The sequence below is a fragment of the Curtobacterium sp. NPDC098951 genome, from assembly GCF_044759965.1.
In the GTDB taxonomy this organism is placed as follows: Bacteria; Actinomycetota; Actinomycetes; order Actinomycetales; family Microbacteriaceae; genus Curtobacterium.
Genome location: NZ_JBIWAG010000006.1, coordinates 1 through 54,370 on the forward strand (window position 1 = coordinate 1; position 54,370 = coordinate 54,370).

A 54,370-nucleotide genomic window follows, 5' to 3' on the forward strand; every position below is an offset into this window, starting at 1 on the left:
GAAGCTGCTCAACAGCACCTTCAAGACCGACGCCGTGAAGTCCGGCCTCCTCGTCGGCGTCGCGACCATCACCGCACAGATCAAGTAACACCCCCACGCAACGTCACACCCCCGCCCCGGCCGTCCCGGGACGGGGGTGTCGTCGTCTCAGGGCGCGGTGTCCGGCTCCGTCTCGACGGGGCCGATCGCGTCGTCGACGCGGGCACTGACGGACCGCAGCGTGTGGGCGTCGGTCCCCACGGGCCTCCAGAACAGCTCCTCGAGCGCTCCCGTGTGCGCACGGATCCCGGCGAGCACCGCCCGGCGGCCGACCGGGGTCATCTCCACCCAGCTGCCCCGTCCGTCGGTGGGACAGTCCGCACGCTCGACCAGCCCGCGCGCGACCATGCGCGTGACCTGGTGGCTGACGCGCGACTTCTCCCAGCCGATGCCGGCCGCGATGTCCCGGACGCGGAGCCGGTGGTCCGGCTCGCGCTGCAGCCCGATGAGGATCTCGAACTCGGGGATCGAGATCCCGGCACCGTGCTGCACGGCCTGGTCGAGTGCCCGGTCGAGTCGCCGCCAGACGTCGTGGTAGGCGTCCCACGTGGCCCAGTCGTGGCCTTCGGCGCCCTCGATCGACATGGCGCCAGCGTATCGACCTCGACACGGTTCGACGGCATGATCATCCGCTCGGATGACTCGCCGCCGGCACACGGCTCGCTCCGAGGTGGGGTCGGTGGCGCAGCATACGATCGGAGCATGCCGAGCGCCCGACTGCAGGACTGCACCGACGACGCCGTCGCCCTCGTGCGCCGCTGGCTCGCGGCGTCGGCGGGGACGAAGCCCGACGCCGGTGCCGTGCGCCTGTCCGAGGCCCTGCGGGACGGACAGGGGCTCGACTTCACCCGCGGTCTGGTCGACAAGGTCGTCCGTCCCGAGGACCCCCGCGTGGTGGCGCGCAACCTCGAGAAGGTCAGCCAGGACGTCCCCGACTTCCTCTCCTGGTCCCTGCGCGGCGCGGTGACCTTCGGTGGCGGGTTCGCCACGATGGCGCCCTGGGCGGTTGCCCCGACCGCGCGCCGGATCCTGCGGCGGATGGCCGGGCACCTCGTGGTCGACGCGCCCGACGCGAAGCTCGGCGCGGCGCTCGCGAAGGTCGGCGGCCCCGGTGTGCGCCTCGACGTGCGCCTGCTCGGCGACGCGGTCCTCGGCACCGCGGAGAGCGACCGACGGCTGCAGGGGACGATGGACCTGCTGGCCCGTGACGAGGTCGACCAGGTGTCGATCGGCGTGCGTTCGGTCGTGCCGCAGCTGTCCCCGTGGGCCTTCGACCAGACCGTCGAACGGGTGGTGGACCGCCTGGTGCCGCTGTACCGCCTCGCCGCGGGGTCGCCGGTGGCGAAGTCCGTGACGCTCGACGCCGAGGACCACCGCGACCTCGACGTCACCCTCGCCGCCTTCCGCACCCTGCTCGACCGCGACGAGTTCCTCGGGCTCGAAGCCGGGATCGTGCTGCAGGCGTACCTGCCCGACACCGCTGGCGCCCTCGAGTCCCTGACCGCCTGGGCCCAGCAGCGACGTGCCCGCGGCGGCGCACCGATCACGGTCCGGCTCGTCAAGGGGGCGTCCCTCGCCACGGAGCGGGTCGACGCGGTCCTGCACGGGTGGCCCCTCGCCACGTGGGGCTCGAAGGTCGAGACCGACACCGCGTACCTCCGGCTGCTCGATGCCGCGCTCACGCCGGAGCGTATCGACGCGGTCCGGATCGGCGTCGCGAGCCACAACCTCTTCACGCTCGCGACGGCGTGGACCCTCGCCGGTCGCCGCGGGGTCACCGACGGCGTGCACGTCGCGGTGCTGCTCGGGATGGCCTCAGGCCACCTCGACGCCGTCCGCGCCGACGTCGGTCCGGTGCTGCTCGCCGCGCCGGTCGTGCACCCCGACCACTTCGACTCGGCGATCCCGTACCTCGCCCGGCGGCTGCAGGAGAGCGCCAGCGGTGACGGCTTCGTCGCCGGCGCCGCCGACATCGGCCACGACGAGCGCGTCTTCGAGCGCGAACGCGGCCGGTGGCTCGCGGCGGTCACGGCCCTCGACGCAACGGATCCGGTGCCGGCCACCCACCGGACGCAGGACCGCCGCGCCCCGATCGGCGAACCCGTGCACCGGGACGCCTTCGCGAACGCGCCGGACACCGATCCGTCGACCGCGGCCAACCGTGCGTGGGCGACGGACGTGCTCCGCCGCGTACCGCGGTCGAAGCTCGGCGCCCAGACCATCCGCGGTGCGAGGGTCGCCGACCGCTCGAAGCTCGAGCGCATCGTCGCCCGGACCGCGCAGGCCGGCGTGAACTGGGGACGACAGGACCCGTCCGACCGCGCCGAGCTCCTCGACCTCATCGCGCACGAGCTCGAGACGCGGCGTGCGGACCTCGTCGAGGTGGCAGCGGCGGAGACGGGCACGACCCTCGCCGAGGCCGACTCCGACGTGAGCGCCGCGATCGACTCCGCCCACCACGCCGCCGACAGCGCCCGGCGGCTGGCCGTGCTCGACGGCGACGGCGCCCGGTACGTGCCGCCCCGGCTCACCGTGGTGGTGTCGTCGTGGAGCGCCCCGGTCGCGAACCCGGCCGCGGGCGTGGTCGCCGCCCTCGCCGCCGGCAGCGGGGTCGTCCTGCAGCCCGCGCCCGAGGCCGAGCGGTCCGGCGCGGTGCTCGCCGACGTCCTCTGGGACGCCGGGGTGCCGCACTCCCTGCTCCAGCTCGTCGACCTCGACGACGACCAGCTCCGCCGTGACCTCATCGCGCACCCGACGGTCGACCGGATCGTCCTGACCGGGTCGGCGGAGACCGCTCGATCGTTCCGCTGGTGGCGGGCCGGGCTGCCGCTCACCGCCGAGACGAGCGGGCGGAACGCGATCGTCGTCACGCCGAGCGCCGACCTCGACCTCGCCGTGCAGGACGTCGTCCGGTCGGCCTTCGGACGCGCCGGACAGCAGCGCTCGGCGTGCTCGCTCGTGGTCCTCGTCGGGTCCGTCGGCGACAGCGAACGGTTCCGTCGGCAGCTCGTCGACGCAACCCGCACCCTGCGCGTCGCCTGGCCGGACGACCCGTCCGCGCAGATGGGGCCGCTCATCGCCGAACCCGAGGGCACGGTGCGCGCCGGGTTGACCGAGCTCGCGCCGGGGGAGTCCTGGCTCGTGCAGCCCGTCCCGCTCGACGACTCCGGACGACTGTGGTCGCCGGGCATCCGCGACGGCGTGCGCCCGGGCAGCGACTTCCACCGGACCGAACACCTCGGGCCGGTGCTCGGCGTCATGCGCGCCGAGACCCTCGACCAGGCCGTCGCGATCCAGAACGACACGGACCACGGTCTCGCCGCCGGCATCCACTCCCTCGACCCCGACGAGGTCGCGGACTGGATCGCCGGGGTCCGCGCCGGCAACCTGTTCGTCAACCGCGGCACCACCGGTGCGGTCGTCGGCCGGCAGCCGTTCGGCGGGTGGAAGCGCTCGTCCGTCGGCACCGGCACGAAGCCGGGCGGACCGATGGACGTCGCGACGCTCGGACGGTGGGAACCCACGCCCCGCACCGTCCACAAGAGCATCCAGCTGCACGGCCTGCCGCCGCGGGTCACGGCCGTCATCGAGGCCGCCCGCAGCGGGCTGTCCTTCGAGGAGTTCGACCAGGTCCGCGCGGGTGCGCTCAGCGACGTCCGTGCCCGCGAGTCCGAGTTCGGCGTGACGCACGACCCGGCGGGGCTCGTCGTCGAGCGGAACGTGCTCCGCTGGCGCCCGCAGTCCGTCATCGTCCGGCACGCAGAGGGCGCTCCCGCTGGCGACCTCGTCCGGGTGCTGGTCGCCGCGACCGCGGCCCGTGCCGACCTCCTCGTGAGCACGGCCCGGCCGCTCCCCGGACCGCTCACGCAGCTCCTCGCCTCGAGCCGTTCGCCGCTCCGCGTCGTCGACCACCTCGTCGAGTCGGACGACGAGTTCCTCCGCCGCGCGACCACGGGCGACCTGTTCCGGCCGGACTGGTCCTCGGGCGACGACGCCCCGCAGGACGCGCTCGAGGCGGTGCTCGCTCAGGGGCAGGACCGTCCGACGCACACCGCCTTCGGCGGCCCCGGTGCGCGGATCCGGCTGATCGGCGGCGACCCGCTCGCGCTCGAGGAAGCCCTCGGCGCCGGTGTCGACGTGGCGATCCACGACGCCCCCGTGGTCGAGGCCGGCATGATCGAGATGCTGCCGTTCCTCCGCGAACAGACGGTGTCGATCACCGCGCACCGTTTCGGCGACCTCGATCCCGACTTCGCGGAGCTGCATGTCTGACGTCGACCGCACCCTGCACGCCGACGGGTTGCACAACGCCCGTGACCTCGGCGGGCTCCCCCAGGTGGACGGCGGCACGACCCCGTCCGGGCGCGTCTTCCGGTCCGAGAGCGTCGACCGACTGACCTCCGACGGTTGGCGGTCGCTGCACGACGCCGGGGTCCGCACGGTGGTGGACCTGCGCGCACCGTGGGAGACCGAGAAGGACACCGGCGCCCGGCCGGACTGGCTCACCACCGTGGTCATCGACCACGACGGGCTCGATGCTGCGCCGGTCTTCTGGCAGGCGTACTGGGAGACCGGGCTCGTCGGTACACCGCTGTACTACGGCCCGCACCTCGCCGAGCTGCCCGAACGCACCGGCTGGGCGCTGCGTGCGATCGCGCGCGCCGAACCCGGCGGCGTCCTGTTCCACTGCGCGGGCGGACGCGACCGCACCGGGATCGTCGCGCTCGCCCTGCTGACGATCGCGGGGGTCGAACCCGAGGCCATCGTCGCCGACCACCTCGTCACCGTCGACAACGCCCCGGCCCTGCTCGCCTCCATCGGCGTCCCGTCGACCGAGGGGAGGATCGAGGCGCTCTGCGCAGAGCACGGCACCACGGTCGAGGGTGCCTTCCGCGCGGCGCTCGACGGGTTCGACGTCGAGCGGTTCGTCGAGCGCTCGGGACTCGACACCGCCGACCTGGAGGCACTGCGCACCTTCCGCGCGCACCTCGCCTGAGCCGACGGTACGGTCCGACGGCTCCGCCGGGCGAGCGCGACACTGCGCGATCGCCCGGCGTGCACGCGTCAGTCCTCGGTGTCGCCGGCTTCCTCGTCCACGACGCCCGTCTCGTCCATCCGGTCGCGGAGGTGGTCGGCCATCGCGCCGGCACCCTCGCCCGCGTGGTCGTGGTCGACCTGCTCGATGAGGCCGCGCAGCTTCTCGTGGTTCGTGGCCTCGGTGGCGCCGTCCATGACGGGCTCGGTCTGTTCCTTGTCGCTCATGTCCCGGACGCTACGCCGCGCTCCGTGGGCGACCAGCGACAGCCCGCGCATCCCGGCCGACCCGGTGCGCTACCGACCGCCGCGGTCCGTCCGGCGCCCGGTGCCCACGGCGGCGCACTCGGCGACGACCAGGACCAGCGCGATCCCGAGCTGGCCGAGCGCGAACCGTCGCTTGTGCCCGACGACGGCCAGCGGCACCATCGTCAGACCGTGCACCGTGCACCGTGTCCACGACCGCGCTGACCGTGTGCGCGTCGGAGGTCCCGGCGCGCGCGACGAGTGCCGCCTGGACGACCTGCCGCACGGCGAGCACGGCGTCGAGCACGGGCTGCCCGCCGCCCCGGCCCGCCCGGACGGCGTGCCCGACGCCCACGGCGGCGCGGAACGCCTCGACACCGGTACCGCGACGACGGCCGCGCGCCGACGCCCGCGCCGTCATCGTCGTCGTCCCGCTGCCAGGGCGACCGCACCGGCTGCCCCCGCCAGCACCGCACCGACGATCCCGTTCCCGAGACGTCGGTGCTCCACCCACCAGGTCTGCGGCGACCAGGCGTGCGCGGTGTCGTCGAACACCCCGTGCGCCCCGTGGTCACCCGGCACCGGCTCGTACAGGTTCACGCCGATCGCCGCGCCGTCCTTCGCCGGGGCCTGCTGCCCGGAGACCAGGGTCTTCGCGGCGTACCAGTCGGCGAACCGGCCGCTGATCCGGTTGCCGAGGATCGTGTAGACGGTCGACTCCCCGACCCACGTGCGTCGACGGGGCCGCTCGGCGACGGTGGCGATCGCCCGTGCGCCGACCTCCGGTTGGTAGATCGGCGCGACCGGCTGCGGCTGGTGCAGCAGCTTCGATTTCACCCACTGGAACTGGATGGTGTTGAGCGCCGGCATGTCGACGCGGGAGACCTGCACCCTGCTGCCCTGCTCGAGGAGCTCGGAGACGACCGACTCGGTGAACCCGACGATCGCGTGCTTCGCGCCGCAGTACGCGGCCTGCAGCGGGATGCCGCGGAACCCCAGCGCCGAACCGACCTGGACGACCTGACCGCGGTCGCGCGGCACCATCCGGGACAGTGCGGCCCGGGTGCCGTTCACGAAGCCGAGGTAGGTGACGTGCAGTGCCCGCTCGAAGTCCTCTGGGGCGGTGTCCAGGAACCGACCGAACACGCCGACCATGACGCCGTTCACCCAGAGGTCGATCGGGCCCAGCTCCTGTTCGACCCGGTCCGCCGCTGCCTCGACGGCCTCGCGGTCGGCCACGTCCGCCACGAGCGCGAGCCCGCGTCGGCCGGCTGCCTCGACCTCGGCGACCGCGGCGTCGACCCCGTCCCGCCCCCGCGCGAGCACGGCCACGTCCCACCCCCGCGCGGCGAGCTCCCGCACCGTCGCCCGTCCGAGTCCAGCCGAACCACCGGTCACCACTGCCACACGTGTCATGACTCCCGTTCTACCGACGGTGACCACCGACCCCACCCAGCCGACGTCCCCCGGACGGATGCGGGTGGCGTCGGCCACGAGCATGATGGGCTCGTGCAGACCCGTGACGAGGACACCGCCGAGGAGACGCCGCCACCCGGCTGGGTCCTCAGCACCCCGACACGACGTCACGAGGTCTGGACGCTCCCGGTCCTGCTGCTGCTCCTGGCGGCGCTGTTCGTCCTCGCCGCCGCCCGCTTCGGGGAGCCACTCGGCGCGGTCGCCGCGGTGGCGAGCGCGGCCGTCGTCACCGCGGGGGCGATCGCCCTGGCCGCCGCCGGGTGGTCGGCCCACGACGAGCAGACCACGACGGCGTCCTGGCGGTTGCACGTCGTCCGGATGACGGTCGGGGTGACGACGGCAGCGATCGTCGCGACCGGCAGCCTCGTCGTCGGTCTCCCGTTCGGCGTGCTCTTCGGGGCGGTGGGCTGGATCCCGATGACGTTCCGCTCGGCCCGGTCGGTGCCCCGTGTCGACCGACTGCTCGTGGCGTGGGCGTCGGTGGTCGTCGCCGTGGTGTGCACGGGCCTGTCCGTCGCGGGGTTCACGGTCCCCGCCGTACCGGATCGTCTCGCGGCGGTCTGGATCGGCCCGGGATCGCTCTTCGCGGCCCTCGCCGTGGTGATGGCCGTCGTGCAGTTCGCCGTCGCCGAGCGGGCAGCGGTGGCGCCGCCGCTCAGCGCCCCCGACCGAAGCGCGTCGTGACCCCCGGCGAGTAGAGCACCGAGTCCGGTTCGAGCGAGGCCAGCCCGAACGGGAGCCCGGCCGCCCCGATCAGGTCGTCCCGCAGCGACACGACCGAGGCTCGGTGGAGCGGCCACGGCTCGTGCTCGTTCGGCCAGAACCGGGTCCGGCCGGCTCGGTGCACGTGCATGCCCCACCGTGCGGTCAGGAAGGTCTCGAGGGCCGTCGGCTCCGTCACCGCTGCTCCGATCCGCACGTCGACGAGCGACCGCAGGTGCGTCCCGTGTCGCCGCATCGCGTACCCGACGCGGCCGTCGCCGCTCCGCGTCTCGGCATCGGCCCACCAGTACGGCAGACCGGTCGCGACGCGCGCGCCGATCGTCGGCAGGAGCTTGCCGGCGTCGAGCGACAGGAAGACCACGCCGTGTCGTCCCTGGTCGTCGATCGTGTAGACGCGGACGTTCACCTCGACGAAGTCCCCGATCCTCCCCGTCGGGATCGGCGGGAACCGGGTGTCCTCGAACCGGAACCCGATGAGGCCGACCCACGTGGTCGCCCCGTCGTCGGTGCCGTCCGCCGTGAGGGTGTCCGGCCGGGTCCCGGCGGGCAGCAGCTGCGCCACCGCCGACACGTCGACGCGCCAGTGCACGAAGACGACGTCGAGCCAGTCCTGCGAGATCCAGGGGCGGCCCGTCAGTCCCGGGGCGTGGTCCGGGAGGCGCGGCGCGGCCTGCGTGGGTCGGCTGTCGGTCACGAGGGGGTCGCCTCCGGTTCGATGTGCGGGGCGACGGGCGCGTCGTCCCATCCCTGCTGCGGGGTGTCGCAGGTCCCGCGGAACACGTACTGCGACGGGCGCTTCCGCTCGCTCGACGTCCAGTCGATCGCGGGACGCCGGCGCTCGGGCGGCAGGTACCCGATCCGGTAGACGGCCATCAGCTCGAGGGAGTCCGGCACGTGCAGCAGGCCCTCGATCTCCTCCCAGGCGCCCGGGGTCTCCATCGGGAACGACACGAACTGGATCCCGAGGCCGAGCTCGGTGGTGGCGAGCCAGATGTTCTCCATCGCCGCGCCCATGCTGAACACCGAGTAGAAGCCCGAGAGCTCCTCCTTCCGGTACTCGTGCCGGTCGAGCAGCACCCCGAGCAGCAGCGGCGACCCGGCGACGAGCTTCCGGTTCTCCTCACCGAGGGTGTGCGGCACCCGCAGGGTGTTCATGAGCAGCTGGCCGCGCTTCGTGAACACCTGCTTCGTGAAGGGCTTGAGCGGACCGGGGAGCTTGTCGAACAGCATGCCGTCGCGCCGGGCGTCCATCTCGGCCTGCGAGAACCGGAAGTACGGCTTGTACCGCTCGAAGAAGGTGCCCTCGGCCATGGTGCGGGTCATCGACGAGCCGCTGATCTCGGCGACGCGGTCGATCGTGTCGCGCTCCTCGACGAGGACGAACCGCCACGGCTGGCTGTTGAGCTGCGACGGGGCCCGGCCGGCGAGCTCCATCAGCAGCCGCTGGTGCTCGGGGGACACGGGGTCGGGCAGGAACGGGCCGTTGGTCGTCCGCCGCCGTCTGATCGCCTCGAAGAGCTCCACGGCTCACCTTCCTGCTCGGCGGCCGGCGAGCAACGCCCCCAGGTAGGACGGTGCCGCGGCGACCGCGACTTGCCAGTGTGCTCCGGAGCGCGGGTCCGTGCGTGGCGCGACCGCGAGCGGGACGAGCGCGGGGAGGAGGAACAGCGCCGATCGTCCGCTGGTCCACACCGGGGTGGTCGCGGCGACGCCGGTCAGCGCGGCGGTGACGACGAACAGGCCGTGGTGGACGACCCGCAGCTTCCTCGTCCGGACGAGCCGCACGGCGACGGCCGTTCCCCACGCGCAGTTCGCGACGTACGCGACGCTCGCGGCGGCGACCAGACGGCGGGCCGTGCGCGAACCCGTGGGGGCCGAGCCGCGCCTCCAGGCCTGCACTGTCCGTCGCACGGGCGCGACGTTACGCGCTCTCCCGGCTGACCAGCTTGGAGAGCACGATGGCGGACCGCGTGTGGTCCACCTGGGGTGCGAGGCGGACCTTGTCGAGGGCTTCCTCGAGCGCGGAGAGGTCCTTCGACCGCATGTGCACGACGGCGTCGGCGCTGCCGGTGACCGTGCCGGCGTCGATGACCTCCGGAACGCTGTCGAGCAGGGTCCGGAGTTCGTCCGGCGACACCGTCCCGCGGCAGTAGAGCTCGACCCAGGCCTCGGTGCCACGGTCCTCGACCGCGGGGTCGACCTTGATCGTGAAGCCCTGGATCACCCCGTCGCCCACCAGCCGGTCGACGCGACGCTTGACGGCGGAGGCCGAGAGCCCGACCACCGACCCGATGTCGCCGTAGCCGGCGCGGGCGTTGTCCCGGAGTTGATCCAGGATGCGGTGGTCGAGCGAATCCATTGGACCCATGGTACGCGGACTTCTTGCACGTCAGGTGGGTTCCGCGCACGAAACGTGCGTCACCCGAACGGGTGCCACCGACCCGCACAGTGGGGGACTGCACTCCCCGGACGGTGTGTGCGAGGATCGACGCGGCGTCGACCTGGTCCGCTGCGGTGAGTGAGCCTGCATCTCACCGGAGCTCTTCTTCAGTGGTGGTTCCTGGCAGGCTCGGGCCCCGGTCCCTCCAGGAGGACTGATGTCGAACACCGCACCCGCCCCCGAGTCCGTCGCCACCCCGGCCCGTGTCGCCACGAAGCGCACGATCCTCATGTGCAAGCCGACGCACTACACGGTCAGCTACCGGATCAACCCGTGGATGCACCCCGAGGACCCGACCGACACGTCGAAGGCCGTCGAGCAGTGGCAGTCCCTCGTGGCCGTCTACGAGCAGCTCGGCTTCGACATCTCGTACATCGAGCCGATCGAGGGCCTGCCGGACATGGTCTACGCGGCCAACGGCGGCTTCGTGCTCGACGGCGTCGCGTACGGCGCGAAGTTCCAGTACCCCGAGCGCCAGCCCGAGGGCCCGGCCTACATGGACTGGTTCCGCAGCGCCGGCCTGACCGTCGCCGAGCCCGAAGAGACGAACGAGGGCGAGGGTGACTTCCTCCTCATCGGGAACACCATCTTCGCCGGCACCGGCTTCCGCTCGGACAGCACCTCGCACGAGGAGCTCGCGCGCATCTACGGCCGCGAGGTCGTCACCCTCAAGCTGATCAACCCGAACTTCTACCACCTCGACACCGCCATCGCCGTGCTCGACCCGGAGCCCGCCGCCGACGGCACGTCGAACATCGCCTACCTCGAGAGCGCGTTCGACGAGCCCTCCCTGGCGATCCTGCGCGAGCGCTTCCCGGACGCGATCATCGCGACCGAGGAGGACGCGGCGATCCTCGGCCTGAACTCCTACTCCGACGGGTTCAACGTCGTGATCGCCTCGCGCGCCACGACCTTCGCGGAGCAGCTCCGGGAGAAGGGCTACAACCCGATCGGCGTCGACCTGTCCGAGCTCCTGCTCGGCGGCGGTGGCGTGAAGTGCTGCACGCTCGACCTGCACCCGGTCGGCACCGGGACCTCGGTGGCACGCTGATGTCCACCTCCCTCGGGTCCCGCACCGCCGCGGCGCTCGCCGTCGAGGACCGTTCGCTCGCCCACAACTACAGCCCGCTGCCGGTCGTCATCGCATCGGGAGACGGCGCGTGGGTGACGGACGTCGACGGCAAGCGTTACCTCGACGGCCTCGCCGCGTACTCCGCAGTGAACTTCGGGCACGGCAACGCGCGGCTCCTCGACGCCGCCCGAGCGCAGCTCGACCGCGTCACCCTGACGTCGCGGGCGTTCGTGAACGACCGCCTCGGACCGTTCGCGTCGGCGCTCGCCGCGCTCACGGACACCGACATGGTCCTGCCGATGAACACCGGTGCCGAGGCGGTGGAGTCCGCGATCAAGGTCTCCCGTGCCTGGGGCTACCGCGTCAAGGGCGTCCCCGCCGAGCGCGCCACGATCATCGTCGCCTCGGGGAACTTCCACGGCCGCACCACGACGATCATCTCCTTCTCGGACGACCCGTCGGCGCACGACGACTTCGGGCCGTTCACGCCCGGGTTCCGCACCGTGCCGTACGGCGACGCGGCCGCCCTCCGCGAGGCGATGGACGAGACCGTCGTCGCCGTGCTGCTCGAGCCGATCCAGGGCGAGGGCGGGGTCGTCATCCCGCCGGAGTCCTACCTGCCCGACGTCCGCACGATCTGCGACGAGTTCGGCGCGCTGTTCGTCGCCGACGAGATCCAGTCCGGGCTCGGACGCACCGGCCACACCCTCGCCGTGCAGCGCGTCGGGGTCACGCCGGACCTCATCACGCTCGGCAAGGCGCTCGGCGGCGGCATCGTCCCCGTGTCCGCCGTGGTCGGTCGGCGCGACGTGCTGGGTGTGCTGCGCCCGGGCGAGCACGGCTCCACCTTCGGCGGGAACCCGCTCGCGGCGGCCGTCGGGTCCGAGGTCGTGGCGATGCTCGACGAGGGCACGTTCCAGCAGCGGGCGCTCGACGGCGAACCGCTGCTGCGCGGGCTCCTCGACGACCTCGTCGGGAACGGCGTCGTGTCGCACCGGGTCGCCGGACTCTGGGCCGGGATCGACATCGACCCCGCGCTCGGCACCGGCAAGGAGATCGCGCACGACATGGCCGACCGGGGCGTCCTCGTGAAGGACACGCACGGGTCGACGATCCGCTTCGCGCCGCCGCTCGTCGTGACCGACGACGAGGTGCGCCTCGCGATCGGCGCCCTCGCCGAGGTGCTGGCCGCGCGCGCCTGACGCGCGCGCTTCGTGAGCAGAAATGGTCGGGTCGCCCCAGGGCACCCGACCATTTCTGCTCACCAAGCACGGCGGCGCCGCAGCGCCCCGCGACTCACACCGCCCAGCGCGCCGCCAGCTCGTCCATCAGCCCGTCGAGCCGCTCGTCGACCACCTGCTCCTCCGGGTGCGCCTCGTACCAGGCGATGACCTCGCGGACACCCTGCCGGTACGGGGTCCGCGGCCGGTACCAGGGCACGAGCGACCGGACCTTGCTGTTGTCGAAGACCGACGAGTTCGCCTTGTCGCCGAGGAGCGCCGCACCCCACTCCGGGTCCACGGCGTTGATGGCATCAGCCGGCACGTGCACGATCCGCAGGTCGTCCACCCCCGCGGCGGCCGCGATCTCGTGCGCGATGGCGTTCCAGGTCGGCGCCTCGTCGCTCGTGATGGTGAACGGCTCCCCGATCGCCGACGCGTTGTCGAGCAGCCCCGTGAACCCGACCGCGAAGTCCCGGCTGTGCGTGAGGGTCCACAGCGACGAGCCGTCACCGGTGATGATGATCGGCTTGCCGGCACGCATCCGCGCGACGGCGGTCCACCCGCCCGTGAGCGGCAGCTTGGTCTCGTCGTAGGTGTGCGACGGTCGGATGATCGTGACCGGGAAGTCCTGCTCGCGGTAGGCGGCCATCAGCAGCTCCTCGCACGCGATCTTGTCCCGCGAGTACTGCCAGTACGGGTTCTTCAGCGGCGTCGACTCGGTGATCGGCAGGTGCGTCGCCGGGGTCTGGTACGCCGAGGCCGACGAGATGAACACGTACTGCCTCGTCCGCCCGGCGAAGAACTCGACGTCGGCCTGCACCTGGTCGGGCGTGAAGGCGATCCAGTTCACGACGACGTCCCAGTGGCGGTCACCGATCGCGTCCGCCAGGGCGCTCCGGTCCGAGACGTCGGCCTGGAGGCGCGTCACACCCTCCGGGATCGGCCTGCCCCCGGTGGTCCCCCGGTTGAGCACGGTGACGTCGAACCCCTGCTCGGCGGCTTCGCGGACACAGGAGGCACTGATCACCCCGCTGCCGCCGATGAACAGCACGCTCGCTCCCGACATGGACGCTCCTTCGCTCCCGGCGGCACCGCTGCGTGCCGCACTCCCTCGATCCTGCACCTACCCGTCAGGGCGGGCGCGGAGCACGGCTCGGAGCGAGGTGGTGTCCCGTGCCCAGGATTCCGCGTGCGGACTGATCCAGCCGAGCAGTTCGAGCGCGTAGTCGTGGTCCCGCTGCAGGTCACGCGCGTGGATCGGTTCGTGGTGCGCAGCGCGGTTCCGCACGAAGTGCAGTTGCTGCAGTCGCCGCGTCACTTCGCTTCGCCGCACGCGGAGGTTGTTCGGGCCGTACGGGAAGGACCGGTGCAGATCCGGCACCCAGAGCGACGTGTGGTACCGCGACTCGACGAGGTACCGCCAGAACCCGAAGGTGAGCTCGGCGATCACCCGGCCGTGGACTTCGACGAGACGTCCGTTGCGACTCGCTCGTGCCCGCGCCTTGTCCAGGTCAGCACTTCCGCGGGCATCGAGCGGTACGACGTCGAACCACGGCGCTCGGGTGCGGCCCGCCGCCCAGACGCGGAGTTCTCGGTCGAGTGCGTTGCGAGCGACCACCTCGACGATGCCGGTGAGCTCCATGACCGATGCCGCGGCTCGCATGTTCCACTCGTAGAGGCGCAACGCACCGGTCGTGGTCCTCATCCGCTCCGCGTACGATCCGAGCCGGTCGGCCGTGATCAAGCGCGCGAGTTCGTCTTCCTGCATCACTGACCCATCTGCTACCGTTGACGACGAAGACCCCGGAACGATCCCTGGCCCAGGCCACATCGCCGGGGTTTCGTCGTTCCCCGTCACTCCTGAAACATCAGCGTACAGTCACCGGTCCGCACGGAGGTCACGAGGACTACCGTCACGGTTCGGGCCGCACCGACGCGTCCCACGACAGGAGTGACACGCACATGGAGTACCGCTACCTCGGCAACTCGGGCCTCAAGGTCTCCGAGATCACCTACGGCAACTGGCTCACCCACGCCTCCCAGGTCGAGAACGACGCCGCGATCGCCTGCGTCCGGGCAGCGCTCGACGTCGGCATCTCGACGTTCGACACCGCCGACGTCTACGCCAACACCGGCGCCGAGACCGTCCTCGGCGAGGCGCTGAAGGGGGAGCGGCGCCAGTCCCTCGAGATCGCCACGAAGGTGTTCGGGCCGACCGGACCCAAGGGGCACAACGACACCGGTCTCAGCCGCAAGCACATCCTCGAGTCGATCAACGGTTCGCTCGAGCGGCTGCAGACCGACTACGTCGACCTCTACCAGGCGCACCGCTTCGACTACGAGACGCCGCTCGAGGAGACGATGATGGCGTTCGCGGACGTCGTCCGCCAGGGCAAGGCGCTCTACATCGGCGTGAGCGAGTGGACCGCCGAGCAGCTCCGCGCGGGACACGAGCTCGCCGACGACCTCGGCGTCCAGCTCATCTCGAACCAGCCGCAGTACTCGGCACTCTGGCGCGTCATCGAGGGCGAGGTCGTCCCGACGTCCGAGGAGCTCGGGATCTCGCAGATCGTCTGGTCGCCGATCGCGCAGGGTGTCCTGACCGGCAAGTACCAGCCCGGCCAGCCGCTGCCGGAGGGGTCACGCGCCACCGACGACAAGGGCGGCGCGAAGATGATCGAGCGGTTCATGCGCGACGAGGTGCTCTCGGCCGTCCAGCAGCTCGGGCCGATCGCCGACGAGCTCGACCTGTCGATGGCCCAGCTCGCCGTGGCCTGGGTGCTGCAGAACGAGAACGTGGCGTCCGCGATCATCGGCGCCTCGCGTCCGGAGCAGGTGCACGACAACGCCGGCGCGGCCGGGGTGACGATCCCCGAGGAACTGCTGTCGCGCATCGACGACGCCCTCGGTTCGGTCATCGAGCGTGACCCGGCGAAGACCGAGGACAGCAGCCCGAAGACCCGCGAGGCCTAGCCGTCCGTCCCAGGAGGCGCGGTGCGGGTCCGACCCGCACCGCGCCTCCTGGACACGGTCGCGGTGACCGGCGTCACACCGTTCCGACAACGGAAAAGGCCCCCTGCCGAAGCAGGGGGCCTTCACCGGTGGCTGGACACGGCATCGATCCGTGGACCTTTCGATTTTCAGTCGAACGCTCTACCAACTGAGCTATCCAGCCGTGGCGACCCTGACGGGACTTGAACCCGCGACCTCCGCCGTGACAGGGCGGCACGCTAACCAACTGCGCTACAGGGCCATGTTGAATTACTGTCTTGCCGGTCTCGCTCTGCTTGCTTGCTCACTCTGCGAAGAGTGACCCCAACGGGATTCGAACCCGTGCTGCCGCCGTGAAAGGGCGGTGTCCTAGGCCACTAAACGATAGGGCCGCAAGCGGTGCTTCGCGCTACCGATGGACAAGCATACGGATGCCCCGCAGGTTTCACAAATCGAGGCGCTCCGCCGCGGAATCCCCGGCGTGTCGTGGGGGCGGGCCCGGTCCGCAGGGCTTCACTCACCGTGGGGCAGCAGGCCCCGATTCGTGCTGTCGATCCTCCGGTGGGAGCATCGTCGTCGGTCCCGTACCCCTCGTGCGAGGGGGTGTGCGGGTGCGACACCTGTTGTTACTGTTGCGCTTGTTAACAGTGTTACGTGCGTGAGCCTTGCCGCGCTGTTACGAAATCGAGATGTATGTCGACCTCACACTCGCTGTCACCCCGTCCCCGTCCCCGCCGCCGCGTCATCGCCGCCGCGGTTGCCGTCGCGCTCACCGCCGGCACCCTGGCGGCCCTCGCGCCGGTGTCCTCGGCCAGCGCGGCGTCGTACCCGAGCTGGTCGGACGTCGAGAAGGCCAAGGCGTCGAAGTCGGCCCAGCAGGCGAAGGTGACCCAGATCAAGGGGCTCATCGCGGACCTCACGGCGAAGGCCTCCGCGGCACAGAAGTCGGCCGAGGCCGCGGGCACCGCCTACCAGACCGCGCAGACGAAGTACGACGACGCGACCCTGACCCAGAAGAAGCTGCAGTCCCAGGCGGACGACGCCGAGCAGACCGCGACGGCGTCCGAGGCGCAGGCCGGTCAGCTCGCGGCGCAGCTCGGGCGGGCGAGCGCGAACGACGTCACGACCGACATCCTCACGCACCCCACCAAGTCGGGTGACCTGCTCTACGAGCTCGGCGCGATGTCGAAGCTCAGCGAGCAGGCCGACGGCATCTACGCGCAGGCGTCGCAGGACCGCGGTGTGGCGCAGGGGCTCGCCGACAAGGCGGACCGCGCCAAGGAGGCCCTGGGGGACCTGGCCGACCAGGCGCAGGAGAAGATGCGGGCGGCCCAGACCGCCGCCGACCAGGCGCAGGCCTCGGTGGACGCCCAGGCGGACAACAAGGAACGGCTCGAAGCGCAGCTCACCCTGCTGACCACGAGCGAGAAGAACGTCGAGGCGCGCTACGTCAAGGGCGTCCAGGTCGAGAAGGCCCGGCTCGCCCGGATCGCGGCGGCCGCGGCGAAGGCGGCGCAGACGCAGCAGGGCGGCACCGGCGGCGGGTCGCCGAACGCGTCCGGCTGGGTCCGGCCGACGGGTGGCTACCAGACGAGCCCCTACGGCTACCGGCTCGACCCGTACACGAAGAACTACGCGCTGCACGCCGGCGTCGACCTCGCGCCCGCCTGCTACGCCCCGATCTACGCGGCGGCGTCCGGCACGGTGACGTTCGCCGCGAACGGCGGCGGCTACGGCAACGAGGTCGTCATCGACAACGGCGGCGGCATCTCGACGGCCTACGGGCACATCGTCGACGGCGGCACCCTCGTGTCGGTCGGTCAGCACGTCACGGCTGGGCAGCAGATCGCCAAGGTCGGCTCGACCGGCTGGTCGACGGGCTGCCACCTCCACTTCGAGACCCGGGTGAACGGTTCCGCCGTCGACCCGGTCCCCTTCATGGCAGCGCGGGGGATCTCGGTATGAACACGTGCGCCGCCGGGAGGCGTTGACCGAAGCATGAAGCAGACCGCTCGCACCCTGTCCTCGGGGATCGCGGTGGTGGCCGTCCTCGGGATCGGTCTCTCCGTCGTGGTCGCCGGTCCCGCCCAGGCGGCGCCGTCGGCCCCGAGCTGGGACGACGTGCGCGCGGCGAAGGCGGACACCGCCGAGGCCCAGTCCACGGTCGACGAGCTGAGCACGCGGCTGCAGACGCTGCAGGACGCCGCCGACAGCGCCCAGGTCGCCGAGCTGCGAGCGGGACAGACGTACGCCCTCGCGTCGTCCCAGCAGCAGGAGGCGCAGTCGACGCTCGACGACCTCAGCGCGCAGGCGAAGCGGGCGAAGCGCACGGCGGACGCCTCCGCGCAGCAGGTCGCCGGGCTCGTCGTCGAGCTGTCCCGGACCGGCGGAGGCGACCTGTCCACGGCGATGCTCATCGACGCGCAGGACTCGAAGGACCTGCTCTACCGGGTCGGCACGATGTCCCACCTGTCGGAGCGCTCCGCGACCGTGCTCGCCCAGGCCCGTGCGGACCAGAACACCGTCGACTCGATCGCCGCGCAGCAGTCCGCCGCGACGAAGGCCCTCGCGAAGGCGACGGACGAGACGAAGTCCGCCCTCGCCGAGGCGAACGACACCGCGGCGTCGGCCCAGGCCCGTGTGCAGAAGGAGCAGGCCCAGCAGCACGAGGTGCTGCAGCAGCTCGCCTACCTCAAGGGCACGAGCGTCGCCACCGAGGCCGCGTACTGGACCGCCCAGCAGGCGAAGCGGTCCGAGGCGGAGCTCGCGTCGAACACCGGGGGTTCCGGGACGACGACGGGCACGGCGCCGACCGGCTCCGGGACCCAGCCGAGCACGGGCACGCAGCCGAGCACTGGCGGCAGCACGGGCACGCAGCCGAGCACCGGGACCCAGCCGAGCACCGGCGGCGGTTCCGGGACGGGCACCCAGCCGAGCACGCCCACGACCCCGTCGAAGCCGAGCACGCCGACCACCCCGTCGAAGCCGAGCACGCCGACCACCCCGTCGAAGCCGAGCACGCCGACCACCCCGACCGCGCCGAGCACCCCCTCGAAGGCGGCGGGCGCGATCGCCTTCGCCCGGGCACAGATCGGCGACGCGTACGTCTTCGGCGGCGCGGGCCCGAACACCTGGGACTGCTCCGGGCTCGTGATGATGGCCTACAGCTCGCAGGGCATCGCGACCGGCGGCCACAACGTCGTCTGGCAGTACAACTACTTCAAGTCGATCGGCCGGCTCGTGCCGATGTCCGAGCGGCAGCCCGGCGACATCCTCTTCTACTCGTACAACGGGACCGTCAACGAGGCGTACCACGACTCGATCTACACCGGCAACGGGATGATGGTCGAGGCGGCGAACCCGCAGCGCGGCGTGCTCGAGCGGGCGATCTGGACCCCCGGGCAGCTCCTGCCCTACGTGGCCCGACCGAGCGGCTCGCTCTAGGCCGACCGCACCCCCGAACGCACAACGCGCCCCGTCGGAACGGGGCGCGTTGTGCGTTGCGGGGCGCGAACGCCCGGGCGTCAGTGACCGGCGGGCACGTACGCGGCCTGGCCGGCCGTGACGATCGCCTCGGCCTCGGCGGCGTCGCCCCAGCCCTCGGCCTTGACCCACTTGTTCGGCTCGAGGTCCTTGTAGCGCTCGAAGAAGTGCGCGATCTCGGCCTTCGTCTGCTCGTCGACGTCCGAGATGTCCTGGATGTGGGCCCAACGCGGGTCCTTCGCCGGGACGACGAGGACCTTCGCGTCGTTGCCCGCCTCGTCGCTCATCTTGAAGACGCCGACCGGGCGGACCTTGACGCCCACGCCGGGGAACGTCGGGTACTCGAGGAGCAGGAGTGCGTCCACCGGGTCACCGTCGTCCGCGAGGGTCTTCTCGAAGAAGCCGTAGTCGGTCGGGTACACGAACGAGGTGAACAGCACGCGGTCGAGGTAGACGCGACCGGTCTCGTGGTCCACCTCGTACTTGTTGCGGCTGCCCTTGGGGATCTCGACGACGACGTCGTACGCGGCCATGTGTGCTCCTGGTCTGTCGGTTGGCGGGAAAGCGCGGCTAACGTTACCGGGTGAACTCTCCGCGTCCCCGGCTGGATCCTGCGGTCGCCGACACCCGGCGTGCGGTCCGCGTCCTGCTCGCGCAGGCGCTCGAGACGTCCGTGGTCCGCCCCGGGGACCTCGTGCTCGTCGCGCTGAGCGGCGGTCCGGACTCGCTCGCGCTCGCCGCGGCGACCGCGTTCGAGGCGCCCAAGCAGGGACTGCGCGCCGGCGCGGTCATCGTCGACCACGCGCTCCAGGCGGGGTCCGAGGCGGTGGCGAGCCGCGCCTCCAGGCAGGCGTCGGAGCTGGGACTCGCACCGGTGACCCTCCGTCGGGTCGCCGTCGGTTCCGCTGGTGGTCCGGAGGCGGCGGCCCGGGAGGCGCGGCACGCGTCGATCGCGCTCGTCGCGTCCGACGTCGGGTCGCCCCTGGTGCTCTTCGGCCACACTCTCGACGACCAGGCCGAGTCGGTGCTCCTCGGGCTCGCCCGCGGGAGCGGGCCGGACTCGCTGTCCGGGATGGCGCCGCTGTCGCGGCGCGGTGCGGGCCCGGCGTACGGGCGACCGCTCCTCGGCCTGCGGCGGCACACCGCGCGGCAGGCGTGCGCCGCGGCCGGACTCGCCCCGTGGGACGACCCGCAGAACGAGGACCCGGCGTACGCGCGCGTCCGGGTCCGGACCGTGCTCCTGCCCGCGCTCGAACGGGAGCTCGGCGCCGGTGTGCCCGAGGCACTCGCCCGCACCGCCGACCAGCTCCGCGAGGACTCGGCCGCGCTCGACCACTTCGCCGAGGAGATGGCGGAGGACCTCGCCGAGCACTCCGAGGCCGGCATCTCGCTGTCGGTGCGGGAGCTCCGGGCCAACCCGCCGGCGCTCCGGCAGCGACTCGTGCGGCTCGCGGTGGAGAGCGAGTTCGGCGTGACGCTGTCCCGCGTGCAGACGCTCGAGGTGTGCCGGCTCGTCACCGACTGGAGTGGGCAGGGCCCGATCGACCTGCCGGGCGTGCAGGCGTCGCGATCGGGCGACCGGCTGGCCTTCACCGCCGGTTAGGCTGGGGTGGTGGAACTCTCCGACGTCCAGGCAGACCTGTCCGAAGTCCTCTTCACCCCCGAGCAGATCGACGACAAGCTCGCCGAGCTCGCCGCGGTGGTCGACGCCGACTACGCGGGGCGCGACCCGTTGCTCGTCGGTGTCCTCAAGGGTGCCGTCATGGTGATGGCGGACTTCTCGCGCCACCTCAAGATGCAGGCCCGCATGGACTGGATGGCGGTGTCGTCGTACGGCTCCGGCACGAAGTCGTCCGGTGTCGTCCGCATCCTCAAGGACCTCGACACGGACCTGCACGGGCGCGACGTCCTCATCGTCGAGGACATCATCGACTCCGGTCTGACGCTGTCGTGGCTCAAGCAGAACCTCGAGTCCCGCGGGGCCGCGAGCGTCGAGATCGTCGCACTGCTGCGCAAGCCCGAGGCCGCCAAGGTCGAGGTCGACGTGAAGTACGTGGGCTTCGACATCCCGGACGCCTTCGTGGTCGGGTACGGGCTGGACTACGACGAGCGCTACCGCAACCTGCGCGGTGTCGGCGTGCTCGCGCCGCACGTCTACAGCTGATCCTGGTGGCGGGTGGAGTTCGCCCGCAGAGGACACCCATTCTCGCCACAGAATCGCAGCCGTATGCTGACCAGCACGCAACTTCGGCAGAGAAAGGTGTCGGGCGACCTGCCCGGATCACATGGACTTCAAGCGCATCCTTCGCGGGCCGTACATCTACGTGCTCATCGCGATCGTGGGGATCTGGATCGGCTGGGCGGTCATCAGCCAGTCCGGCACGCAGCAGATCGACACGCAGAAGGGCCTCCAGCAGCTCTCCGACGGCAAGGTCTCGTCCGTGGTGGTGAACTCCACCGAGCAGCGGGTCGACCTGACGCTCAAGGACGGCAACGCGCACGAGCAGTTCTACTACTCGACGCCCCGCGGTGAAGAGGTCATCCAGGCCGTCAACGACGCGAACCTGCCCAAGGGCTACAACGACACCGTCCAGCAGTCGAACTGGTTCCTCTCGCTGCTCGGCATCCTGCTGCCGTTCCTCATCATCGGCGCCCTGTTCTGGTTCCTCCTCGCCAACGCCCAGGGCGGTGGCTCGAAGGTCATGCAGTTCGGCAAGTCCCGGGCGAAGATGAACAACAAGGAGAACCCGCAGGTCAGCTTCGCCGACGTGGCGGGCTCCGACGAGGCGATCGAGGAGCTCCAGGAGATCAAGGAGTTCCTGAAGGAGCCCGCGAAGTTCCAGGCCGTCGGCGCGAAGATCCCGAAGGGCGTGCTGCTCTACGGCCCTCCCGGCACCGGCAAGACGCTGCTCGCCCGAGCCGTCGCCGGCGAGGCGGGCGTGCCGTTCTACTCGATCTCCGGTTCGGACTTCGTCGAGATGTTCGTCGGTGTCGGCGCGAGCCGCGTCCGTGACCTGTTCGAGCAGGCGAAGCAGAACTCGCCCGCCATCGTCTTCATCGACGAGATCGACGCGGTGGGTCGTCACCGCGGCGCCGGCATCGGCGGCGGCAACGACGAGCGCGAGCAGACGCTGAACCAGCTCCTCGTCGAGATGGACGGCTTCGACGGCAAGACGAACGTCATCCTCATCGCGGCGACGAACCGCCCCGACGTCCTCGACCCCGCGCTCCTGCGCCCCGGCCGCTTCGACCGCCAGATCGGCGTCGACGCGCCGAGCCTCGCCGGCCGCAAGCAGATCCTCGAGGTGCACGCGAAGGGCAAGCCGCTCGCCGCGAGCGTCGACCTCGAGCTGCTGGCCCGCAAGACGCCGGGCTTCACGGGTGCCGACCTGGCGAACGTCCTGAACGAGGCCGCGCTCCTGACGGCCCGCTCGAACGCGCAGCTCATCGACAACCGTGCGCTGGACGAGGCCGTCGACCGCGTCATGGCCGGACCGCAGCGCCGCACGCGCATCATGTCCGACCAGGAGCGCCTCATCACGGCCTACCACGAGGGTGGTCACGCCCTCGCCGCGGCCGCGATGCGCCACACCGACCCGGTGACGAAGATCACGATCCTGCCGCGCGGCCGTGCCCTCGGCTACACGATGGTGCTCCCGCTCGAGGACAAGTACTCCGTCACCCGCAACGAACTGCTCGACCAGCTCACGTACGCCATGGGCGGGCGCGTCGCCGAGGAGATCGTCTTCCACGACCCGACCACGGGTGCGTCGAACGACATCGAGAAGGCCACCGGCACCGCCCGCAAGATGGTCACCGAGTACGGCATGAGCCGTGCCGTCGGGTCCGTCAAGCTCGGCTCCGGGTCGAGCGAGCCGTTCGTCGGCCGCGACATGAGCGGCGGGACCAGCCGCGACTACTCGGAGAACATCGCCGAGACGGTCGACGCCGAGACCCGAGCCCTGCTCGAGGCCGCGCACGACGAGGCGTACCAGGTGCTCAACGACAACCGCGACATCCTCGACCGGCTGGCCGGCGAGCTGCTCGAGAAGGAGACCCTCGACGCCCCCGAGCTCGTCGAGATCTTTAAGGACGTGCGCAAGCTGCCGGAGCGCCCGCAGTGGCTCTCCAGCGACAAGCGTCCGGTGAGCAACCTGCCCGCCATCGAGGTGCCGGGCAAGGCCGCGCAGACCGCGTCCGAGCAGTCCGACCACGAGTCGTCGAAGCCCCGTCGCCGTCCCTTCGGCAACCCGGGTATCGCCCCCGCGTAGGCCGGCATGACGGACCTGCCGACGAGGCGCTCGCGTCGGCTCGCCGAGGTGAGCCAGGCGCGGGCCGCCGCGGCCGAACCGCCGACGGTCGCGATCGACCTCCGTGCACCCGCCCCGGTGCCGGAGATCGTGACCGGCCCGCGGCGGGACCGTGACCGCGGCGCACCGACCGACGACCGGACCCGGGTGATGGGGATCCTCAACGTCACGCCGGACTCCTTCAGCGACGGGGGCCTGCACCAGGCCTACGACGCCGCCGTGCAGCACGCCCGTGCGCTCGTCGCCGCCGGGGCCGACATCGTCGACGTCGGCGGGGAGTCGACCCGGCCGGGGTCCGAGCGCGTGCCGGTGGAGGTCGAGCAGCGTCGGGTCCTCCCGGTCGTGCAGCAGCTCGTCGCCGAGGGCATCACGGTGAGCGTCGACACGATGAACGCCGCGACCGCCGAACGGTCGGTGGACCTCGGTGCCGCCATCGTCAACGACGTCTCCGGCGGACTTGCCGACGACGACATGGCGCGGGTCGTCCGTGACACCGGTGCCGGTTTCGTCGTCATGCACTGGCGCGGGCACAGCGACCGCATGTACCGCAACGCCGAGTACGTGCACGCCGTCGACGAGGTCCGGCGCGAGGTCGAGATGCGCGTCGCCGAGCTCATCGTCCTCGGGGTCCGCCAGGAACAGGTCGTCATCGACCCGGGCCTGGGGTTCGCCAAGCAGGGCGTGCAGAACTGGGAGATCCTCGCGGGGTACGAGCGGTTCGCGTCCATCGGACTGCCGGTGCTCGTCGCCGCCTCACGCAAGCGGTTCCTGGACGGGGTCGGCAGTGCCGCCGGTGCCCCGCCGAAGGACCGCGACCTCGCCACCGCCGCCATCAGCCTGCTCTCCGCCGAACGCGGGGCGTGGGGTGTGCGCGTGCACGACCCGGCACCGACCCGTGCCGTGCTCGACGTCTGGGACGCCTGGAGGGCAGCTCGATCATGAGGGACACCATCCGCCTGACCGGGGTCCGCGCACGCGGCCACCACGGGGTCTTCGACCACGAACGCGCCGACGGCCAGGACTTCGTCGTCGACGTCGCGGTGGAGGTCGACGCCCGCGTCGCGTCCGGGACCGACGACCTCGACAACACCGTGCACTACGGGGTGCTCGCCGAGCAGGTCGTGGCCGAGATCGAGCGCGACCCGGTCGACCTCATCGAGACCCTCGCCGAGCGCATCGCCGCCGCCGTGCTCACCCACCGCGCGGCCCTGGCGACCGAGGTCACGGTGCACAAGCCGCAGGCGCCCATCACGGTGCCGTTCACCGACGTGTCGATCACCATCCGACGGACCCGTGGCGGTGTCCGGGCCCCGGGCTCCGCCGTCGAGGAAGAAGAGTGAGCCGGGCGGTCGTCGCCCTCGGCGCGAACCTCGGCGACCGGGGGAGCACCCTGCGCGCCGCCGCCACGGCGATCGCCGAGCTGCCCGGTGTCCGTCCGGTGGCGTCCAGCCGCGAGGTCGAGTCGGTCGCCGTCACGCTCGACGGCCCCGACCGTTCGAAGCCCCGGTACCGGAACGCCGTCGTGGTCGTCGACACCGACCTCGAGCCGCAGGAGCTCCTCGACGCCCTGCACGGCATCGAGGACACCCACGGCCGCACGCGCGAGGTGCGCTGGGGCGACCGGACGCTCGACCTCGACCTGGTGGCCTACGACGACCTGTCGATCGACACCGCCACGCTGACGGTGCCGCACCCGCGCGCCGGCGAGCGGGCGTTCGTGCTCGCGCCGTGGCACGACGCCGACCCGGACGCGGTGCTGCCCGGCGTCGGGCCGGTGGCCGACCTGCTGGCGCAGGTGGGCGACGACACCGAACGCGTCGACGAGCCGCGCCTCTTCGACGAGTCGAGCCGCGCCTCCGGGCCCGCGGCGGACCCCGCGGCCGGAGCCGCCTCGTGAAGCCCACCCGCGCCTCCACCCTGCTGAGCGTCGCGGTCGTCGCCGCGGTCGCCGGCTTCGCCCTCGACGCCGTCCTCGCCTCGCGCCAGGCGCCGACGCTGTTCCTCGCGACGCCCCTCGGTGTGACGCTCGCGTTCATCGGCATCGCGGTCGTCCTGATGGCCCGCCCGGTCCGGCGGCACGCACGCGACGGCGCCGCCAGGGCCCGCTCGGTCGACCCGCTCTACGCGACCCGCGTCGTGGTGCTCGCGAAGGCCTCGAGCATCGCCGGCGCGCTCTTCGGCGGGTTCGGTGCCGGCCTCCTCGTCTACCTCCTGACCCGGTCGGCGTTCCCTTCGCTAGGCTCGGTCCTGCCGAACGCCGTGGCGGTCGGGGGTGGGCTCGTGCTGACGGTGTGCGCACTCGTCGCCGAACGCATGTGCATCGCTCCTCCGGGGGACGATGACGACGACGACCTCCCCCGGGGCGGTACGACCGAGGCACACTGACCACGACCGAGGCACACGGACACCGGGGCGGCGCGCCGCCGGCGCACCCACCCGGCGTACCCAGCACGACCCGACCGCAGGAGGCCCGCGATGCCGCGTGAACGACTCGACGAGCCGGGCCTCGGCCTGACCGGCACCACCTGGACCCGGGTGTCGCCGAAGCTCGTCTGGACCGAGCTCGTCAGCACCGTCCTGGTGGGGGCCGTCGTCACCGCGGGCTGCGTCATCATCGGCGTCGTCAGCGGCGGGTTCACCGGCACCGCCGGCACCGTCTGGACGCTCGTCGGCATCGCCGTCGCGATCGCGACCCTCGTGACCGCCGTCCTGACGCCCCGTCGGGTGCGGGCGATCGGGTACGCGCTGCGCGACGACGACCTGATCCTCCGACGCGGCCTGATGTGGCAGCGGTTCACGGCGGTCCCGTACGGCCGCATGCAGCTGGTCGACGTCAACCGCGGACCCCTCGACCGGGTGCTCGGCATGAGCGAGCTCAAGTTCGTGACGGCCGCCGCGTCGACCAACGTCCGGATCCCCGGCATCCCCTTCGCCGACGCCGACGAGCTGCGCGATCGGCTGGTCGAGCTCGCCGAGTCCCGTCGCGCCGGGCTGTAGGGGGTCCGATGACGTTCCGACCCGGCCCGCCGCCGCCCGCTCCGCCGCACCGGGGCGACGCCGCCGCTGCCGCGCCGCTCACCGACGGCGAGTGGCACCGCATGCACCCGCTGACGCCGCTGCTCAAGGGCGGCATCTTCCTCATCGTGGTCCTCGGCTACGTGCTGAACAGCCTGCGGGACCAGCTCGTCGAGTTCTTCATCCCCGGCGGTGGTCCGCAGGACGACGGCGACCCGGTGCGGTACGTCTACGAGCACGGTGTCGTCGGCTGGGTGCTGCTCGGCATCGTGGTGGTGCTCGTCGTGCTGATCGGGCTCTTCTACCTGTCCTGGCGCATGCACGAGTTCCGGGTGACGGGCGAGATCGTCGAGGTCCGTTCGGGCGTGCTGTTCCGGACGAACCGCAAGGCCCGGCTGGACCGCATCCAGGGCATCAACATCTCGCGGCCGCTCGTCCCGAGGATCTTCGGCACCGCGAAGCTCGAGATCGCGCAGGCCGGCAACGACGCCAACGTGCAGCTCGCGTACCTCGGCGTCCGGGCGGCGGACGACCTGCGGCAGCGCATCCTCGTCCTGGCCTCCGGCGCGAAGGACGACGAGCGGCAGCACGACCCGGCCCGCGCCTCGAACGGCGTGCTGCAGGACCGCGTCGACGAGATCTTCTCGCCCGAGCTCGACCCCGCCGCGGTCCGCGCGACCCGGATCGTGAAGGTGCACCCCGGCCGGCTGATCGCCTCGATGCTGCTGTCCGGCACGACCGTGTTCATCCTGGCGGCGGTCGCGGCGATGATCGTCAGCGTCGCGCTCACCGGCGAGTACGGGATCCTGTTCGGTCTCTTCCCGGCGGTCATCGGCGCCGGCGGCTACTACGTCCGCAAGTTCTCGCGCTCGCTGCAGTACACGATCGCCGAGACCCGCGACGGCATCCGGATCGGCTTCGGGCTCGTGTCCACCTCGAACGAGACCCTGCCCCCGGGTCGCATCCACGCCGTGAGCGTCGCGCAGCCGCTGCTGTGGCGACCGTTCGGCTGGTGGGACGTCCGCATCAACCGTGCGACGAACGCCGGCAACGGGGCGTCGAACAACCAGCAGGTCTCGTCGATCGTGCTGCCCGTCGGCACCGCGCGGGACGTGCGCGAGGTCCTCGACATCATCCTGCCCGGCCTCGTCGGCACCGCCGTCGCCGGTCCCGCCGCGTCGCAGGAGCAGCTCCGCGAGGGCTCGGCCGTGGCGGTGGACGTCGTCGACGACAGCCTCACCACCACGGGCGACCGGGGCGGGTTCGTGCACTCCCCACGCCGTGGCGCGTGGCTCCGCCCGTTCGCGTTCCGGCGCAACGGGTACCGGTTCGTCCCGGGTGCCGTCCTGCTCCGGCTCGGTGCCGTCTGGCGGTCGCTCGTCATCGTGCCGCTGCCGCGGGTGCAGAGCGTCAAGGTCTCGCAGGGGCCGCTCGAGCGTGCGCTCCGCCTCGCGTCCGTGCACGTGCAGACGGTGCAGGGCCCGGTCTCGGCGAGCATCGGCGCGCTGGACGCGCGGGACGCGCAGCGGCTGTGGTCGGACACCTCGGCCCGCGCGGTCGAGGCCGCTGCGGCCGACACGTCGCACCGGTGGCGCGAACGGGAGGCGCGGGTCGCCCCCGGCGCACCCGTCGCGGTCGACGGTCCTGCGGGCCACCAGGCGCAGCACGCCCCCGCCGCGTCCGTCGCGCCCCGCGGGTGGTCGCCGGAACCGGCCCCCGGCGGTGCCGAGCCGGCGCGACCGACCGGCACCGCGCCTCCCGGATCGCCGTGGGGCGCGGTCCCACCGCCGGGAGCCGCGCGGTGAGGGCGGGACGACTGGGCGTCGGCGTCCTCGGCGCCGGACGCGTCGGACCGGTCCTCGGGGCGGCCCTCGCGAACGCGGAGCATGCCGTCGTCGGCGTGACGGCCGTGTCCGATGCCGGACGCGACCGCGCCGAGGCGATGCTCCCCGGTGCCCCCGTCCTCGAGACGCCCGACCTCGTCGAGCGGAGCGAGCTCGTGCTCCTCGCGGTGCCGGACGACCAGCTCGCGGGTCTCGTGCAGGGGCTCGCCGACGCGGGCATCTGGCAGCCGGGGCAGCTCGTCGTGCACACCAGCCCCGACCACGGCGTCGGCATCCTCGCACCCGCGATGGCGGCCGGCGCGATCCCGCTCGCGATCCACCCCGCGATGGCGTTCACCGGCACCAGCGTGGACCTCGTCCGGCTCCGCGACGCGTACTGCGCCGTCACCGCGCCGGCGCCCGTGCTCCCCATCGCACAGGCGCTCGTCGTCGAGATGGGCGCGGAGCCGTTCGTCGTCACCGAGCAGGACCGTCCCGCCTACGCCGACGCCGTCCGCGCCGCCGTCAGCTTCTCGACCGCGATCGTCGACCAGTCCGCCGGCACCCTGTCCGGCATCGGGGTGGAGTACCCGGGGCGGGTGCTCGGCGCGCTGGTCCGCACGGCGGTCGACAACGCGCTCGCGGCCGCCGACGGGCAGGCGACGCTCTAGACCGGCCGCGCTGTACGATTTCCGGGACCCCCACGACCATCGGAGCCGCACCAGCATGACCGACGAGACCGCACCCGCCACCGAGCCCTCCGCCGACGAGATCGCCGCCGCGGAGACCAGCGAGCAGCGACAGGTCCGGCTCGACAAGCGGGCGAAGCTCCTCGAGTCGGGGATCGAGGCGTACCCGGCCGGGCTGCCGATCACCACGACGATCCCCGCCGTGCGCGCGCAGTACGCCCACCTCGAGACCGGCGAGGAGACCCAGGACGTCGTCGGCGTCGCCGGACGCATCGTGTTCTCCCGCAACACCGGCAAGCTCTGCTTCGCGTCCCTGCAGTCCGGCGACGGCTCGCGCATCCAGGCGATGGTGTCCCTCGCCGAGGTGGGCGACGAGTCCCTCGCCCGCTGGAAGGAGTTCGTCGACCTCGGTGACCACGTGTTCGTGCACGGCCGGGTGATCTCCTCGCGCCGGGGCGAGCTGTCGATCATGGTCGACGACTGGCAGATCGCGGCGAAGGCGATCCTGCCGCTGCCGAACCTGCACAACGAGCTGAACGAGGAGACCCGGGTCCGCCAGCGGTACCTCGACCTCATCGTCCGCGACGAGGCCCGCGCCACCGTCCGCGCCCGCGCCGCCGTGATGGCGTCGCTCCGGCAGACCTTCACCGACCACGAGTACCTCGAGGTCGAGACGCCGATGCTGCAGACCCAGCACGGCGGCGCCTCGGCCCGGCCGTTCGTCACGCACTCGAACGCCTTCGACACCGAGCTCTACCTCCGCATCGCGCCGGAGCTCTTCCTGAAGCGCGCCGTCGTCGGTGGCATCGACCGCGTCTTCGAGGTGAACCGCAACTTCCGGAACGAGGGCGCCGACTCGACACACTCGCCGGAGTTCGCGATGCTCGAGGCCTACCAGGCGTACGGCGACTACGAGCAGATGGCCGACCTCACCCAGGAGCTCGTGCAGAACGCCGCCCGCGCGGTGACCGGCGGCTCGCTCGAGGTCACCTGGGCCGACGGCACGACCTACGACCTCGGCGGCGACTGGCCGCGCATCGACATGTACGGCTCGCTGTCCGAGGCGGCCGGTCGCGAGATCACCCCCGGGACGCCGCTGTCCGAGCTGCAGGCGCTCGCCGAGGCCGAGGGCGTCGAGGTCGCGCACGCCACCCACGGCAAGTACGTCGAGGAGCTCTGGGAGCACTTCGTCATCGACTCGCTCGACCGTCCGACGTTCGTCATGAACTTCCCGGTCGACACCTCGCCGCTCACCCGCCAGCACCGCAGCCGCCCCGGCATCGTCGAGAAGTGGGACCTGTACATCCGCGGCTTCGAGCTGGCGACGGCGTACTCCGAGCTCGTGGACCCGGTCGTGCAGCGCGAGCGGTTCGTCGAGCAGGCGAAGCTCGCCGCCGGGGGCGACCTCGAGGCGATGCGCGTCGACGAGGAGTTCCTGCGGGCCCTCGAGCACGCGATGCCGCCGTCGGGTGGCATGGGCATGGGGATCGACCGGCTGCTCATGGCCATCACAGGCCTCGGCATCCGCGAGACGATCCTCTTCCCGCTGGTCAAGTAGCGCGCGAGCGGGCGGCGTCGACCGCCGCCCGCTGCCTGCGCGCGGCCCACGGTCGTGCGCGTAGCGTCCCGGGTACGCCCCGGACGAGGACTCCCCACGACGGCGTGGGGGCGAGCGCAGGTCGATCGTCGGTCCCGGGGTGCCAGGGATCGAGGAGGATCACCATGGCAACGAACCACGCGGTCGCCTACAAGGCGCCCGGTCAGGTCGAGGTCATCGAGACCGAGTACCCGACCTTCGAGCTCAAGGACGGACCCGGGGTCAACCCGGCGAACGTCGGGCGCAAGGTCCACCACGGTGCCGTGCTGCGCACCATCGCGACGAACATCTGCGGCAGCGACCAGCACATGGTCCGCGGCCGGACGACGGCACCGGCGGACCTCGTGCTCGGGCACGAGATCACCGGCGAGGTGGTCGAGGTCGGGCGGGACGTCGAGTTCATCAAGGTCGGTGACGTCGTCTCGGTGCCCTTCAACATCGCGTGCGGGCGCTGCCGGAACTGCAAGGAACGCAAGACCGGCATCTGCCTGAACGTCAACCCGGACCGTCCCGGCAGTGCGTACGGGTACGTCGACATGGGCGGCTGGGTCGGTGGTCAGGCCGAGTACGTGCTCGTGCCGTACGCCGACTGGAACCTGCTGAAGTTCCCGGACCGCGAGCAGGCGATGGAGAAGATCCTCGACCTCGCGATGCTGTCCGACATCTTCCCGACCGGTTTCCACGGCGCCGTCACCGCCGGTGTCGAGGTCGGGTCGACCGTGTACGTCGCGGGTGCCGGGCCGGTCGGTCTCGCCGCCGCGACGGGAGCGCTGCTGCTCGGCGCGAGCGTCGTGATCGTCGGGGACATGAACGCCGACCGGCTCGCCCAGGCGCGGACCTTCGGGTGCGAGACGGTCGACCTGACCAAGGGCGACCCCGCCGACCAGATCGACCAGATCCTCGGTGAACCGCTCGTCGACTGCGGCATCGACGCCGTCGGGTTCGAGGCGAAGGGCCACGGCTCGGGGTCGGACCACGAGGCGCCGGCGACGGTGCTCAACTCGCTCATGGACGTCACCGCCGCCGGTGGGGCGCTCGGGATCCCCGGGCTCTACGTCACCGGCGACCCGGGCGGCATCGACGAGGCGGCGCAGAAGGGCGCACTGTCCCTGAGCCTCGGCACCGGGTGGGCGAAGTCGCTGTCGTTCACCACGGGCCAGTGCCCGGTCATGAAGTACAACCGCCAGCTGATGATGGCGATCCTGCACGACCGGACGAGCATCGCGAAGAACGTCAACGCGACGGCGATCTCGCTCGACGACGCCCCGCGCGGCTACGCCGAGTTCGACAAGGGCGCAGCGACGAAGTACGTCCTCAACCCGAACGGGCTCATCCCCGCCGCGTGAGGGACCACGCACCGGTGGCAGCCCGGCTCGTCCGTTCACGGGCGGCCGGGCTGCTCGCTGCCGGGGGCGATACGGGTTCGAGGGCGTACCATGTTCGCGTGCCGCATGGAGTCGTGACCGGGATCATCTTCGCCCTGACGCCGACCGTCGTGGTCGGCCTCATCTTCTGGTTCGTGATGCGCGCCATCCTGCGGGCCGACCGCACCGAGCGTGCCGCCTACGCCAAGGTCGAGGCCGAGGAGCGCGCCCGCTTCGAGCGCGAGCACGGCGTCCCGGCGCCGGCACCGGCCTCGGCCGAGTAGTCCCGCGCCCCGAGCGCGGTCGACTTCACCCGGCGTTCACCGCCGGGTGCGACCCTGACGCGCATGCGCCAGGACCCGGAGCCCACCGACCGTCACCTCGGCGTCGACGCCGGACCGGGATCCCATGCGACCGCTGACCTCGTCGACCGCCCCGACCCCACCGACCCCGTCGACCCCGTTGACCTCGCCGACCTCGACCCCGAGGACGCCTTCGGCCACACCGCCGTGCCCGATGCGTCCCGCGACGATCCGTGTGGCCCGACGGTGACGGCGACGAGGACGACATCGACGTCTGAGCGTCCGGACACGGTCACCGGCCGTTCACCCCGACGTCGCCCACCGGCGCGAGCATCGTCGGCATGTCCATCACGCAGATCATCACCGGTGGTGTCCTCGCGAACCGCGGCGGCGTCTTCACCGGGCGCAGCCTCGTCGGCGACATCGAGAGCGAGTACGACGAGTTCGACCGGGACGCCGACCTCGAGGTCTCGAAGCGTCGCGAGGGGTGGCTCGAACCCTCCTGGTGACCCCCACCCCTCCGGCTTTCGGGGTACGACGATCGGATCGCGACGATCCGGACCGCCGTACCCCTTTTTCGTGTCCACTCGACGCGGCCGCCCGGGGTACAGGATCGGAAACGAGCAAGAAACACCGATGCAACGCCGGAAACACGGCGGCATCCCCTTGCTCTCCGGCGACGAGGGGGACCAGACTGACGACAGGCTGTACCCCTCGGGGGACGGTATCCATGGTGAAGCACGGAGAAGCCTGAGAATCGATCCGATCGGTTTGTGGGGTACACCTCCGGGCCGCTTTACTCATGACACCCCCCAACGAGGTCATCACCCGTCGAACGCAGGGAGTCATCATGACGATCGCAACAGCAGCACCGAAGACGACGACCACCGGCCCCGCCGCGCGCCGTGCCAAGAAGACGGCGGCAGCGAAGACCACGGTCACCGCGGTCGAGACCACCACGCTCGACACCGAGGTCGAGGCCGACGAGCAGCTCGCTGGTGTCCGCGGCGCCTCGGTCGACCAGGTCGGTGACTACCTGCGCCACATCGGCCGGCTCTCGCTCCTCACCGCCGAGGAAGAAGCCGAGATCGCCCGCCGCATCGAGGTCGGCCTCTTCGCCGAGGAGAAGCTGAACACCGAGAAGGGCCTCGCGAAGACCCTGCAGCGCGAACTGCGCTGGCTGGTCCGCGACGGTGAGCGCGCCAAGGAGCGCATGATCACCTCGAACCTCCGCCTCGTCGTGAGCATCGCCAAGCGCTACTCGCAGCGTGGCCTGCCCTTCATGGACGTGATCCAGGAAGGCAACCTCGGACTGGTCCGCGCGGTCGAGAAGTTCGACTTCACGCAGGGCTACAAGTTCTCGACGTACGCCACCTGGTGGATCCGCCAGGCGATCTCGCGTGGCCTCGCCGACAAGGCCCGCACCATCCGCATCCCGGTCCACACGGTCGAGCTGATCAACAAGATCTCCCGCACCGAGCGCGATCTCACCGTCGACCTCGGCCGTGCGCCGATGCCCGACGAGGTCGCGGCGGAGCTCAGCATGAGCGTCGAGGAACTCGTCGACCTCAAGGGCCGTTCGCACGAGCCGGTGTCGATCCACACCGTCGTCGGCGACTCGGACGACAGCGAACTCGGCGACTTCATCGAGGACGAGGACGCCGCGTCCCCGAACGAGCTCACCGAGACCACGCTGCTCCACCGCGACATCCGCTCGATCGTCGCCGAACTGCCGAGCGACGAGGCGAACGTGATCCGCATGCGCTACGGCCTCGACGACGACAAGCCGATGACGCTCGACGAGATCTCGAAGATCGTCCACACGACCCGCCAGGCGGTCAGTCGTGTGGAGTCCCGCGCCAAGCTGCGGCTCTTCGCCAAGGCGGTCTCGCAGGACATGCAGCTGTACCTGACCGACTAGGTCGGATGACTTCGGCCGGTGTGCGAACACCGGAAGGGGAACCGGGTCGTTCTGTGGGAAGACGATCCGGTGGGGTGATGGGACGGCCCGCTCGCGCTTCGGCGTGAGCGGGCCATTCACGTTCCCGGGGGCGCGTCGCACCCTTCCGCGCGGAGCGACCGGGCCGCTACTCCTCGACCTCGCGCCCGAGCTTCTGGCGGAGGTCCTGCGGGATGAGCTCGATGAGCTGGTCCGGCCGCACGGGCAGGTCGAGCAGGCTGAGCTTGACGCGGCCCGTCCGGCCGTGGCGCTCGGCGTCGAGCCGGACCACGCTGCCGGCGTCCTTCCGCAGGCGGACGTCGAGCTGGGCGCCCGTCGCGACCTCGCCGACGACGAGCCCGTCGACCTCGAGCGCCGCACTGCGGGTGCCCTCGGCGATGTCGAACCGGTAGCGCTCGCGCGCGGCCAGGACGACGGCACGGTCGATCCCGGCCATCGGTGCGACCGGCGTCACGACGGAGCCGGACAACGCGGGGGAGAGGACCGGTCCGCCGGCGGCGTAGTTGTACGCGGTGGAGCCCGCCGGGGTCGCGGCGACGATCGCGTCGGCCCGGTAGTAGCCGTACCCGAGGCCGCCGACGCTGAGGTCAGCGGAGACCTGCCCCGCGCCGGGCCGCCGCACGATCGTGAGGTCGTTGAACGCGAGGTAGTCCGTCCGCGCACCGCTCCAGGACAGCCGGGCCTCGAGCGCGTGGTGCGGTTCGAGCTGGTAGTCGCCAGCGGACAGCCGTTCGAGCGCGTTCTCGAGCTCCGGCGGTTCGATCTCGACGAGGAACCCGACGTTGCCGTAGTTGACGCCGAGCACCGGCACCGGGCGCTTCGCCACGAGGCGCATCGCACCGAGCATGGTGCCGTCACCGCCGAGCGCGACGACGAGGTCGACCTCCTCCGTGAAGTCCTCGTCGCCGATGACGTCGAGGCCACCGCCGATGCGCTGGGCGTCGGCCCGACGGGCGACGAGGCGACCGCGGCCGGAGGCGTTCCAGCGCTGCAGGGTCGCGACGGACTCCTGCACGTTCTTGGTCGGGTGGACGACGAGTCCGACGACGGGCTGCTCCATGCTCGGATGGTACCGACCCGACCCGGGACGACCCCGGTCGTGGCTCCGCCGCCCGCCGGGCGCGCGCCGCGTGACGGACCCGCACCGCGCCTCCAGGCCCTCGCCTGCCCGCCTGACGCAACGAGGTCACGCCCACGGCGAACAGGGGCAGACCACCCGGGGTGCGCTGGTTAGTCTCGATGTACGTCACCGGGCCAGCTCCGGTCCGGCAAGGGAGAGCACATGTTCGAGAGATTCACCGACCGAGCCCGTCGTGTTGTCGTCCTCGCTCAAGAAGAAGCGAAGATGCTCAACCACAACTACATCGGCACCGAGCACATCCTCCTCGGCCTCATCCACGAGGGCGAGGGCGTCGCCGCCAAGGCGCTGGAGTCGCTCGGCATCTCGCTCGATGCCGTCCGCGAGCAGGTCCAGGACATCATCGGGCAGGGCCAGCAGCAGCCGACCGGGCACATCCCGTTCACGCCGCGCGCCAAGAAGGTGCTCGAGCTGTCCCTGCGCGAGGCGCTGCAGCTCGGCCACAACTACATCGGCACCGAGCACATCCTGCTCGGCCTCATCCGCGAGGGCGAAGGCGTCGCCGCCCAGGTGCTCGTCAAGCTCGGCGCGGACCTCAACCGCGTCCGCCAGCAGGTCATCCAGCTCCTGTCCGGCTACCAGGGCAAGGAAGCGGTCGCCGTCGGCGGCGAGCAGCAGCAGAACGCTCAGCAGGGTTCGCAGGTCCTCGACCAGTTCGGTCGGAACCTCACCCAGGCGGCGCGCGACGGCAAGCTCGACCCGGTCATCGGCCGCGAGAAGGAGATGGAGCGGGTCATGCAGATCCTCTCCCGTCGCTCCAAGAACAACCCCGTCCTGATCGGTGAGCCCGGCGTCGGCAAGACCGCCGTCGTCGAGGGCCTCGCCCAGGCGATCGTCAAGGGCGACGTGCCCGAGACGCTGAAGGACAAGCAGCTCTACTCGCTCGACCTCGGGTCGCTCATCGCCGGGTCCCGCTACCGCGGTGACTTCGAGGAGCGCCTCAAGAAGGTCACGAAGGAGATCCGCACCCGCGGCGACATCATCGTCTTCATCGACGAGATCCACACGCTCGTCGGTGCCGGTGCTGCCGAGGGCGCGATCGACGCCGCGTCGATCCTCAAGCCGCTCCTCGCCCGCGGTGAGCTCCAGACCATCGGTGCCACCACGCTCGACGAGTACCGCAAGCACTTCGAGAAGGACGCCGCCCTCGAGCGTCGCTTCCAGCCCGTGCAGGTCAACGAACCGTCGCTGCCGCACGCGATCAACATCCTCAAGGGCCTCCGCGACAAGTACGAGGCGTTCCACAAGGTGTCCATCACCGACGGTGCGATCGTCGCCGCGGCAAACCTGGCCGACCGCTACGTGCAGGACCGCTTCCTGCCGGACAAGGCCATCGACCTGATCGACGAGGCCGGCGCACGCCTCCGCCTGTCGATCCTGTCGGCGCCGCCGGAGCTCCGCGAGTTCGACGAGAAGATCTCGACGGTCCGCGGGTCGAAGGAAGCCGCGATCGAGGAGCAGGACTTCGAGAAGGCCGCATCGCTCCGCGACGAGGAGAAGAAGCTCCTCGGCGAGCGTCTCCGCCTCGAGAAGCAGTGGCGTGCGGGTGACGTCGCCGCGTCCGGCACCGTCGACGAGGGCATCATCGCCGAGGTCCTGGCGCAGGCCACGGGCATCCCGGTCTTCAAGCTCACCGAAGAGGAGACCTCGCGTCTCGTCTTCATGGAGAAGGCCCTGCACGAGCGCGTCATCGGTCAGGAAGAGGCCATCTCGGCCCTGTCCAAGACCATCCGCCGCACCCGTGCCGGCCTGAAGGACCCGAACCGCCCCTCGGGCTCGTTCATCTTCGCCGGCCCCACGGGCGTCGGGAAGACCGAGCTCGCCAAGGCGCTCGCCGAGTTCCTGTTCGACGACGAGGGTGCACTGATCTCCCTCGACATGTCGGAGTTCGGTGAGAAGCACACCGTCTCGCGACTCTTCGGTGCCCCTCCCGGGTTCGTCGGGTTCGAGGAGGGCGGCCAGCTCACCGAGAAGGTGCGCCGCAAGCCGTTCTCCGTGGTCCTCTTCGACGAGATCGAGAAGGCCCACCCGGACATCTTCAACTCGCTGCTGCAGGTCCTCGAAGAGGGTCGTCTGACCGATGGTCAGGGCCGCGTGGTCGACTTCAAGAACACCGTCATCATCATGACCACGAACCTCGGTTCGCAGGGCATCGCCGGTGGCCCGGTGGGCTTCCAGGTCGAGGGTGACTCGGGTGTCGGCTACGACCGCATGCGTGCGAAGGTGAACGAGGAGCTCAAGAAGCACTTCAAGCCGGAGTTCCTGAACCGCGTCGACGACACGATCGTGTTCCCGCAGCTGTCGCAGCCCGAGCTGCTGCAGATCGTGGACCTGTTCGTGAAGCGCCTGGCCGACCGTCTGCTCGACCGCGACATGACGGTGGAGCTCACGCTCGCCGCCAAGGAGCAGCTCATCAAGGTCGGGTTCGACCCGTCGCTCGGTGCGCGTCCCCTGCGTCGCGCGATGCAGCACGAGGTCGAGGACCAGCTGTCGGAGCACATCCTGCAGGGTGAGCTCAACGCCGGCGACCACGTGAAGGTCGACTTCACCGACGGTTCGTTCCAGTTCGAGACCGGGCGTCAGCCGGGCCGCGAAGAGGTCCTCGCCGGGGCTGCCGCCGTCGAGGCGACGGACGCTCCGCAGGGCGAGATCGAGTCCTAGGACCCAGCCGCAGACGTGACGGGAGGGACGGTGCCGGCTGGCACCGTCCCTCCCGTCACGTCGTGGTGCGGACGGCGCGGCGCGGACGGTTCGCGCGTCGCGGTACCACCGGCCCCCGTCCGGGGGTACGGTGGTGTCTGTGCGCGAGGGGTTCCCCCCAACACCTCGCACGCAGCGCTCGACCGGTTCCCCCCAACAGGTCGAGACGCGCCGGCCCCGGTCTGCTCCGCAGACCGGGGCCGATGGCATTCCGGGCAGGATCGTCCCCGCGGGACGGCCGCGTCAGAGGGTGGCCGCGAAGTCCCGGACGGCGCCCTCCCAGCGCTCGGGGTCCTCGTTCCACTCGAGCGTGTGCGGGGCGGTCCGGAACGCCACGGCGCGGGTCCGGGGGTGTGCGGTCTGCGCGGCGACGTCGGCCTCGGCGACGAGGGCGTCCGCCGCCGAGTGCACGAGCAGGGTCGGGGTCGCCGACGCCTGCCACGCGGTCGTCTGGACGGGAGCAGCTGCGCCGGCCAACCGTGACAGGACGCCGGTGGTCGCGATCCGTGCGGCGACGGTCCCGACGAACGCGGGGAGGTGTGCGACCGACACCGCGCCGCGGAGCGCCGAGGACACGCTGAGCAGCGGTGCGATCCCGACCAGCCCGTCGACCTCCACCCGCGAGGCGGCGACCGAGCACGCGAGCGCACCGGCCGACCAGCCCTGCAGCACGACCCGGGTCGCGCCGCGGCGCTGGGCTGCCCGGACCGCGGTCACGATGCGGTCGACGGCACCGGGGTCGAGCGAGCGGAGCGGCAGGTCGGTCGTGTCGACGACCTCGGACGTCGCCCCGAGGGCGCGCCACACCGGGATGCCGCGCAGCACCTGTCGGGGGCCGAGGGACTGGCCGTGCACGTGGACGACGTGCGTGCCGGCCGTCGCGGGCTCGTCGCCGGGGCCATCCGTGGGGTCGCCACCGGCGACGTCCGCGGGCTCGTGGCCGGGGGCATCCGCGGGCTCGTCGCCGGGGACGTCCGCGAGGTCGTCGTACAGCAGGGCGTCCCAGCCCCACTCGCCGAGTGCCGGCGCGCTGTCCGTGCGTCGCCGCACCGTGCCGTCACCGGTCCCGGTGACCTCGTGCACGCCCAGCCCCACGCCGTCGCGGGTGAGCCGGTACGTCCCGGGCAGGCGGGTGTCGCGCGTGGCCACGAACTCGGTCTCGGTCGCGGTCGCGTGCCGGACCGTGGCGGTCGCTGTGTACGGGGTGGGGAAGAGCAGGCGGCGCGCGACGAACGCGCCCAACCCGAGCGTCCCGACGGCACCTGCTGCGGTGCCGAGTGCGGCGATGCGTCCGCCGGTCATCTGGTCTCCTCCGGTCGTGCGGTGGTGAGCGTCGCGGCGGCCGGGATGCTCTGCCCGGCCTCGCGCGCGCGGTCCTCGATCTCGACGGACAACCGGTGCAGCCGGCTCCGCCACTGGCGACGCTGCCAGGCGATCGTGAAGTAGAGGCCCCGGTTGCCCGAGTCGCCCTCGAGCCGTCGGAGTTCGGGTTCGAGTGTCCGGAATCGGAGCCGGGTCGCCCGCCAGTCGCGGAACTCTCGGACGGCGTCTGGGAGCACCCCGCCCGCGGCGCCCACGGCGAGCAGGACCATCGACGTCAGGAAGACCGGCGCGTAGACCGCCCCGAGCACCCGGACCGCGCCGTCCAACCCGAGCACGTGCACGGCGTCGAGCGCGATCGCGATGGCCGCGAGCAGGACCATCGCGGCCGCGCCGACGACGAAGAGCCAGTACGTGCGGCCGAGCCCGTCGCCCTCGCGGAAGCCGCGCAGGACCGCCAGCGCCGACCGGGTGATGACCACGGCGACGTACGTCATCTCGACGGCGGAGTACAGCGCCGTGGGCAGCTGGTCGCCGTACACGACCATGAAGCTCGACGTGGGCTCGGGGGCGTCGATCAGCAGGAACAGCACGACGAGGGCGACGAGGACCACGACGATGCCGACGAGCCGGCTCGGGCGGAGGAGTCGGGCGGACCGGGCCGCGGCCTCGACCGACTGCGCGAGCGCGAACAGGCCGCACACCATCAGGCATCGGCCGAGCAGGTCGGCGATGTTCGGCTCGTGGGTCAGCCCGCCGAGGAACGTCACGACGTCGGGCTGGTTGATGCTCAGCCCGACCGCGACGAAGGCGCAGCACACCATGAGCCAGCTGACGCTCGCCGACTGGGTCCGGACCAGCCAGAGCCGGACCACCAGGACGGCCAGGATGAGCCAGACCGGGATCGACCCCCAGACGTGCAGGGTCACCGGAAGATCCCGCGCGGCACCCCGTCGGGGTCGAGCAGCCCGATCCGCAGGGCGAGCTGGTCGGCGACGAGCTCCACCGCCTGTTCGTGCGGGGTGTCGAGGGAGCGGGTGAACGCCGTCCGCCCGGTGAGGAGTCCCGTGTAGGCCTCGTGGTCGCAGCCCGGGTCGGCGAGGAACACGTGCGCGAGCTCGTGCAGGATGCTCGCGACCCGGGACCGTTCGGACAGGTCGGGGCGCGTCTCGAGCAGGGCGTGGTCGGTGCGCTGGATGAGTCGCGCCGAGAGATCGCCGGGGAGCGCCGTCGTCCGCAGGCGGATCGGCTTGCCGAGGGTCGCCTCGGCGCGGACGAGCAGCTGGGGGAGCGTCAGCCGGCGGGGGAGCCCGAGACGCTGCACGCTCCGCCGTGCTTCGGCCTGCCGGCGGCGGGCGCCGCTGCGGTCGGCGAACCCGCTCACGACGTCGCCCCGGAGTCGTCGAGGCGCCGGACATGCTCGGTGAAGTCGCGGATCTCGGCCGCGGAGGCGAACTCGCCGAGCCGCCGGGTCGCGAACGCCACGACCTCGCGCTTGCGGAGTTCGAGGACGAGTTCGAGCTGCGCCTGCACCCGTTCCGGGACGTCGGTGTTGCCCGCGGCGTCGGTGAGGTACTCGGGCGGCACACCGAAGTACCCGGCCAGTGCGACGAGCAGACGCTGGTCGCGGACGGCCGGCCCGTTCCCCCCGAGCATGTAGCCCCACCGCGGGCGGCTCATCGACGCACCCTGCGCCTCGATCTCCGCCGCGATCTCCTTGTAGGGCGGGCGCTGTCCGGTGTTCGCCTCGACGACGTCCATGAGGAGCTGCAGCTTCCGCGAGAGTTCTCGTCGGTGCGCGTCGTCGTCGGTGTACTCGATCATGTCTCCCCGCCCTGTACATCTGTCTCAGACATGGTAAAACTGGACCAGCGCCGAGGCCAGCGGGACCCACTCTGCCAGGCGCACGCCCGTTCGTCAGGTCGGCATGTCGTGGGGGGATGCCGAACAGGCGGCTGGCGCCGTGGGGTGGTCGCGAGCCGACGACGGACGGGAGGCGCGGTGCCAGCTGGCACCGCGCCTCCCGTCTCGACCGTGGTCGCGCTCTCGCGCGTCGGCCTGGTCAGGCCTGCACGTCGCCGCGCCACCCGGTGTCGGTGGGCGCCGCTTCGACGCGCTCCTTGTAGTTCTGCAGGTCCTTCTTGATGGCGTGTCCGCCGACACCGACCGCGGCGCCGAGCTTCTCGAGGAAGCCGGACGGCTCCCAGTCGATCTGCGCGGTGACGCGGGTCTCGTCGTCGGAGAGCTTGTGGAAGGTGACGACACCGGCGTGGTCCGTGTCGCCGTCCTTGACCGTCCACGCGACGCGCTCGTCGGGGTGCTGCTCGGTGATGACGGCACGGAACTGGCGCTCCTGGCCGGCGACCTTGACGGTCCAGTCGGTGGTCGTGTCGTCCACCTGGACGATCTTCTCGACCTCGTCGAGGAAGTGCGGGAACTCCTCGAAGCGGGTCCACTGGCCGTAGGCGGCTGCGACGGGGACGTTGACGTCGACGGTTTCGATGATCTGAGGCATGCACCGGACGGTAGGCGGCGGCGCCTGGGTGGCCTTCAGGGCGGTGTCCCCCGCGCGCACTATGGTGAGTCAGATGACTGAGCACGGGAAGCACGCGTTCCACGAACGGGACGAACACGGCATCCTGGTGCGCCCGGCGCTCGCGTCGGACGTCCCGCACATCCAGCGGCTCATCTCGCCCTACGTCGACCGACGGATCCTGCTGGGCAAGGAGAACGTCGCCCTGTACGGGTCGATCCAGCAGTTCCGCATCGCCGAGGGTCCCGACGGCGTCCCGATCGGGTGCGGCGCGCTCGCCGTCTTCTGGGACGACATCGCCGAGGTCCGCACGCTCGCCCTCGACGCCGGCTGGATCCACAAGCGCGTCGGACACCGCATGCTCGAGGCGCTCGAGCACGACGCCCGCGAGCTCGGTGTGGCCCGTATCTTCTGCCTGACGTTCGAGGTCGACTTCTTCACGAAGCACGGGTACCTCGAGATCGGCGAGAGCGTCGTGTCGCCCGACGTGTACGCCGAACTCGTCCGGTCGTCGGACGAGGGGGTCGCGGAGTTCCTCGACCTCGCCCGGGTCAAGCCGAACACGCTCGGCAACACCCGCATGCTGAAGATCCTCTGACGCTTTCGGTGACCGCGCGGCGGGGTTCCCCCGTGCCGCTCCCGCCGTTGTCTACCCTGTGCGCATGTCGTCGTTCCGTCACCCCGTCGGGCCCGAGAAGCCGGGTGTCTACTGGCGCCGCCGAGCGATGGTCATCGGCGTGCTGCTGCTCATCGCGGTCGTCGTCGTGCTGATCGTGGTGGGGCGCGGTGGGGCCTCGGCGGATCCGGCCGGGACGGCTGCGTCGGCGTCTTCTGCCGCTTCTTCCGCTGCTTCGTCTGCTTCGGGGTCGTCCTCGTCGCCGCGTGCGACGCCCTCCGCCGCAGCATCACCTTCGGGGTCGCCCACCGCCTCCGCCAAGGACGGCGCGACGTGCACCAAGGACCAGATCGCCCTGACCCCGGTCGTCGACAAGAGCACGTACGGACCCACCGAGGACCCGAAGATCGCGATGTCGATCAAGAACACCGGGTCGAACTCCTGTCACATGGACCTCGGGTCGTCCCAGCAGGTCCTCACGATCTCGTCGGGCGAGGAGCAGTACTGGTCGTCGAAGGACTGCCAGACCGGTGGCACCAACCAGGACGTCACCATCAAGGCCGGGCAGACCCTGACCACGCCGGCGATCGCCTGGGACCGGACGCGTTCGTCGACGTCGACGTGCGACTCGTCACGGCCGTCGGTCACCGGTGGGGGTGCGAGCTACCACCTGCAGGTGGCGGTGGGGAACCTCGCGTCGAAGACCTCGGTGCAGTTCATCCTGCAGTAGGTCCGCGGCGGTTCAACCTGCGGGAGGGCGGCGGGAGTTCGTCCTGCGGGAGATCGCCGGCTGTTCGTCCTGCCGGGGTTCGGCGACGGTTCGTCCTGCCGGAGGTCGCCGGAGTCGGCCGCCTGGGACAACGAGAACGGGCCCGTCGTCACGAGGACGACGGGCCCGTTCGGGCTGGAGGAGATCAGCCGATGACGGAGATGTTCTCCGCCTGCGGGCCCTTGCGACCCTCGGTGATGTCGAACTCCACCTTCTGGTTCTCCTCGAGCGACTTGTAGCCGTTGCCAGCGATCGCGGAGAAGTGAGCGAAGACGTCAGCGGAGCCGTCGTCCGGGGCGATGAAGCCGAAGCCCTTTTCGTTGTTGAACCACTTGACGGTGCCGGTCGATGCCATGATGGCGTTCCTTACTTTCTTGCCAGTCGACATCTGCAGTCGACTGTCTTGCGAAGCGGTACTCGCTACCGCCGATCCACCGACGGATGTCGTCAGATCGATGCGTCCTGCGGGCATGGGGCCGGCGGGACGGGTTCGGGGCCAGGCGGCCGGGGAAGGCCAGTGACCGATGGCGCTCGAGGTGCTGTGCACCGGAAGAACGATGGACTCCCGCCGAAGCGGTTGGTACCAATCTACAGTCTTGTGGCCACAAGGGAAGAGCCGAAGTCGCCGAACGCCCATGAATCTGGTGGACTAGGGGTGATGGCAGACAAGGAACAGCGCTTCCGGAGCGAACAGCTCGAGGCGGCGCTCGAGCAGCAGGACGTCGCTGCGGTGGCGTTCGCGCTCCGCAACGACATCGTGATCGTCCCCCGGCTCGTCACCGGCAAGAAGGACATGCAGGTGCGGGTGTTCGGCCGTGAAGGCTCGGACAAGCGCATCCTGCTGCTGTTCTCGTCGGCCGACGCGTACACCGCGATGGTGCCGGACGAGAAGGTCCGACAGGTGATGGTCTACGACGGCCCGCGGCTCGAGGAGTTCATCGCGGCACACCTGGACTCGCTCGAGGGCGTGTTCTTCGACATCGCGGGGCCGCACACCATGCAGGCGACCCCGGAGGACCTGTTGGCGGCGCTCCGGGCCTGACGCTCCGGGCGCGTCTCGGCGTGTCCGAGTCCTCGGGGCCGGCCTGCCGGTGCGTCGGTGGGGGGCAGTCGGGGTCGGTCTGCCCGCACGTTCCGGAGGTCCGCCGGGGTCGATCTGCCCGTGCGTTCGTGGGGTCGGTCTGGATCGGTCGGCCGCGATCAGAACGCCCGGTCGAGTTCGCGCTCGCGTTCGTCCGCGGCGAGGGAGAACGCGACCCGCAGCGCTTCGCGCAGGTGCTGCGCGTCCGACCCGAGCACGGTCGTGAACCCGAGTCGTGCCGCTTCACTCGCACGCTGCTTGGTGCCCGTGGTCGGGCGGATCTCGCCGGCGAGGCTGATCTCACCGACGGCCGCGAGCGTGTGCGGGTACGGGCGGTCGCGTGCGGCGCTTGCCAGGGCGAGGGCGATCGCGAGGTCCGCGCCCGGTTCGGTGAGCTTCATGCCGCCGACCGTCGAGACGTAGACGTCGGCGTCGGACAGCTTCAGTCCGGCTCGTCGCTCGAGCACCGCGAGCAGCATCGCCACACGGGAGGAGTCGACGCCGTTCACGACGCGGCGCGGCTGGGGCGCCGAACTCGGGACGACGAGCGCCTGTACCTCGACCGGGAGCGCCCGTCGCCCCTCGAGCGCGACGGTCACGCACGTGCCGGACACCGGCGCACCGTTCTTCGACATGAAGAGGCCGCTGGGGTCGGGGACTTCGTGGATGCCGTCGCCGGCCATGTCGAAGCAGCCGACCTCGTCGGTGGGGCCGAAGCGGTTCTTGAGCGCACGGACGAACCGGAGCGCGGTCTGTCGATCACCCTCGAAGTGGCAGACGACGTCCACCAGGTGCTCGAGCAGCCGCGGACCGGCGATCGTGCCGTCCTTCGTCACGTGGCCGACGATGAGGACCGGGAGCGCACGGTCCTTGGCGACGCGGATCAGGGTGGAGGCGACTTCGCGCACCTGGGACGTCCCGCCCGCGATGCCGTCGATCGAACTCGACGAGATGGTCTGCACCGAGTCGGCGATGAGGAGGTCCGGCTGGACCTGGTCGATCTGGCCGAGGATGACGCCGAGGTCGACCTCGCTCGCCAGGTAGAGGTCGTCGTGCATCGCCCCGGTGCGCTCGGCGCGGAGCCGGACCTGGTCGACCGATTCCTCGGCGCTGACGTAGAGCACGCGCTTGCCGTTCGCAGCGGCGCGTGACGCGACCTCGAGCAGGAGGGTGGACTTGCCGACGCCGGGCTCGCCGGACAGCAGGACCGCCGCGCCCGGCACCACACCGCCGCCGAGCACGCGGTCGAACTCGCCGATGCCGGTCTGCCACCGCTGCACGGTGGTGCCACGCGACTCGGTGATGGGGCGGGCGACGCGGTTGCCGGTCACGGCGACCGAGGAGGTGCCACGGACGCTGGCCGTGGCGGCCGAGGAGTCCTCGACCGTTCCCCAGGACTGGCACTCACCGCAGCGACCGACCCACTTGATCGTGGTCCAGCCGCACTCGGTGCAGCGGTAGAGGGACTGAGCGCGCGCCATGACGGTCAGGCTAGGCGGTGCCGCCGACATCACCCGCGCGGCCGGCCGGGCCGTCGGAGTGCGGATCGGCGGCCGCGTCGGGCACCGTGACCGAACCGGTCATGCGTTGGCGCAGACGGTCGATTCGCCCCGGACGTTCGGCGTGGTCGAGCGCCTCGGCGCCCTCGGTGTCCTGCTCGGCGCGTGCGGTCGCCACCGCGCCCGCACCGGCCCCGAGGTCCTCGGCTTCTCGCGCCGACAGGTAGTGCCGGATCGCCGCGACCACGTCCACCCGTGCGTCGACCGCCGGCTCGAACGCGCTCGCCCAGATCTCGTACCCCCGATCGTTCGGGTGGAACAGGTCGCCGTAGCTGTTGAAGAACGTCCGGCGGAGCCCCACCCGCTTCGTGATGGTGTGCAGCGGCGCCACCGTCAGGCCGAACTCGTCCGCCACCCGGTGCACGATCTCGTTCGCCACCGCCACCTTGCGTTCCCGGTCGGGCACGAACATGCACGGCAGTTCGGCGACGATCGCGTGGGACGGCACCGCGCCGTAGATCTCGCGGATGTTCCGCTCGAACTTGTCGGGGTGGAAGTCGGCGATGTCGTTCGCCCCGATCGACACCGTGCAGATGTCCGGCGTGTAGTTGCGGAGCTTCGGGAGCTGGTCCTTCCGCGCACCCCACGTCGTCGAACCGGACACGCTGAGGTTCACGACCCGCACCGACGACCGCGAGCGGTGCCGGATCCGTCGTGCGAGCAGCCCCACGTACCCGCGGTGCGGCTCGCTCGCGCCGACGCCCTGCGCCGCCGAGTCGCCGATCGCCAGGTAGGTGATCTGCCCCTCGTGCTGCAGGCGTTCCCGCCACCAGTCGGCGTGCACCGGGAGCAGCTCGCCGATCCGGCGGGCGGCCGCCTGCTGCCCGCGGACACCGGCCCGGGCGCCGAACGCTGCGCCACCGAGGACGGTCAGCCCGCCGACGACCGACGACAGCAGTGCGATGAGCGTGCGTGATCTCATGCGGTGGACGTTACGCGGACTTCTTCGGGACGCGATCCGTCCCGAGCGAGCCGTGGACGGGCACCCCGGACCAGCCACCTGTGGAGGGGGGAGTCGACGCCGGGTGGTGCGTCGCGCCTCCTGGATCGTGTAAACTCTTTCCCGGTACCGTGTCCGAGCGGCCGAAGGATCATGTCTCGAAAACATGTGTGGGGGCAACTCCACCGTGGGTTCAAATCCCACCGGTACCGCCATACCATAGGAAACCCCCGTTCACACGGGGGTTTTCTTCTTTTGAGAAGCCGTCCTTGGTGCATCCCTGGTGCACTCTCCTGAGCGCACGACTCCTCAACGTAGCCGCCTCCTCCTTGGCAGCGTGGTCAGCCAGAGTGCGCCCGACCCGGTATCCCAGGCGCACTCGCCCGTTCCTCGAGCGCGAGCAGCGAGGCGCAAGCCTTCAAGTCACTCTCCGCTAACGGGCCTCGCCACTGCGATGCGCCGCTGAGGCTCTAGATCAGCGCACAGATGTGTGGCACAGGTCCGAGGGGACCCTAGAGCCATAGGCGCACAGCCAACCGCGACCGTTGCGCTGGGATATACCCCAACGCGACCGCAAGATCAAGGACGCTCCGGGCGTTGCATCACGGCACCGTCGCCGGACGGAAATTGACCCGGGCAACGGCGGTGAGATGTCAGTTGCGCGTTGTGGGTAAGAACATTCGGGGAACGTTTCGTGTCTTCCCCGGGTCGCGGTGCCTACGTGGAGAGCGGTCGCGGCGCTCCTGTCTCATCGAAGTCGATGGAGATCACGTTCTCCTGCCCCACCCAGTCCTCGAGTACTGTGACCGCATCATTGCTGAGCTCTTGAACGAAGACCAGTGCGAGATTGTGCTTTGCGCGCGAAGCGGAGACATAGAAGAGGTTACGTGAGTGCTGGAAGCTCCCAGCTTTCCTGAGTTCTGGCTTGCTCTGGGGAGCATGGGCGGCAATCATTTTGGCGAAGTCGTACTTAGTCCACCCACGCCCGATGAGTACGATCACGTCGTCGAATTCTGCACCCTTTACAGAGTGTTTTGTTGCAAAGACGGTGCTGTCCTCTAGGTAGGAACGGAGTGCGCGTACTTCGGCATACGGCACGGAGCGCAACGCTCGATGCTCCACCAGCTTTCGTGGCTCTTCCAGTTCCTCTCCAGGGGAGAGGCCCAGGAGTGCCTCATCCAGCTCGCGCCCTCTCTTAACTACTCGTGTGGGCACGGGGAAGAGATTTTGGGAATTCAGGAGGTCCAACACGTCGCCGATCGTGCCCGTACTGCTGGTCGAGATGAGTGAATCGAAAGATTCAGACCAGCGACGCTTATCCTTTGGTGCATTGAGTATCGGCCTCTTGGTTCCCATTAGGCGGAACAATTCCCCATACTTGCGCTCAGAGAAGGCCTGGATGGCGGGTTCCGCCGTGTCTATCAGGAACTCGACTACTGGGTCTTCCTTGTTGGCGAAAGCGTCGTTCGACGCGAAGACACGTGGGAGGCTGGGGTACCCCAGCTCGTTCGCGATCCCGGCGTGCGTGAGCATAAGCACTTTCGGATCCTCTGAGTTCTGGATCCATGCTCTACTTGGTGATTCGTGCTGGACCCATTGCAGGCATGCCTGGGTAGCTTCCTGAGAGATCTGCCCCTTCCAGTTCTTGCCCAACCGGACACCGGGCCAAGAGTTGGAGTGATAGACCGTGACGGAACCCGTACCGGCATCGGCTCGAGCTGCCTGGGGAAGCTCCGGGCGCAACCGATTCAGAAAGTCAACGACCGCGTGGTCAGATCGGAAGTTTGCGTTCTTCGGAATCGAAATGAGCGAGTGATGGTCGATCGAGCCCCCGGTTCTATCGTAGATTTGCTGCCAGTGGTCCCCGAAAAAGCCCACAACAGGGCTTGCGTGTTCAACTCCGTGGCCGGAAAGAATTGCTTGGGCAAGCCCGGCCGGCGTGTCCTGATACTCGTCGATGAAGATGACGGGGAACCGGTCGGTGATGAGTGAGCGGAACTTCTCATTGCCAAACAACTGAATAGCGAAATCGGGGACGTCGTTGTGATGGAGCGTGATTCGGTCTTCATAAATTCCACGGATGCCTAGGTCATACTCAATCGCCAGCCCTTTGGTCTCTGGACTGCTGGCAAGACGCGCTTTCCAGTTCTCCGAGGTGTGAAGAGCCGCTGTGAGAGCTTTCTGGTACGGACTGATCACGTCCCAGAGGAATCCATGGAGGGTATCGACGAAGATGGCGGGGTCTTGATCGGTTCGTGCCCTGATTTCGTCGCGGGCGACTTTGGTATAGGTCAGGCAGGCGACTCGTTGATCGCTGCGGGGGAGATAGGCGGACTTATTCTCCAGTATGTGTCGCAGGGCTTGGATCAGGGAATAGGTCTTGCCTGCTCCTGCAGCTGCTTCAAGCTTGAAACTCTTGCGGCTTTCAAGCGCGGCGAAGAGAGTAAGGAGGGCTTCCTCGCTCGCTCTCTCGGCATTGTCAGCAACGGTGTTATCCGGCGAGGTCATCGAACAACCACTCCGGCACCATTTGGCGGCTCAGCCTCGGATTCGGGCTCGGTGGGGTGATTCAGTAACCAGTCGAGTCCACGTTGGAGGTATCGAGGGGTGTTCCAGCCCGCCTCCTCGACCGCAAATCGTAAAGCGAAGTCGCTTTTCTTCAATCCTTCTGCGGCCTCACGAACAAGGACTTCGTCGTGGCCGACATCGTCGCTGAGCGTGAGTCCCTCAGCGGAGGGGTTGGCGAGAAGGAAGGCGTCTTCGAAGGTGCGACCACAGGCTTTCCCTTCGTGCTCTGGAACTTGGTACGCAAGGTACCGGTTGCCGCTAATGATGGCGTCTGTCTCTGCAGCTGCCAGCAAGGCAGCTGGGTTATGTGCGTCGGAGTTGGGGAACCAGGCTTTGATAGTTGCGTTGCTTGTGGACGTGCCTTGGTGCACCGTCGTTGCGCCGTGTCGGTCCTTTCCCTCGACCGGGCCTATCGAATCGATATCGGTGATGACGAGCGTCGTAAGGCCAAGGAAGTCGAGAAGCGGGAAAAAGATGTGAGCGTAGGCACCTCCCACCTCCATGAGAGCAACATACTGGCTACCGAGCTGATGTTTAGTGTTTTTGATCGCCGCGGGAACGATCAGTCGCTCGCTCGTGCCTTCCACGAGTATGGCTTTGTCCGCAAAGAAGAGGTCAGAGCGAGTGAGGGTCAAATACTGGTGTAGGAAGGTCTTGTCGAGGCCTTCAACGTCGGTGAGGTCGAGGACGTTGGTGTGGCGGCTTGAGTCACCTTTCGCACGGTCCTCGACACGGAAGTATCGAATCGCTGAGAAGTCTGCGCGGTTGGCGACGTGTGATGAGTGCGTTGAAACCGCGAACTGTGGCCACCAAGGTTGCCTTCTATTGTCAAGCGCCGGGAAGAGCTCAGCGACTGAAGCTAGCTGCTCGATGAACACCTCCTGCATCTGCGGGTGTAGATGCGCTTCAGGCTCTTCGATGAAAACCAGGTGCAGTCCAGGCATGTTGCCTCGTGTTGCATAATCCCGGTAGTAGCTGAGAAGCGTGAGCAGCATCAGGATGAGATTGCGAGACCCTAAGCCGCTATACGACTCAGGGAGCGACACCCCGGCTACGCCGTCGTAACGAATGCTTGTGTGGTTCCCCAGAACGCGTTCGATGTCCAGTGTCGTTTGCGCTTTGAGACCGGGGTCAGTGAGACCGGGGTACCCGAAGGCCTGAAGGGCCGGGATAATGCCTTTCACCATCTCACTGACTTTCGCGCCCAGATCTCGCTCGATGTCAGCAATTGCGGCCGTCAGTGCATCCGCAGTTTGCTTCTGAGAGCCCCCGTCATTCGAGTTAGAGGCGGCGTTAAACAGGTTCTGTAAGATGCTGCCGATCAGGTCGTTGGGTTTCTCCTTCTCGTCATCCAGTCCGCGTTGGGCTTTCAAGAAGTTAACGGTGAGAATGCGCCGCATCGCCTCTAGAGTGATGTTTCGCGTGTTTGTGGTATCTCCCGGATCAATTGCAGTAATTGACCGCACGTACGATCCTTTGATGCGGTCTCCGACGATGCCGAGTACGCGCTCGATATCCGGTTTCTCCCCCGATTTCAAGCCACCTGCAACCCCCTCGAAGAAGTCCGACAGGCGTCCGCCTTCGAGTGAGTAGCTGAAGCGAATCATCGCCGTTGTGCAACACGGATCGAGATCGACGATAGCCGCAGCTAGAGGCCCGTATTCCTGCAACTCTTTCGAGTACGAGATCTCCACAGTGAGGGAGATCTCGGGGAGAAGGTCCCTCGCGGCTTGTTCTTCTCCTGCGGCGTAGGCATGCCACGCTTCGAGGAATTCCGGATAGCTCTCGGCAGAGAAGTCGGCCAAGGTGAAGTTTAGGGTAGATGGCTGCAGGAAGCGAATGAATGCCTCCGCAAGCGTTGTTTTACCACTGTTGTTCCGGCCGACCAATACAGTCACGTTGCGATCGAGGTTGATATCGACGTTCCGGAGCAAGCGAAAGTTGCGCATCTTGATGCTTGATACCCGCATCGGAGCAAGTTGCTTTTTCAGCTCGTCACTTGAGTCTGTGGGCGCAGCCTGTTGGGTCATTTGCGGTCCTTCCCTTTGAGCGCCATCGTCGCGGCTCTCGTGCCGACTCAGATGGTCATGGTTGTGCCAGCATGCCTGATTCGCTCTGCTGGCGTCGGGCAAAGCACGATGGGACTACCTTGTTGTGCGCTCCCGGTGGCGAGAACACAAAGCGACTGCAGATTACCGACGACGGCGAAACCTACGCCGGGGTCCACTGCCCCTGGTGCGGCATCGACGTCGAGAACAGTGAACACCTCGACGTGCTCGACGAGAACGACCGCAGCACCACCATCAGCGCCGACGAGTTCGACCACGACCACCGCACTGTCAGCCCCGACTACGACGGCCGCGGCCAGTTCGACGGCCTCTGCTGCGTCTGCACCGGCTGCGACCGACCCGTCAGCCTCCCGGCCGCCTGGACCGAGCGCTAATAGTCCCGTTAGAGGCATAGGAGCGACGATGACCCACCCGAACACCGCCCCGTCCCTGGCCGACGCAACGGAACGACTTGCAGACCTGTTCCGTAGCACCGCCACCGCGTACGAGGTCGGCCCGACGCTGCAGTGCACTGAGGCCGACGCGGTCGCCGACCTGCTCTGTGCGCCGGGTATACCAACAGCGCCGACGCGCGGCTCCACGCGCATTCCGCCACGGATGACGAAGGCGACGAGCACAACCAAGCGACCGGACGCCGCAAAGCGTAGCGCCGCCGCGGCCGCCGCACCCAGCGGCGGCCGCGAGGGGGCGTGCCCCCTCGCGCTCCCCCTCTAGCTGGCTCGCTTCCCCGTCACTTCAACGATGTCTTGCGCGATTGGGCCGACGTAGCCAGCGAGCACCAGTGCGAAGGAGCTCAGCGGAACATTGCCGATACCCAAAAATATCGAGCTGTAACCGATGACCACGATCAGCACCGGCAGCCAGGCGAAGAGGCGAGACCAACCCGTCCTGAAGATAGAAGCGAAACCCCGTCCCACGATGGCAGCCATCGTCGCCACCGCGAGCCCGAAGGCGATACCGTACCGGGTTACCGGTTCGCCGGCGTCCGCCGCCTGGCTGATGGAATTCATGGCGACGATGCCCGCTGTGATGCCGAGAGCGATTGTGAGCACCCCATTCGCCCAACGACCGGCCCGCTTCCGATCATTCGTGACGCGTCGGTCGCACAGGTCCTGCCATCTGGCACGGAATCGCTTCGGCAGAGCGGCCGCTGATGTATTCATTTTCAAGGTCCCCCTCGTTCAGTGTCGCAACGACTATGCCAGCTGCGCGGCGCCCTCCGTCGCAACTCCGGGCACGGAGCCCGCACAGCGGGCCGTGTTCACCCAACGGAGCCGGCACGCCCGGCAGCCCTCATTAGAGGCGTTTTGACCTGCTCAACAGAGGTACGAACGGGTCGCCGTCGCAGCCGCCCGCTACAGCTCTTGTAGATTCACCGCGCGACAAGGCGCTCCGAGAATCACTGTTATCGGAACCGAGACAGTGGACCCGGGGCGCGATGCATCGGGTCGTTCACCCCGTCACTCGTCGCTCCGAACAAAGTCGACGCCGGCGCTCGTGGACCCGGTTGTGGAAAAATGTCCCGGAACGGGCTGCCGGCCGCGCAAGACCGTTGAGAGTGTCTGATAGCTCCCTCACAGCTCTCGCAGCAGCAACCCGCACGAGCAGGGCGCTGGTAACTCGTGGCCGTCCTCGAGCGCCCCTAGGGCGTGCTCCCAATCCCGCGTCCACTCGTCAAAGGTGGTGTCCTCCCACCGGGCAGCGGTTGCGAGTCGATCGGCTGCGACGTTACTGCCTGCCGACTGGTGTCCCTTGCGCCAGTGAGCGACGACCGTCTTGTTGCTCGTGACGGCAGCGAGGTCCTCGAGGCATTCGCGGTAGAGCTCGGAGTTCCGCATCGGCTTCGAGAGGACGCCGTCGACGTCCGCGAACGGCAGCATGAGCGCCGCCGCGGTTTCGCTATCAGTGGTGACGTGCACGACATGTCTGTCAGGTACCGCTCGGAGGCCTTCGACGATTGCCCAGAGCTCTGCCTCGTTGTTGTCGATGGCGAACCCCCTGCCTCTTCCATGGGCGAAGTTGCCGGTGTCATCGACCCATGCCCAGGTGTGGCCGCCGCGCCAGTGGCTAGCATCCGTCCAGATCGCTCGAGCCGGTGCGGTCTGATTAAGGATCGGGGTGCCGACGCCTTCACGCTGTACGGCGTTGCGGTCACCTGCCATGACCGTGCACGGGTAGTCGATTCTGCTCGTTCCCGAGTGGAATTAGATTTCCGCAGAATTCTCCTTTCGGGCGTGTCGCCTCGCGTTCCCCACCAACGGCCTGCACCTCGCACCGGGGGAGGATCGACACCTCCCGCGGCACCTGGGACTGCGCGCGGAAGGCGAAGGACGCCGGGATTCCACGCTCGTCGTCTGGGGCGCGGTGCTCTTCCCGTTCGGCCACCTGGCATGGAGCTGCTACCGCGCGACCCTGCACGTCCAGGTCGCTCCGAACCGCGTCCAGGATGTCGGCGACGCGCTGTCCCGGCATCCCCAGACGAGCTGGGTCGCGGCGATCACTGGGTCCGCGAGCATCGCGGCCGCGGTGACGTTCCGTGACTCCCAGAGCTGTTCCGCTACGTCACCGACGAGGCCGGTGCCCTGCTAGGGATCCTGCACGTCGAGATCCTGCCCATCCTGACCCGGCTGAAGCAGGCAGACACATGGGTCGTCGACGGGCGTCTCGCACGCCCGTCAACGGCACGGGTACGGGCTGCGTGACGGGACCCTTCACCCGCCGGAGGTGCTCACCCCGTCGAGTAACGCGAGGTGCTCACTCGAGAGCCCGCGTCGCGCAGGTGAGGTTTTCCACCACAGTTTTGAGGGCGCCGATCAGGTTCGGGCAGCCGGGGCCACTCCTCCCGCCCTACGAGCGCCCCGTGGCGCGGTGGGTGCCGACCATCTGCCGCCGCGACCGCGAGTGGAAGCAGTCGGACGGCCGCCTGTACGGCGAAACGTCGGCCCAGGAGCAAGAGCAGGCCGACCGCCGCTACTGGGCCGTCGGCGCCGAGGTCCGCGCGCAGAAGCACCCGCTCGTCGTCGCCGTTCAGGGCACGGTCGAGTGCGTGTACCAGGTGTCAGGGTGGGTCGGGGAGCAGGGCGAGACCAAGTGCACGGCGCTCAGCAGCGGTGTCTGGCTTCGGGGCGAAGAAGGCCCGGCGCCTCGTCCTTCGTGGATCCCGAGCTGGTGGCCTTCAGAGCTCACGCCCGGACAGCACCTGGATGCACCTTCCCGGCATGGTGCGTACGCACCAGCAAAGGTCACTCCCGATGGAAGCGTCATCCGCGCCACCCGCTGAGCAATGGCCC

The 54,370-nt window shown here is 70.0% G+C and carries 54 protein-coding genes and 4 tRNA genes; 30 read left to right on the forward strand and 28 right to left on the reverse strand.

Annotated features, from left to right (window positions below; all coding sequences use genetic code 11):
* Positions 1-147: 147 nt before the first annotated feature.
* Positions 148-624, reverse strand: coding sequence for a MarR family winged helix-turn-helix transcriptional regulator (locus ACIQUC_RS15015; protein WP_402268456.1), 477 nt, complete (start codon positions 622-624; stop codon positions 148-150).
* Between the two features lie 117 nt (positions 625-741).
* Here ACIQUC_RS15015 and ACIQUC_RS15020 point away from each other — a divergent pair, with 117 nt between their 5' ends.
* Both ACIQUC_RS15020 and ACIQUC_RS15025 read left to right on the forward strand, forming a co-directional pair.
* The gene (locus ACIQUC_RS15020) at positions 742-4,311 is read left to right on the forward strand and encodes a proline dehydrogenase family protein (RefSeq protein ID WP_402268458.1); all 3,570 of its coding nucleotides are present in this window, start codon (positions 742-744) and stop codon (positions 4,309-4,311) included.
* Positions 4,304-5,035, forward strand: a complete 732-nt coding sequence (locus ACIQUC_RS15025; protein ID WP_402268461.1) for a tyrosine-protein phosphatase — start codon at positions 4,304-4,306, stop codon at positions 5,033-5,035. Before ACIQUC_RS15020 ends, ACIQUC_RS15025 begins: the two co-directional genes overlap by 8 nt.
* A gap of 68 nt (positions 5,036-5,103) precedes the next feature.
* On the opposite strand, the gene ACIQUC_RS15030 is transcribed toward ACIQUC_RS15025, so the two are convergent.
* The 3 genes from ACIQUC_RS15030 to ACIQUC_RS15040 all read right to left on the reverse strand — a co-directional run bounded on the left by ACIQUC_RS15030 (position 5,104) and on the right by ACIQUC_RS15040 (position 6,735).
* Positions 5,104-5,301 (reverse strand): hypothetical protein, encoded by a 198-nt coding sequence (locus ACIQUC_RS15030; protein ID WP_022907596.1) that lies wholly within the window; start codon positions 5,299-5,301, stop codon positions 5,104-5,106.
* 69 nt (positions 5,302-5,370) lie between these two features.
* Positions 5,371-5,502, reverse strand: a complete 132-nt coding sequence (locus tag ACIQUC_RS15035) for a hypothetical protein (protein WP_402268463.1) — start codon at positions 5,500-5,502, stop codon at positions 5,371-5,373.
* 234 nt (positions 5,503-5,736) lie between these two features.
* Positions 5,737-6,735 carry an SDR family oxidoreductase gene (locus tag ACIQUC_RS15040; RefSeq protein WP_031262790.1) on the reverse strand — a complete coding sequence of 333 codons (999 nt, stop codon included), beginning with the start codon at positions 6,733-6,735 and terminating at the stop codon, positions 5,737-5,739.
* Between the two features lie 93 nt (positions 6,736-6,828).
* Between ACIQUC_RS15040 and ACIQUC_RS15045 the strand changes: the two genes are divergently transcribed.
* Positions 6,829-7,479, forward strand: a complete 651-nt coding sequence (locus ACIQUC_RS15045; protein WP_402268465.1) for a hypothetical protein — start codon at positions 6,829-6,831, stop codon at positions 7,477-7,479.
* On the opposite strand, the gene ACIQUC_RS15050 is transcribed toward ACIQUC_RS15045, so the two are convergent.
* Genes ACIQUC_RS15050 through ACIQUC_RS15065 form a run of 4 tightly spaced genes read right to left on the reverse strand, consistent with a single transcriptional unit; the run spans position 7,451 to position 9,877 of the window.
* Positions 7,451-8,212: a YqjF family protein gene (locus tag ACIQUC_RS15050; RefSeq protein WP_402268468.1), complete on the reverse strand. Its 762-nt coding sequence runs from the start codon at positions 8,210-8,212 to the stop codon at positions 7,451-7,453. The two genes, ACIQUC_RS15045 and ACIQUC_RS15050, sit on opposite strands and share 29 nt — an antisense overlap.
* Positions 8,209-9,042 (reverse strand): nitroreductase family protein, encoded by an 834-nt coding sequence (locus tag ACIQUC_RS15055; RefSeq protein WP_402268471.1) that lies wholly within the window; start codon positions 9,040-9,042, stop codon positions 8,209-8,211. Before ACIQUC_RS15055 ends, ACIQUC_RS15050 begins: the two co-directional genes overlap by 4 nt.
* Positions 9,043-9,045: 3 nt before the next feature.
* Positions 9,046-9,429: a hypothetical protein gene (locus tag ACIQUC_RS15060; RefSeq protein WP_402268474.1), complete on the reverse strand. Its 384-nt coding sequence runs from the start codon at positions 9,427-9,429 to the stop codon at positions 9,046-9,048.
* 10 nt (positions 9,430-9,439) lie between these two features.
* Positions 9,440-9,877 (reverse strand): Lrp/AsnC family transcriptional regulator, encoded by a 438-nt coding sequence (locus ACIQUC_RS15065; RefSeq protein WP_022907603.1) that lies wholly within the window; start codon positions 9,875-9,877, stop codon positions 9,440-9,442.
* A 238-nt stretch (positions 9,878-10,115) separates the two neighbouring features.
* Here ACIQUC_RS15065 and ddaH point away from each other — a divergent pair, with 238 nt between their 5' ends.
* Together ddaH and rocD are read left to right on the forward strand one after the other, a co-directional pair.
* Entirely contained in the window at positions 10,116-11,009 is an 894-nt protein-coding gene (gene ddaH / locus ACIQUC_RS15070) for a dimethylargininase (protein ID WP_022907604.1), read from the forward strand.
* Entirely contained in the window at positions 11,009-12,232 is a 1,224-nt protein-coding gene (gene rocD, locus ACIQUC_RS15075) for an ornithine--oxo-acid transaminase (RefSeq protein ID WP_402268478.1), read from the forward strand. The genes ddaH and rocD overlap by 1 nt, the downstream gene beginning before the upstream one ends.
* Before the next feature lie 94 nt (positions 12,233-12,326).
* Here rocD and ACIQUC_RS15080 read toward each other — a convergent pair whose 3' ends face one another.
* Together ACIQUC_RS15080 and ACIQUC_RS15085 are read right to left on the reverse strand one after the other, a co-directional pair.
* Entirely contained in the window at positions 12,327-13,319 is a 993-nt protein-coding gene (locus ACIQUC_RS15080) for an NAD-dependent epimerase/dehydratase family protein (protein ID WP_402268481.1), read from the reverse strand.
* A 57-nt stretch (positions 13,320-13,376) separates the two neighbouring features.
* A complete protein-coding gene (locus tag ACIQUC_RS15085; RefSeq protein ID WP_402268484.1) occupies positions 13,377-13,958 on the reverse strand; it encodes a hypothetical protein in 582 nt (193 codons plus the stop codon).
* Positions 13,959-14,215: 257 nt separating this feature from the next.
* Between ACIQUC_RS15085 and ACIQUC_RS15090 the strand changes: the two genes are divergently transcribed.
* Positions 14,216-15,226, forward strand: coding sequence for an aldo/keto reductase family protein (locus ACIQUC_RS15090; RefSeq protein ID WP_402268487.1), 1,011 nt, complete (start codon positions 14,216-14,218; stop codon positions 15,224-15,226).
* A gap of 129 nt (positions 15,227-15,355) precedes the next feature.
* Here ACIQUC_RS15090 and ACIQUC_RS15095 read toward each other — a convergent pair.
* The 3 genes from ACIQUC_RS15095 to ACIQUC_RS15105 all read right to left on the reverse strand — a co-directional run bounded on the left by ACIQUC_RS15095 (position 15,356) and on the right by ACIQUC_RS15105 (position 15,636).
* Positions 15,356-15,428: transfer RNA gene (locus tag ACIQUC_RS15095), tRNA-Phe, on the reverse strand.
* Between the two features lies 1 nt (position 15,429).
* A tRNA-Asp gene (locus ACIQUC_RS15100) sits at positions 15,430-15,506 on the reverse strand.
* Positions 15,507-15,563: 57 nt separating this feature from the next.
* A tRNA-Glu gene (locus ACIQUC_RS15105) sits at positions 15,564-15,636 on the reverse strand.
* Positions 15,637-15,937: 301 nt separating this feature from the next.
* On the opposite strand from ACIQUC_RS15105, the gene ACIQUC_RS15110 reads away from it, so the two are divergent.
* Positions 15,938-17,209 (forward strand): M23 family metallopeptidase, encoded by a 1,272-nt coding sequence (locus tag ACIQUC_RS15110; protein WP_402268490.1) that lies wholly within the window; start codon positions 15,938-15,940, stop codon positions 17,207-17,209.
* 33 nt (positions 17,210-17,242) lie between these two features.
* Positions 17,243-18,688: an NlpC/P60 family protein gene (locus tag ACIQUC_RS15115; RefSeq protein WP_402268493.1), complete on the forward strand. Its 1,446-nt coding sequence runs from the start codon at positions 17,243-17,245 to the stop codon at positions 18,686-18,688.
* An 80-nt stretch (positions 18,689-18,768) separates the two neighbouring features.
* Here the strand turns inward: ACIQUC_RS15115 and ACIQUC_RS15120 are convergent, their stop codons facing one another.
* A complete protein-coding gene (locus ACIQUC_RS15120) occupies positions 18,769-19,260 on the reverse strand; it encodes an inorganic diphosphatase (protein WP_070417329.1) in 492 nt (163 codons plus the stop codon).
* Between the two features lie 50 nt (positions 19,261-19,310).
* Here ACIQUC_RS15120 and tilS point away from each other — a divergent pair, with 50 nt between their 5' ends.
* The 13 genes from tilS to ACIQUC_RS15185 all read left to right on the forward strand — a co-directional run bounded on the left by tilS (position 19,311) and on the right by ACIQUC_RS15185 (position 31,809).
* The gene (gene tilS, locus ACIQUC_RS15125; RefSeq protein ID WP_402268496.1) at positions 19,311-20,330 is read left to right on the forward strand and encodes a tRNA lysidine(34) synthetase TilS; all 1,020 of its coding nucleotides are present in this window, start codon (positions 19,311-19,313) and stop codon (positions 20,328-20,330) included.
* A gap of 9 nt (positions 20,331-20,339) precedes the next feature.
* On the forward strand, positions 20,340-20,891 hold the full coding sequence (hpt, locus tag ACIQUC_RS15130) for a hypoxanthine phosphoribosyltransferase (RefSeq protein ID WP_070417327.1): 552 nt from the start codon (positions 20,340-20,342) through the stop codon (positions 20,889-20,891).
* A gap of 121 nt (positions 20,892-21,012) precedes the next feature.
* On the forward strand, positions 21,013-22,998 hold the full coding sequence (gene ftsH, locus ACIQUC_RS15135; protein ID WP_022907611.1) for an ATP-dependent zinc metalloprotease FtsH: 1,986 nt from the start codon (positions 21,013-21,015) through the stop codon (positions 22,996-22,998).
* A 6-nt stretch (positions 22,999-23,004) separates the two neighbouring features.
* The gene (gene folP / locus ACIQUC_RS15140) at positions 23,005-23,979 is read left to right on the forward strand and encodes a dihydropteroate synthase (protein ID WP_402268501.1); all 975 of its coding nucleotides are present in this window, start codon (positions 23,005-23,007) and stop codon (positions 23,977-23,979) included.
* The gene (gene folB / locus ACIQUC_RS15145) at positions 23,976-24,377 is read left to right on the forward strand and encodes a dihydroneopterin aldolase (protein ID WP_402268504.1); all 402 of its coding nucleotides are present in this window, start codon (positions 23,976-23,978) and stop codon (positions 24,375-24,377) included. The genes folP and folB overlap by 4 nt, the downstream gene beginning before the upstream one ends.
* On the forward strand, positions 24,374-24,934 hold the full coding sequence (gene folK, locus ACIQUC_RS15150) for a 2-amino-4-hydroxy-6-hydroxymethyldihydropteridine diphosphokinase (protein WP_402268507.1): 561 nt from the start codon (positions 24,374-24,376) through the stop codon (positions 24,932-24,934). Before folB ends, folK begins: the two co-directional genes overlap by 4 nt.
* Positions 24,931-25,422 carry a DUF3180 domain-containing protein gene (locus ACIQUC_RS15155; protein ID WP_022907613.1) on the forward strand — a complete coding sequence of 164 codons (492 nt, stop codon included), beginning with the start codon at positions 24,931-24,933 and terminating at the stop codon, positions 25,420-25,422. The genes folK and ACIQUC_RS15155 overlap by 4 nt, the downstream gene beginning before the upstream one ends.
* Positions 25,423-25,512: 90 nt before the next feature.
* Entirely contained in the window at positions 25,513-26,034 is a 522-nt protein-coding gene (locus ACIQUC_RS15160) for a PH domain-containing protein (RefSeq protein WP_402268510.1), read from the forward strand.
* Positions 26,035-26,042: 8 nt separating this feature from the next.
* Positions 26,043-27,857 (forward strand): PH domain-containing protein, encoded by a 1,815-nt coding sequence (locus ACIQUC_RS15165; protein WP_402268513.1) that lies wholly within the window; start codon positions 26,043-26,045, stop codon positions 27,855-27,857.
* Complete coding sequence (locus ACIQUC_RS15170; RefSeq protein ID WP_402268516.1) at positions 27,854-28,546, forward strand: Rossmann-like and DUF2520 domain-containing protein; 693 nt, start codon at positions 27,854-27,856, stop codon at positions 28,544-28,546. The genes ACIQUC_RS15165 and ACIQUC_RS15170 overlap by 4 nt, the downstream gene beginning before the upstream one ends.
* A 55-nt stretch (positions 28,547-28,601) precedes the next feature.
* Positions 28,602-30,122 (forward strand): lysine--tRNA ligase, encoded by a 1,521-nt coding sequence (gene lysS, locus ACIQUC_RS15175; protein ID WP_402268519.1) that lies wholly within the window; start codon positions 28,602-28,604, stop codon positions 30,120-30,122.
* A gap of 164 nt (positions 30,123-30,286) precedes the next feature.
* Positions 30,287-31,507 (forward strand): formaldehyde dehydrogenase, glutathione-independent, encoded by a 1,221-nt coding sequence (fdhA, locus tag ACIQUC_RS15180; RefSeq protein WP_402268522.1) that lies wholly within the window; start codon positions 30,287-30,289, stop codon positions 31,505-31,507.
* 98 nt (positions 31,508-31,605) lie between these two features.
* Positions 31,606-31,809, forward strand: coding sequence for a hypothetical protein (locus ACIQUC_RS15185; RefSeq protein ID WP_402268525.1), 204 nt, complete (start codon positions 31,606-31,608; stop codon positions 31,807-31,809).
* A gap of 36 nt (positions 31,810-31,845) precedes the next feature.
* On the opposite strand, the gene ACIQUC_RS15190 is transcribed toward ACIQUC_RS15185, so the two are convergent.
* On the reverse strand, positions 31,846-32,028 hold the full coding sequence (locus tag ACIQUC_RS15190; RefSeq protein ID WP_402268528.1) for a hypothetical protein: 183 nt from the start codon (positions 32,026-32,028) through the stop codon (positions 31,846-31,848).
* Positions 32,029-32,168: 140 nt separating this feature from the next.
* Between ACIQUC_RS15190 and ACIQUC_RS15195 the strand changes: the two genes are divergently transcribed.
* Positions 32,169-32,336, forward strand: a complete 168-nt coding sequence (locus ACIQUC_RS15195) for a hypothetical protein (RefSeq protein ID WP_022907621.1) — start codon at positions 32,169-32,171, stop codon at positions 32,334-32,336.
* A gap of 341 nt (positions 32,337-32,677) precedes the next feature.
* A complete protein-coding gene (locus ACIQUC_RS15200; RefSeq protein ID WP_402268532.1) occupies positions 32,678-33,748 on the forward strand; it encodes a sigma-70 family RNA polymerase sigma factor in 1,071 nt (356 codons plus the stop codon).
* 166 nt (positions 33,749-33,914) lie between these two features.
* On the opposite strand, the gene ACIQUC_RS15205 is transcribed toward ACIQUC_RS15200, so the two are convergent.
* Complete coding sequence (locus tag ACIQUC_RS15205) at positions 33,915-34,847, reverse strand: NAD(+)/NADH kinase (RefSeq protein WP_402268535.1); 933 nt, start codon at positions 34,845-34,847, stop codon at positions 33,915-33,917.
* A gap of 222 nt (positions 34,848-35,069) precedes the next feature.
* On the opposite strand from ACIQUC_RS15205, the gene ACIQUC_RS15210 reads away from it, so the two are divergent.
* Complete coding sequence (locus tag ACIQUC_RS15210; RefSeq protein ID WP_402268538.1) at positions 35,070-37,586, forward strand: ATP-dependent Clp protease ATP-binding subunit; 2,517 nt, start codon at positions 35,070-35,072, stop codon at positions 37,584-37,586.
* Positions 37,587-37,868: 282 nt separating this feature from the next.
* Here the strand turns inward: ACIQUC_RS15210 and ACIQUC_RS15215 are convergent, their stop codons facing one another.
* The 5 genes from ACIQUC_RS15215 to ACIQUC_RS15235 all read right to left on the reverse strand — a co-directional run bounded on the left by ACIQUC_RS15215 (position 37,869) and on the right by ACIQUC_RS15235 (position 41,460).
* A complete protein-coding gene (locus ACIQUC_RS15215) occupies positions 37,869-38,927 on the reverse strand; it encodes an alpha/beta hydrolase family protein (protein WP_402268541.1) in 1,059 nt (352 codons plus the stop codon).
* On the reverse strand, positions 38,924-39,874 hold the full coding sequence (locus tag ACIQUC_RS15220) for a hypothetical protein (RefSeq protein ID WP_402268544.1): 951 nt from the start codon (positions 39,872-39,874) through the stop codon (positions 38,924-38,926). Before ACIQUC_RS15220 ends, ACIQUC_RS15215 begins: the two co-directional genes overlap by 4 nt.
* Entirely contained in the window at positions 39,871-40,329 is a 459-nt protein-coding gene (locus tag ACIQUC_RS15225; RefSeq protein WP_022907624.1) for a hypothetical protein, read from the reverse strand. The genes ACIQUC_RS15220 and ACIQUC_RS15225 overlap by 4 nt, the downstream gene beginning before the upstream one ends.
* A complete protein-coding gene (locus ACIQUC_RS15230; protein WP_402268549.1) occupies positions 40,326-40,769 on the reverse strand; it encodes a hypothetical protein in 444 nt (147 codons plus the stop codon). The genes ACIQUC_RS15225 and ACIQUC_RS15230 overlap by 4 nt, the downstream gene beginning before the upstream one ends.
* A 238-nt stretch (positions 40,770-41,007) precedes the next feature.
* Positions 41,008-41,460, reverse strand: coding sequence for an SRPBCC family protein (locus tag ACIQUC_RS15235; protein ID WP_022907626.1), 453 nt, complete (start codon positions 41,458-41,460; stop codon positions 41,008-41,010).
* A gap of 73 nt (positions 41,461-41,533) precedes the next feature.
* Here ACIQUC_RS15235 and ACIQUC_RS15240 point away from each other — a divergent pair, with 73 nt between their 5' ends.
* Together ACIQUC_RS15240 and ACIQUC_RS15245 are read left to right on the forward strand one after the other, a co-directional pair.
* Entirely contained in the window at positions 41,534-42,076 is a 543-nt protein-coding gene (locus ACIQUC_RS15240) for an amino-acid N-acetyltransferase (protein ID WP_402268552.1), read from the forward strand.
* Positions 42,077-42,140: 64 nt separating this feature from the next.
* Positions 42,141-42,824, forward strand: coding sequence for a hypothetical protein (locus ACIQUC_RS15245; RefSeq protein WP_402268555.1), 684 nt, complete (start codon positions 42,141-42,143; stop codon positions 42,822-42,824).
* A 184-nt stretch (positions 42,825-43,008) separates the two neighbouring features.
* On the opposite strand, the gene ACIQUC_RS15250 is transcribed toward ACIQUC_RS15245, so the two are convergent.
* Positions 43,009-43,251, reverse strand: a complete 243-nt coding sequence (locus tag ACIQUC_RS15250; RefSeq protein ID WP_402268558.1) for a cold-shock protein — start codon at positions 43,249-43,251, stop codon at positions 43,009-43,011.
* A 270-nt stretch (positions 43,252-43,521) separates the two neighbouring features.
* On the opposite strand from ACIQUC_RS15250, the gene ACIQUC_RS15255 reads away from it, so the two are divergent.
* On the forward strand, positions 43,522-43,905 hold the full coding sequence (locus ACIQUC_RS15255; protein WP_022907630.1) for an SseB family protein: 384 nt from the start codon (positions 43,522-43,524) through the stop codon (positions 43,903-43,905).
* 158 nt (positions 43,906-44,063) lie between these two features.
* Here ACIQUC_RS15255 and radA read toward each other — a convergent pair whose 3' ends face one another.
* Positions 44,064-45,425, reverse strand: a complete 1,362-nt coding sequence (gene radA / locus ACIQUC_RS15260) for a DNA repair protein RadA (RefSeq protein WP_031262812.1) — start codon at positions 45,423-45,425, stop codon at positions 44,064-44,066.
* A gap of 10 nt (positions 45,426-45,435) precedes the next feature.
* A complete protein-coding gene (locus ACIQUC_RS15265) occupies positions 45,436-46,425 on the reverse strand; it encodes an SGNH/GDSL hydrolase family protein (RefSeq protein WP_402268561.1) in 990 nt (329 codons plus the stop codon).
* 143 nt (positions 46,426-46,568) lie between these two features.
* On the opposite strand from ACIQUC_RS15265, the gene ACIQUC_RS15270 reads away from it, so the two are divergent.
* Positions 46,569-46,658, forward strand: a tRNA-Ser gene (locus tag ACIQUC_RS15270).
* Positions 46,659-47,160: 502 nt separating this feature from the next.
* Here ACIQUC_RS15270 and ACIQUC_RS15275 read toward each other — a convergent pair.
* Positions 47,161-48,951, reverse strand: a complete 1,791-nt coding sequence (locus ACIQUC_RS15275; RefSeq protein ID WP_402268564.1) for a UvrD-helicase domain-containing protein — start codon at positions 48,949-48,951, stop codon at positions 47,161-47,163.
* On the reverse strand, positions 48,948-51,041 hold the full coding sequence (locus tag ACIQUC_RS15280) for an ATP-dependent nuclease (protein ID WP_402268567.1): 2,094 nt from the start codon (positions 51,039-51,041) through the stop codon (positions 48,948-48,950). Before ACIQUC_RS15280 ends, ACIQUC_RS15275 begins: the two co-directional genes overlap by 4 nt.
* 71 nt (positions 51,042-51,112) lie before the next feature.
* Here ACIQUC_RS15280 and ACIQUC_RS15285 point away from each other — a divergent pair, with 71 nt between their 5' ends.
* Positions 51,113-51,454, forward strand: coding sequence for a hypothetical protein (locus ACIQUC_RS15285; protein WP_402268570.1), 342 nt, complete (start codon positions 51,113-51,115; stop codon positions 51,452-51,454).
* A 336-nt stretch (positions 51,455-51,790) separates the two neighbouring features.
* Here the strand turns inward: ACIQUC_RS15285 and ACIQUC_RS15290 are convergent, their stop codons facing one another.
* Together ACIQUC_RS15290 and ACIQUC_RS15295 are read right to left on the reverse strand one after the other, a co-directional pair.
* Complete coding sequence (locus ACIQUC_RS15290) at positions 51,791-52,132, reverse strand: hypothetical protein (protein WP_402268573.1); 342 nt, start codon at positions 52,130-52,132, stop codon at positions 51,791-51,793.
* A gap of 522 nt (positions 52,133-52,654) precedes the next feature.
* Entirely contained in the window at positions 52,655-53,242 is a 588-nt protein-coding gene (locus tag ACIQUC_RS15295; protein WP_402268576.1) for a ribonuclease HI, read from the reverse strand.
* Positions 53,243-53,940: 698 nt separating this feature from the next.
* Between ACIQUC_RS15295 and ACIQUC_RS15300 the strand changes: the two genes are divergently transcribed.
* Positions 53,941-54,360 (forward strand): hypothetical protein, encoded by a 420-nt coding sequence (locus ACIQUC_RS15300; protein WP_402268579.1) that lies wholly within the window; start codon positions 53,941-53,943, stop codon positions 54,358-54,360.
* Positions 54,361-54,370 lie beyond the last annotated feature (10 nt).

What these genes read in the sequence shown, in the direction of transcription:
- ACIQUC_RS15015 (WP_402268456.1), bottom strand. Translation starts at nt 624, where the DNA reads ATGTCGATCGAGGGCGCCGAAGGCCACGACTGGGCCACGTGGGACGCC.
- ACIQUC_RS15020 (WP_402268458.1), top strand. Translation starts at nt 742, where the DNA reads ATGCCGAGCGCCCGACTGCAGGACTGCACCGACGACGCCGTCGCCCTC.
- ACIQUC_RS15025 (WP_402268461.1), top strand. Translation starts at nt 4,304, where the DNA reads ATGTCTGACGTCGACCGCACCCTGCACGCCGACGGGTTGCACAACGCC.
- ACIQUC_RS15030 (WP_022907596.1), bottom strand. Translation starts at nt 5,301, where the DNA reads ATGAGCGACAAGGAACAGACCGAGCCCGTCATGGACGGCGCCACCGAG.
- ACIQUC_RS15035 (WP_402268463.1), bottom strand. Translation starts at nt 5,502, where the DNA reads ATGGTGCCGCTGGCCGTCGTCGGGCACAAGCGACGGTTCGCGCTCGGC.
- ACIQUC_RS15040 (WP_031262790.1), bottom strand. Translation starts at nt 6,735, where the DNA reads ATGACACGTGTGGCAGTGGTGACCGGTGGTTCGGCTGGACTCGGACGG.
- ACIQUC_RS15065 (WP_022907603.1), bottom strand. Translation starts at nt 9,877, where the DNA reads ATGGATTCGCTCGACCACCGCATCCTGGATCAACTCCGGGACAACGCC.
- ddaH (WP_022907604.1), top strand. Translation starts at nt 10,116, where the DNA reads ATGTCGAACACCGCACCCGCCCCCGAGTCCGTCGCCACCCCGGCCCGT.
- rocD (WP_402268478.1), top strand. Translation starts at nt 11,009, where the DNA reads ATGTCCACCTCCCTCGGGTCCCGCACCGCCGCGGCGCTCGCCGTCGAG.
- ACIQUC_RS15080 (WP_402268481.1), bottom strand. Translation starts at nt 13,319, where the DNA reads ATGTCGGGAGCGAGCGTGCTGTTCATCGGCGGCAGCGGGGTGATCAGT.
- ACIQUC_RS15085 (WP_402268484.1), bottom strand. Translation starts at nt 13,958, where the DNA reads ATGAGGACCACGACCGGTGCGTTGCGCCTCTACGAGTGGAACATGCGA.
- ACIQUC_RS15090 (WP_402268487.1), top strand. Translation starts at nt 14,216, where the DNA reads ATGGAGTACCGCTACCTCGGCAACTCGGGCCTCAAGGTCTCCGAGATC.
- ACIQUC_RS15110 (WP_402268490.1), top strand. Translation starts at nt 15,938, where the DNA reads ATGTCGACCTCACACTCGCTGTCACCCCGTCCCCGTCCCCGCCGCCGC.
- ACIQUC_RS15115 (WP_402268493.1), top strand. Translation starts at nt 17,243, where the DNA reads ATGAAGCAGACCGCTCGCACCCTGTCCTCGGGGATCGCGGTGGTGGCC.
- ACIQUC_RS15120 (WP_070417329.1), bottom strand. Translation starts at nt 19,260, where the DNA reads ATGGCCGCGTACGACGTCGTCGTCGAGATCCCCAAGGGCAGCCGCAAC.
- ftsH (WP_022907611.1), top strand. Translation starts at nt 21,013, where the DNA reads ATGGACTTCAAGCGCATCCTTCGCGGGCCGTACATCTACGTGCTCATC.
- folP (WP_402268501.1), top strand. Translation starts at nt 23,005, where the DNA reads ATGACGGACCTGCCGACGAGGCGCTCGCGTCGGCTCGCCGAGGTGAGC.
- folB (WP_402268504.1), top strand. Translation starts at nt 23,976, where the DNA reads ATGAGGGACACCATCCGCCTGACCGGGGTCCGCGCACGCGGCCACCAC.
- ACIQUC_RS15160 (WP_402268510.1), top strand. Translation starts at nt 25,513, where the DNA reads ATGCCGCGTGAACGACTCGACGAGCCGGGCCTCGGCCTGACCGGCACC.
- ACIQUC_RS15165 (WP_402268513.1), top strand. Translation starts at nt 26,043, where the DNA reads ATGACGTTCCGACCCGGCCCGCCGCCGCCCGCTCCGCCGCACCGGGGC.
- lysS (WP_402268519.1), top strand. Translation starts at nt 28,602, where the DNA reads ATGACCGACGAGACCGCACCCGCCACCGAGCCCTCCGCCGACGAGATC.
- fdhA (WP_402268522.1), top strand. Translation starts at nt 30,287, where the DNA reads ATGGCAACGAACCACGCGGTCGCCTACAAGGCGCCCGGTCAGGTCGAG.
- ACIQUC_RS15195 (WP_022907621.1), top strand. Translation starts at nt 32,169, where the DNA reads ATGTCCATCACGCAGATCATCACCGGTGGTGTCCTCGCGAACCGCGGC.
- ACIQUC_RS15200 (WP_402268532.1), top strand. Translation starts at nt 32,678, where the DNA reads ATGACGATCGCAACAGCAGCACCGAAGACGACGACCACCGGCCCCGCC.
- ACIQUC_RS15205 (WP_402268535.1), bottom strand. Translation starts at nt 34,847, where the DNA reads ATGGAGCAGCCCGTCGTCGGACTCGTCGTCCACCCGACCAAGAACGTG.
- ACIQUC_RS15210 (WP_402268538.1), top strand. Translation starts at nt 35,070, where the DNA reads ATGTTCGAGAGATTCACCGACCGAGCCCGTCGTGTTGTCGTCCTCGCT.
- ACIQUC_RS15215 (WP_402268541.1), bottom strand. Translation starts at nt 38,927, where the DNA reads ATGACCGGCGGACGCATCGCCGCACTCGGCACCGCAGCAGGTGCCGTC.
- ACIQUC_RS15230 (WP_402268549.1), bottom strand. Translation starts at nt 40,769, where the DNA reads ATGATCGAGTACACCGACGACGACGCGCACCGACGAGAACTCTCGCGG.
- ACIQUC_RS15235 (WP_022907626.1), bottom strand. Translation starts at nt 41,460, where the DNA reads ATGCCTCAGATCATCGAAACCGTCGACGTCAACGTCCCCGTCGCAGCC.
- ACIQUC_RS15240 (WP_402268552.1), top strand. Translation starts at nt 41,534, where the DNA reads ATGACTGAGCACGGGAAGCACGCGTTCCACGAACGGGACGAACACGGC.
- ACIQUC_RS15245 (WP_402268555.1), top strand. Translation starts at nt 42,141, where the DNA reads ATGTCGTCGTTCCGTCACCCCGTCGGGCCCGAGAAGCCGGGTGTCTAC.
- ACIQUC_RS15250 (WP_402268558.1), bottom strand. Translation starts at nt 43,251, where the DNA reads ATGTCGACTGGCAAGAAAGTAAGGAACGCCATCATGGCATCGACCGGC.
- ACIQUC_RS15255 (WP_022907630.1), top strand. Translation starts at nt 43,522, where the DNA reads ATGGCAGACAAGGAACAGCGCTTCCGGAGCGAACAGCTCGAGGCGGCG.
- radA (WP_031262812.1), bottom strand. Translation starts at nt 45,425, where the DNA reads ATGGCGCGCGCTCAGTCCCTCTACCGCTGCACCGAGTGCGGCTGGACC.
- ACIQUC_RS15265 (WP_402268561.1), bottom strand. Translation starts at nt 46,425, where the DNA reads ATGAGATCACGCACGCTCATCGCACTGCTGTCGTCGGTCGTCGGCGGG.
- ACIQUC_RS15275 (WP_402268564.1), bottom strand. Translation starts at nt 48,951, where the DNA reads ATGACCTCGCCGGATAACACCGTTGCTGACAATGCCGAGAGAGCGAGC.
- ACIQUC_RS15280 (WP_402268567.1), bottom strand. Translation starts at nt 51,041, where the DNA reads ATGACCCAACAGGCTGCGCCCACAGACTCAAGTGACGAGCTGAAAAAG.
- ACIQUC_RS15285 (WP_402268570.1), top strand. Translation starts at nt 51,113, where the DNA reads ATGCCTGATTCGCTCTGCTGGCGTCGGGCAAAGCACGATGGGACTACC.
- ACIQUC_RS15295 (WP_402268576.1), bottom strand. Translation starts at nt 53,242, where the DNA reads ATGGCAGGTGACCGCAACGCCGTACAGCGTGAAGGCGTCGGCACCCCG.